The organism is Erwinia papayae (genome assembly GCF_058241465.1).
The window spans coordinates 1-46,186 of the sequence record NZ_JBZCHT010000005.1 but is presented as its reverse complement, the minus strand read 5'-3'; the positions used below and the strand labels follow the sequence as shown (position 1 = coordinate 46,186).

Here is a 46,186-nt window from a genome sequence, read left to right as displayed (position 1 = left end):
CCAGACATCGGTATACGGCACGTCAACCGAAACAGAGAACGGTCGGCGCAGGGATTCAAACTCAATGCACAGGTCACGATATTCCCGACTTAGCGTCTGGTGCTGCCGCTGTAGCTCATTGTGTGGGATGGTAAGAGCGGCCCCCTGCCGTTTTTCTATGGCTATACGGTCAAACAGCGCCTGCAACAACAGATATTGTTCCTCATTCGGAAACTGCCACTGGCTCTCACTGAACCAGTGACTGGCCATCTGTCGGCCTGTCGCAGTATTGATGTCTTTTGCAGACACGCCCAGCAATTCACGCGCAGAGCGAAAATAATCGATAAGTGGGCGAAACACGTTCTGTTTGAGCGTGGCACATTTTACTGCGTAGCCGTCGCCTTTAGGCCTGAGCGGTCCGGCATAGTGTCCTGCAAAGATGATCCGTTCTGTTGACGGGAAAAAAGAGCGCAGGCTTTCTTTATTCTGACGCCGCCAGGGGCCGGATGGCTTGGCCCATATGATGTGGTTCAACACGTCAAATCGCTGGCGCACCAGCATTTCAGTGTCAGCCGCCAGCCGTGAACCACAGAACATGTACAGACTGCCGGAAGGTTTCAATACCCGCCAGAACTCTGCCAGCATTTCATCCAGCCACGCAAGATACGCACCCACGCTTTCCCACTGGTTATCCCACTTGCAGGATTTAACGCGGTAATACGGCGGGTCTGTGGCAATCAGGTCGATGCAGTCATCTGGTAACGTTCTGATGTAAGTAAGAGAGTCAGCGTTAACTAACGTAAAACTGGATGGATAACCAGTATTTTTCATGGATAGCATGGGCCTTATCTGATAGGCTCATTCTCGCTTGTCGACTAAGCGGTGGGCCGTGGTTCGCCCGTGACTTCTCAAACGGGTGAATGGCTGGTCGGATGCTACCAACATCCACCAGCCGCCCATTTCACAGCATGTTACCGCGAATATTCGCAGCGTCTGAATTGATTACCTTCTCCTGATTTGTCTTCCGCAAGCCCCGCCATTGCCAGCTGCGTCAGTATTAACTGACAGCACGGCATAGCCATGCCCGTTATCCGGGAAATATCGCCTGGGGTTGTCCATTCGGAAGGAAGGAAGTGCAGGACTGCTTCTGCGTTCTCTGTTACAGGTGTATGTTTTAACATGGTTATTTCCGTATCTTGTCAGGTGACACACAAATAACTCTGACTCATTAAACCAGCAACTCTTATCTGAACACAGAAAGCAAAAAAACCGCCGATTGGCAAGGTTTCGATGTTAAGCGGTGTGTCAAAGTAACCACTCTTAGCAGGTTACAACACTTTTTGCGGACCGCATCAGAATTATTTATATTAAACGCAAGATTTTTTCATCTGTGGCACTACCACGTTTGGCAATCATCACTGATTAATCATTAATGGACGGAGAAAGGACGCATGGCACGTAATATAGCCCCCGGATATTGTGTGGTGGAACGACCCGGTACGCTGGATTACCAGGCAAGGGAACTGTTCAGGGATATTCGCTCCCCCGCTTCCCAGCTTTTTATGAAACTCAACGCAGATACGCAGTATCTGAAGCCCGGACAGATCCTGATTGTGGCCGACCCGGAGACGCCTACTCAGCTTACAATGCATATGCTCTACATGCTCCGGCAGGCAAAGAACCAGACCAATTCCGCTTTTATTGGCGTGAACACTGAGGATGCCAGTTTTATGCATAAACATTATGGGATGATTGCCGCACTGACCGGGGCAGGTGATAAGATTTTCGGCACTGTTGGAGACGCGGGGGAGCGGTATTTCAGAGCTATTGAGCAGACACTGAAAAAGATTGAGGCCAGCTACCAGAATCAGTTCCGCACTCAAGGAACGCTGATTAGTCAACAATTTTTTGTTGAGCGTAATCAGTTGCTGAATCAGTTGAAAGAGCTGGTCAATAAACCGTTGTTAAAATCGCTGGCGCGTTATGTTGTTAAATTCCGGCAGTATGAGAATCTTAAACGGGCGTTAAATCTCTCCAGCAAATCTATTGTACATGAGTGGTCAACGTCTGGGCTGAGTGGCATTCCCGGTTATTCTTACTATGTGGGTAATGCGGCCAGAGCGGCACGTTTCCTGAAGATGGGCGGTTATATTGGCATTGGATTTTCGTTTGCCGGAACGACGAATGATGTGGTGAATGCCTGTACTACAGGGCGCGAAGCGGAGTGCGGCAAATACGCTATTAAAGAGTACACTAAATTTGGGCTATCAACCGCCGCCAGCGTGGGTGCTGGTGCTATGGGGTCAGTGGCGGGAATGGGGATATGTGCTGCTGTTGGAATAGTTACCGCAGGTGCAGGTGGTGTTGCATGTGCAGCAATTGGTTCAGTTGCTGCTGGCTACGCAGGAGGCGAATTTATGAACTGGGGTGTTGATGCGTTTTATAATTTCACAGGCATATAGATGGTCATTAAATTAACCGGTATTTTTATTATTGGGCTGTGTTTAGTCAGTTTTGCCACATCCATTATTGTGTACGCCCTGCACAGGGAAAAATATTACAGACTTCTTGAGGAGTTTCAGAAGAACTATACATTTCCTGCGCCGTACTCGTTCCACTGCCTTGTAGGATTCTTTGGTGCCGGACCTATGACCTACTTCTTCCTTGGATTAATGAAAAAAAAGAGAATTTTTTTCCTGAGCAGAGACAGTGAGGCGTATGAATTCTTTGAAAACGGTAATCACGATCTGTCTCGATGGATACCTGCTTTTTACTACTCATTTATTACAAGTTCGGTTTGTTGCGGGATAATAGCTATCGTAGGTGCATTCCTGAAACTGATGAACAAATTCTACCTGTGAGCAACTAATTGAATTGCCCACAACGGTGTGGGCTTCCATCTTTAAAAAGTGCTTTCCATCTCCAACTCAACATCCAGCATCGACAGACATCCGTCGATAAATCCCTCAGCCATCTGAAACTTAATCCGGATCATTTTTTCTGACACCTTTAATTTGCGACCCAGCGCCCGCTTTGAAATATCCCTGATGTAATGGTCCACCAGCAACGCATATTCATCTGGGCGCTTTTGTTTGAGCCTGCCTACGCAGGTATCAACAATCATCGCGTCATTGTCTGTGCAACTTAAACCGCTGGCATTCTCAGGCAGCAGACCTTTAAAGCCCCCAGCTATTGCTGAATATCCAACGTCACTTTCAATCCGGTGTTTTGACCAGTTGCCCCAGCGCTCAAGTACCATCTGAATATCACGCATTATTTTGCACCTCGTTAAACGTTCCCGGACGCATTTCAACCACGCTTTCACACTGATTACCCCAGCAATCCCAGCCTTCAACGCTGTCGCGGGCGAATAATTCAATGCGCCTTACATCGCCGTAGAGCTGTTCCAGGCGGAAGCGGGCCTCTGCTGGTTTCTCGCTGTGCTCTCCCAGACAGGAGAATATGACCTGCTTAACTGATGCGCTGGCGCGGGGTAGTCCGGTTCCGCAGGTCGCAATCAGTAAATCTTCCGTGTTGGCGCGGGTGTGGTTGCCCCCGTTCATGCGCGTCTCAGCATTGAGCATGTCCAGAAGATCGTTAAAATCAAACAGGGTTTGCTCCACTAGCCGCTTATTGAAACGCTGTTCTGCAAGCTGGTTCAGTTTCACCCAGGTTAACCCTTTCATTGTTCTGACACTAAATCCCCAGGCCTTTGCCAGCTCGCGGGCCTCTTCACTATGTGTGCCGGTGTACCACATCGCTAGAACTGCATTTTCTGCTGCCAGTTTCCAGACGGGCACACGGCACAGATCGGTCATATTCATGGTGCTGTAATGATTTTTAGCAGCGCCGTTACTAATGGTATTACCGTAAGACCACGGCGGATCGGCATAAATCAGTTGATAACTCATGCAGCTCTCTCTTTTTTAATATCTTTCATTTTGTTACGGTAAATTGCTGCTATCTCCTCGTAATCTTTCCGGGAGTAGTGTTTCAGTTCATGCGGTCCTGTCAGGCGGTCAAAACGCGCCTGACCAATTTTCGCTATCAGGTTTGGCCTGTACTGGCTCAGGTTCCCCGATCTGTGGTTGTTGCAGGCTGAACACTGCTTATGGCAATTGTCTTCGTCGAAGCTCAGTTCTGGGTTGCTGCCAACGGTCCGATAATGTCCCGCGTGGTACTGCCCCTGATGATGGCGGCCACAACTGATACAGGGTTCATCGGCGTCACGTTCCCGAATGTAGGCGTTAAAGGCCGTCTGAGCCTTTCCTCTGAAATAACTCAATGGTTTAACTTCCAGCTTCCTGATTTTCAACTTGTCCTTTCGAACGCGCTCAGCAACTCGCATTCTGGCTGCGCGTTGATAGGCTACTGCACAAACAGGATCACAGACCTTTTGCAGGTAACGATCAGGTGTGAAGGTCTTACCGCACTGGGCGCACTTCTTCGCCTTGTATACCTTTGCCTTTGGTTTCTTCACTCAAAGTACCCCACTGGAACAGAAGCCCTGGCATGACGGATACACTTCTCTCGCCTGCGGGCTATCTCTTCTCTGTCATGAACCTGTCGGGCAATATCAAAAGCGACGAGCCATTGACGGGCGGCGCGGTGCCACAACTTTTTACCTTCCAGCGCTAATGCTTTCTGACGGGCATCATTCAGACGTTGTTCCAGTGGAGAAGCAGTTCTTAAAAAATAAACAGCCATCAGACCGGCCTGGATGATTTTTTCCACTTCCGCAGCTGCCATCAGATCATTCAGAATGTCCTGAACCGTTTTTTTACTTACTGCTGTCGCCTCACTGATTTGTGCCACAGTTGAACCGGGGTTAGTTTTCAGGTGGGTCAGTGTCCTGGTAATTGCAGAATTCAATGTTTGCTCCCCCTGTGGAAAATCCATTCATAAACTTCCGAACCATCAACCAGCAGATTGTTAAAATCGCCACTGCGAGGCCAGCGAACGGAAACCTGCTGAAGGTCATTTTTTTCATGCAGATTCGCCCTTGCACACTCGAATGCCGCAGCGTGACCTGCCGCGTTCGTATCGGCATCAGCAAAAATAATGAGGTGTTTCACTCCCAGCGGAACCCGGAAGCGTTTCATGAATGTGGTGTTCAGCGTTGCCCAGGTGTTGCATTTTGTTATCTGATGCGCTGACAGCGCGGTTTCGATTCCTTCCGCTATACCAAGTGTGCTGGCAGGCGGAAACATACGAATGGCAACCGAGCGGGCATGATCAAGATACGTGTCGTTCTGGAGTTTCAGCATTTTCTTTGCTGCACCGCCAATATCCGCCTTTTTATCGCCGTCAAGTAACGTACGGTGGAGATAGCAGAGTTCTCCTTTATCATCCGTAGCCAGTGCATAAATAGACTGGAAATCACCACCTGAAGTCTTTTGCTTTTCACAGAAACGGACGTGATCCTGTGGCAAAGCATTAATCCCCCTGTCACGCAGATAATAATCGGCACCGGTATCTTTCAAATGCACGAGTTTTGAAAATTTCCGGCTTACCGCTTCACGCTGTTTTGCTACTTCCGATTTTTCACGCGGGCCATCTGTGTAGCGGGCTTCAAAGGTGTTACCAATCAGCTGGTCAACCTCTGCTGCCAGCTGTTTGAAATCTTTCCTGGTGGCAGCTGTCAATAGCGCCCAGCCATCACCCGAACCACAGACGCAAATGTATGAGCCGGTTCCGTTATAATCATCACAACGATATTTGCCTTTTTTCCCACACAGTGGACAGGCACCTTTGAAGTGGTTTTTGCCTGTGATGGCCGGTAACTGGTAATACTCAAAAATTTCACTCCAGCGGCCAATAGCGGCCTGTTTTGTATTCATGCTGCGTTACCTTTCTGCGTCTGTTTGCCCTTCGCGTATGCGATCTGCTTTGACTTAATAAAATTGCTGACCTCTGGTGTCAGTTCCTGCGGGGTTCGGTGCAGTCCTTTAGGCCACACCTGAAATTTCTGTCGGTAGGTATGCGCACACCATCCATCGCTGACGGGTTTCCCCTGGGCGCTACGGGAACGCTGGTAGTAGAGAATCTGCGACCACCAGCTTTGCTTTTGCTCAGTGGTGAACGTGGTCTGGTTCTTTTTGACTTTGGTTAATTTGCGGCTGCGATCAGTTTCGAAATCCTCTCCGGCCAGCGGCTTGAATCCACACATCGGGCAGATATATACACCGACAGGCTTCACGTAGTGACACTGGGTACATTCTTTTGGCAGGCGCTCAGGTTCATCGATACGTTCAACGCGGACAGGGGCATCTTCCATGCCATCAGAATCTGCGGGCAGGTAGTCATATTCGATATCATCCGGGTAACCCAGCTTATTGACGGTCCCACTGTGATCGAAGATCAGGCAATGGTCTTTTCCAGGCGCAGGGCGCAGGCCACGACCTAAAACCTGAATCCACCGAATCTGTGATTTGGTAGGTCGGGCAAAAATGATGCAGCGAACATCGCTGTCGAAACCTGCCACCAGTACGCCAACATTCACGATGATTTTTGTAATGCCCTGCTCAAAGCGGCGGATAGTCAGCTGTCTCTCGTCATGATGTGTGCTGGCCGTCATAACCTCCACCGCCACGCCAGCACAAGTAAATTCAACCGTTACAAAATTGGCGTGAGCGACGTTGACGCAAAAACAGATGGTTGGACGGTTCTCGCCGTTCTCCAGCCAGTTATTCACAATGTCGCCAACAAGCTTGGCTTCACTCATGATTTTGCCGATCTGCTCTTCGTTGTAGTCCGAACCGTAACCCGCCTGGGCAGACGTTTTTACCGATGACAGGTCAGGTTGTGATGGGGCATAGAATTCATATTTGCTGAGTGCGCCGATCTGGATCAGCTCTTTCATCGTGGTGGGCTTGATCAGCTTGTGATAGTAATTTCCCAGAAACTTAGCGAACGGAGTGCCTGAAAGGCCCAGAACTTTCACATTGGTTTCACTTGTTAACCAGGTAATCACTTCCAGAAGCTTTTTGCGCTTAAGATGGGCCTCATCAATGATCAGCAGGTCTATGTTATCCGGAAATTTTCGACGAATGAGCGTATCGGCTGATGCAATCTGGATCAGGCTGTTAGGATTGTAAGATGGGTGATCGCACCAGACGTAACTTATTTCTTCTGCGGGCAGACCGTACTCAATGAATCGCTTGGCAGTCTGGTCCAGAAGAACTGTATACGGGGCAACAAACATTACGCGCAACTGCCGGGTAACAAAGCCATCAGTAATCAGTGCGGCAATCACAGTTTTTCCAAACCCGACCGGCGCATACATCATGAATGAATTGTGCTGTTTCCAGCTGGCCCGCAACTTGTTAAGTGCAACGATCTGTTTTTCGCGTGGTTGAATACTTAGCATTGCCCCTCCTGAAATGATTATTTTTATTTAGCCGTCTAAACGTCTGTCGGCGGTCACTCTATGGTGATCCCTTTAAGATCACCTTCTCTGGAAAAGCTGTTCCTGCCCCCACACCCCAACCCGATCACCCCCCTTTCCCCCCTCTTACCCTTCCCCTCTCCCCCATGCATGAAAACAATTGGCCGTCTAAACGTCTGGACATTCAAAATCAAAATTATCGTACCGTAGGCGGTTTTACCGTATATCCCCGGATGGCCGGGCTGGAACGCTTGCAAAACTCTCTGAGCCGTTTGTTTGCCGTTCGCTTGGCTGCGTTCTCCTGACGGAATGACACTGGCTCCGCGTCAAACGCTTCCTGGTACGCCTGCGCATATGCCGCTGCAATTTTTCCCCGCATTCCAATAGGCAGTTGTCCTAACTGTTCCTGTATCCAGGCCTTGTCCTCACGAGCAAATGCTGTGGGCATGACTGTGTTTGCATACTCATCTGGATGCATGTGTAAATCCCAGGCGATTAATTCACGTCTTTGGTTTCCGCTGGCGACCGAATACAGACAGAATGGCTTTAACCTCTTCGTCTCTGGCCGCTAGGTGCTTACGGTGATAATGGGAAATTTCACTGGCTTCCGAATCGTCAATCACGCCATCTTTCAAAGCCTGTTCGATGACCTGATCGACATGTCCACGCATGGCAGCTGTTTTAACGGCCTTGCTGAACAGTTCGACTTGATCCAGGTCTTCGAATTTGGGCACATCCACCAGCAACGCGCCGCGTCGGCGGGCGAAGTAATCCGCGATAGCACTCGTACCTGAAAAGTCTTCCATCGCTTCTAACTCATGGATTTCGAAGAACCGACATCCATTTTTTTCATACAGGTTGTTGTTAAAGCTCTCTAAAGACATTCCCAACGCCCCGGCCATTGCTGATCGTCCACCTGGAAATGCTTTGCACATTGCCTTTACTGCTTCTTTGATTCCTACCATGTTGATTTTCCTTTGGTAGTTACTATCCAAGTGCGATACGGTTAGTATTTGCGATGCCATCTGATGCGCTCGGATAGAGGTCCGGACGTAATTCATGAGGAGTTACACCAGTAGCTTCGAAAATACTGATAACTCTTTCAGCAGGAACAATTCCTGATGATCGGTGTTGCCAGTAACTTATGGTCATTGGTGAAACACCAAGCTTGAAAGCTAATGCGCGAGCTGAACCAGCTGCGCTAATCGCTTTTCCAAGTGCAGACATTGTCTATCTCCTGTTTATTCATTTCGATGAATTAAACAATAAGTTTATAAATACGTCAACCCTTAGTTTATAGCTTACGGTAAACATAGTGTTTACAATGAGGGATGAAAATTACAGATGTGATTACTGACATGGATAAAACCAGACCAGATGAACTTATCGCCGTTACAGGTTTGAGTAAGGCAGAACTTGCACGTATAGCTTGCGTAAGCCCCCAGGCCGTTAACAACTGGTTCAAACGAGGCGAAATAGGTAAGGATTCAGCAATAAAAATTGCTGCTGAAACAGGGCTTAATTTGTCATGGATATTGGGCGAAGGGGGCACTCCAACTACTTCTGAAGTCGAGATCGTTGGAAATTTAAAAGACGGTCTAATTCCTGTAATAGGCGATGCTGTTTTAGGAATGGATGGTTTAATTGATATGATGGAATTCCATGCTGGCTGGTTGCGAATCTATAGCGAAGATAAGGATGCTTACGGAGTTCGCGTCCGGGGAGATAGTATGTGGCCTCGTATACAATCAGGGGAATTTGTAGTCATTGAACCCAACACGACCATACATTCTGGCGATGAAGTGTTTATACGTACAAAAGACGGTCATAATATGATTAAGCTGTTGAATTATAATCGTTCTGGAGACTATCAATTTACCAGCATCAACAACGACCATAAACCCTTTACCCTATCTGTGGATCAGGTCGAAAAAGTACATTTTGTGTCAGGAATAATCAAAGCCACACGCTTTATTTCTGCTGACGACGTTTGTAAAGATTAACCCCACCGCAATCCAAATCACCGGCTTAGTGCCGGTTTTTTTATATCTAAAATTCAATCCTTTATCATCAAACTCAAAGTATAAACAAAATATTTATCAACTCAATGTTGACTGCATAGTAAACATATAGTTTAATTCATCCTATCAAGTCGAACGGCGCGACTCTAAACCATGCGTCGGAACCGTGGCGAACCAGAACAACGGCAATACGGAAACACAACGATTTATGTCAGTCCCTTTTCTGTTAAGGGGGCTGAGATGAATCCAGTATCCGACGAGGAAAAGATGATGAAATCAGGAAAACAAACACTTGATGAAAGAACGTTGCGCGATGTGCCCGTAATGATTTACCTGTTTCGCAAACCAACTGGCAACACGGTTAAAGATGCAGAAAATGCAGCACTTGCTGATGAATACGCCGCTGCATTGGAAAGCGGAACTATCGTGGGCTTCATTGATGATTTTGCCCCGGGGGTTTTGGAAGCCCGAAGGGCATTAGGGCAGATTAATTAGATTTTCCGAGCGCTATTTTAAGTTGAGAATACAGGTTTTCCATATTTGCTTTTGTTATCAGCCACTGAACGTTTTCCTGATCTGCATATGTGTCTATTTCGCCATTATTTTCTGTTTCATAAATAAAAGCGTTTAACACTTTGCTGTCTTTAAAGTTGCTATCAGTGAAAGTAATTCCATGCAATCGCTTTAAATTTCTCACGGTATAAAATCCTCCTTGGTTGTAGGAACCAAGAGAATACCACGCGCCGGGCGTGGCTAAAAATCCCGGCACGTTCATGATGCAACAGGAAGGGTTCTGTGTGCTGACGATGGGTATAGCGTCGAAAGTACGTTCAGGCAGTGCCCTTCCACTTGCCTCACCAGGGTGACGCTGGCCCGGCGTAATGGGCACCTGACCATGAGTGTGTAGTCTTGGCGGTTATCCGGTCTTCAAACCAACCAAACCGGAGGAGCGAGGATGATGTTCTGACGGATAACCGTCCTTTTTGTGTCCGATCAGGTGATGTGCTGGGACACCCTGCCCGTGCGCAGGTTCGATTCCTGCCGGACGCCTTAAAAGTAATAAAGCTTAAGGAAATGATATGTTCCAACAACCTGTGTTTACTGACCTTATGCGCGTTACACGCGGTGTGCAGGCAGTACGAAAACCCAAAATCATTACGGTTTTGCGCAAGAGCTGGATTGGCAGGCTCATTACGCAGAAAGGCAATCCACTCTGAAGAAGGCAATTTTATGTCTGAAAATAAATGCACTCCATTCAGCCAGCAACTGGCTTATATCAACCGTGGCACCCTTGATACTGAATTAACTGAAGCGCTGGCAGAAGTAATTAAAGCCGTGCGCGAAACAGGGAAAAAAGGTGCGGTAACGTTAACTCTTAACTGTTCGATGTTGAACGCTCGTGATGAAAACACGATGAAGTTAACGCCAAAAGTAGCCCGAACCATCCCGGAACTGGATCGCGCTGATACGATTATGTTTTCAACAGCTGACGGCGAACTGTTGCGCGACGATCCCAGCCAGACACAACTGGATTTGCGCGTTATCGACAAGCCAACCCATGCAGCAGCACCTATTAAATTGCAAAACAGCCAGTAATTTTTAACAAAAACTTTTCCACAACCTGTAAGGAATATTCAATGAAAGATGTTGAAGGCACTCTTGTGTCCGAAATTCGCGATCTGACGGCTATCAGTCTTGTGCCAAAAACAGAAATTCCGGCGATTGCTTTGCCTGATAACTATTCTCTGAAGTCGCTGGAAAGCCATCAGCTTTCACCATCAAGAATTCGTCAGCGTGTCCGACTTATTTCGCCTGCCTCACTGATCGCCTATATCACTAAGTTTAAAGATGAGCGTTCAGTAGTTTTTGCGGATAAAGAAAATACCAAAATTGTGGCAGTGCTTGATTATCACGAATCAGCATCAGCAGCGAACTGGGGAGAGCATAAAGCCTATTACGACTGCCCGTTCTCCGACGACTGGAAAGAGTGGGCTGGTCGCGATAAGAAAGCGATGAACCAGACCGACTTTGCAGAGTTTCTTGAAAATCACATCCAGAACGTTGCGCCAGTAAGCGATGACTATAAGGGGCCATCTGGTACAGCTTTGCTGGAAATGGTTCTTGCATTTCAGGAAACACGTAAAGCTGAATTTAAGTCTGTACGCCGCCTGCACGACGGAACTTACCAGATGTCGTACAGCGATGAAAAATCCGGAGCCGGGAATACATCTCTGCCCGAAAAAATCAGCCTGGCCATATCACCATTCCATAATGGTTCGCCTTATCAGGTTGATGCCCGCATTCGTTATCGCCTACGTGATGCTCAGTTAGTCCTCTGGTATGAACTAATTGAGCCACAAAAAATTGTGGAACACGCATTTCAGGAAATCATTGTCGATATGGAAAATCAGTTAGCTGATGTTCCGGTCTTTGAAGGCTCAGTCTGAGCCACCAGCTGAGTGTTGTTTTATGCGCCGCTTATAGTGGCGCATAGCAAAGCATTTATTTTCAGGAGAAAGACTATGGCAAGCTTAGGTCAGCTTTATAACAACAAAGATTCAGGGCTTACGACTAAAAAAACCTTCATGGTTCCGCTGGCTGAAATATATGCCGAAGAAGGTTATAACGTTCGTGAATTAAATAAGCCGCACGTTGAAGAATTCCGTGATGCTTTTATTGCCGGAGAATATCTCCCTCCGCTGGCCGTTGAAGTAACTGAGCAGGGAGTAAAAGTAATTGACGGCCACCACCGATATTTTGGTGCGCTCGCTGCTGTTGAAATGGGTCACGAGATTATTCGACTTGAGTGTAAAGACTTTGTCGGTAGTGAAGCAGACAAAATCGCATTTATGATCACCAGCTCTCAGGGACTTGCATTAACACCATTAGAACGCGGTACTGCTTATACGCGCCTGCAAAATCAGGGGTTCACCAATGCCGAAATAGCCAAAAAGGTTAAAAGGTCTGAATCCGATATTCTCCAGCACATCCAGCTCAATGAATGCTCCCCTTACCTCAAAAGCCTGGTCCGTTCTGGTTCACTGAATTATGCGCTGGCAATAAATATCTCACGCGAACATGGTGTTTATGCAGATCGTGAAGCGGCGCGGTTAATGAAAAAAGCCGAGGATGCTGGGAAAAAGAAAATCACAAAGAGCATTGCTAAACCTCAATTCAATGCAGGTAAAGCCCGGCGTGTGCTGGAACTGCTATGTGACTCGGTTTTCAGCAGCAGCAACGGTGATTGCCTGATCCTGACAGATGGAACCGCTGAAGAGATTAATCGCATTCTTGCCGAGTACCGCCAGGGTATTCAATCCGACACTGAATCCAACAGCCCGGAAAATATTACCAGCGTTCCAGAGTCACAAAACGCCGTGAATGGAACCGCTGAAGAAACATTACCTTTGCAGAAAGCTGATCTCATCAATTCAAGTGTCGAACTGTGGGCGTGTGCTGCCGCAGCGTTCGGAGATAAAGATGAGTTCACATTCAGTGAATCGAAGTTTGCCCACGTCTGGGCTACTGATTCCTTTGAACACCCTGAAGCAGTCGTTGTGATGCCGGAGATCATCTTCAAAGCCAAGAGCCTGGTGAGGGAATACTTGGAGTCTAAAGAGCTGCGGGGATGGCTGGAAAGTAGCGGGTTAAGCGGTGAAGAAATCGAACCTGTTTATGAGCGCATGCGCGATGTTGCCGTTGAACTGATGGGCGAAGAAGAAAGCCATGTAATGAATATGGCTGGCTTTATATCACTAATGCAAAACGTACCCAGAGACGCCTGGTTCAATATTAGAGAACTACGCGCTGCCGTTCGTACTCCTGTAGAAACTGAGGAAAAAAAATGAGCTGGATTACGACCCTCACAGGCAAGCATTTCAATTTCTGCGACATTAAGCCGGAATCAATTTGCATCGAAGACATTGCAGCAGCGCTGTCGAATATTTGCCGTTTTACCGGACATGTGCCGGACTTTTACAGCGTGGCTCAGCATTCGGTATTGGTCAGTGAGCTGGTGCCGCCAGAATTCGCCTTTGAAGCCCTCATGCATGACGCGGCTGAAGCCTACTGCAGCGACGTTAATTCACCGCTGAAATCGCTGATACCAGATTACCGGGCCATTCTCAGCAGCGTGGAGCTGGCGATATCGGAGAAGTACAACCTTCCACCAGCAATGAGCGATCCCGTTAAGCATGCCGATCTGGTAATGCTGGCGACAGAACGCCGGGAGTTCGGCCTTGATGATGGCACACCCTGGCCGATCCTTGAGGGTATCGATCCGGCCCCGATGTTAATTACCCCTCTTTCGCCTCGCCAGGCTCTTGTCAGGTTCATGCAGCGCTTTAACGAGATCCGCGCCGGTGAGCAGGGAGGTGACCATGCGTGATTCAATAGCCATCCCTACAGAGTTTTATCAGATAGCCAAACACCTGCGTGAGCAGGATAACCGCTGTACTGACCAGCCAATGTTTGTCGTCTTCCAAAAACAGGAAATCATCGGCAGTGATGAGCATTCGCCTAGCCGCATTGCATGGGTCTGGGAAGGCGAAGAGGTTGCCCCCCTCAAAGCCCTTAGACTGGAACTGCTTTATCAAGATGGGCGGGATACTCGCGGATATGACCGGTACGCAATGCAGGAAATCGACGTGTTTGTCACGGCATGTTTTACAGAGTCAGGGTGCAAGGAATATCTGCGACGCAATGGGCACAACCTGAGACTTCCGTTCATCTATGCCGATGGTTCGTATCGTAATGATGAATATCGCGTTATCCGAAACTGGTTAATGTCATTGACCGAGGGAGGCGAGCATGCGTGATCTTACCGTGAACTTTTTCTTCAAAACTAAAAGCGTGACTTTCTCGCGCTGGTTAGAGGGTATTTTAGCGAAAGGAGAAGCGTTTCCCCGCGAACTTGCGAAACGCTTAGAAATTCAGGCTGACAGTGATGCAGAGGCCATTGATTTCGTTAAGCAGATTCTGATTGATATAGCCGCAGAAGACGCGGGAATTAATCCTGATGTAGCTGGGAAATCATTTCGTGAACGCACTGGAGGTGATTCATGACCCAGCGCCCATACGAAAAAACACTACCGCTCAGACAACAGCCGTGGCTGTTCAGTAAGCCGGGGAGGAAAGGATGAAGCTAACTAACGCACAAATTTACACCCTGCGCCGCATGTTATCTGGTCGAAAATATAAGTTGAGAGGTGACTGTAAAGAAGCGCTTGAATGTAGGATTAGCGTCCGAATCGCGTTTGTATCAGATGATATTTCAGCACCATCGGTGCCAGTTTTGTTTCGTCTTAGTTTGGTGAAATTCATGAGTGGGAAGGTGAAACAAAACAGCGCCTGGTATCCGGTCGTACTGACCGAAGCAGGGAAACGTCTTGCGGAATCTGCATTAATTAAGGAGCCAGCATGACAGTTACAGCTAATGAAATGCGCGGAATTTTGAAGGGTAAATGCCTGCCGGGTGACCTGCGTGTAAATGAGGAAATACCAGATTATCTGGTCCGTAAGTTTGCGATGCAGGCGGCGCGGATTGCTGAACAGCAGGCTGTTATCGACCAGCGCAACGGAGAGTGCGACCGATTGATCAATGAGCTGGCTGCGCTGCGGGAGCAGGAACCTGTCGGTTATATCGACCCGGACTCGTTACGCGAATACCGTGGAGTTAAGACGGGCGGAAGCTGGTCAGATAAACCTAAATTTGGCGAGTACAATCAGTCGCTTCCCATATTCACCCAGCCAGTACCACCAGCCCCGGTTGCCGTGCCTGATAAGTTGCCAAAACAACTCGAAGTAGTCGGTTATAACGATGGGTGGAACGCCTGCCGCGCTGAAGTGCTGCGCCTCAACAACGGGAGCAAGAGCGATGACGAATGAAGAACGGCAGGCGCTGATTAAAGACACCAAGGAAACTATAGACGTGCTGGAAACATACATAGCACGGCTAAAAGGCCATACCACAGATTTATCGCGCTTTGAAAGCCAGATAAAGCGGCAAAAAATAGCTCTGGCCGCGCTTCAGGCTAAGCCAGCTTGCTATGCCCATCGTTTAATAAACACGTTGAGCGGCACTGTCTATCCCTGGGCGTACGGGCTTGACGAAAGAAAACCTGACGAGTGTTCTGGATTCACAGTAGAGGTGAAACCGCTCTATTCCGTTTCCCCAGCGCCAGCAGTACCGGATGGGTGGCGACTGGTGCCAGTTGAGCCGACAGATGAGATGTTAGCAGCGGCGATGGAATGCGATGATGTGGTTTTTGATAAAGAAGATGATACCGCTTTCTGTGTCCAATTCGACAATATCTACAGCGCAATGCTTGAAGCGGCACCGGAGCCGGAAGGTGATGCGTGAGTTGGTCTGAGGCTTTTTTTGATGCTGTATTTATAATCTGCGCAGTAAGGGCTTCCATCGCGTTGGTTAAATAATTATTTTCTCACGGAGTTTTCAAATCAAATGAACCATTTAATGATAGACCTGGAAACAATGAGCAATAAACCAGACGCAGCGATAGTGGCGATAGGTGCAGTGTTCTTTGAACCAAGGACTGCGGAACTGGGTGCTGAATTTTCCGTTACCGTGAAGCTGGATAGCGATATGGCTATTGGCGGCGTAGTAGATAGTAAAACAATTCTCTGGTGGATGCAGCAAAGCACAGAGGCCCGCGCCGCGCTAACGTCTGAAGATGCCATTCCAGTTAAAAAAGCTCTTAATGCCCTAATCAGTTTTGTAGATCAGAACGCTGAGAATGCCCGAAGATTAATGGTGTGGGGTAACGGAGCCAGCTTCGATAACGTGATCCTGCGCGGTGCATTCGAACGCTGCAATATGAAGCCTTGCTGGGAATGGTATAACGATCTGGATGTAAGGACGATGGTTCATTTGGGCCGACAATTGGGTTTTGACCCGAAGAAAGCAATGCCGTTCACCGGGGAACGCCACAATGCACTGGCTGATGTTATTCATCAGGCTAAATATGTCTCAGCTATCTGGCAGAAACTTTTTAATCAGAGGTAATCATGACTACTGAAGAAGCACTGTCTAAGCCATATTTGAATGTTCATGAGGTGGCAAATATTTTCCATGTGCAGCCCAACACCGTAAGGCAATGGGTGAGCAAAAACCGGCGAACCGGCTTGCAGAACCACCCACTTTTTCCAAGCCCGATTTACAGAGGAAAACTGACTTTTCGGACCTCTGAAATTCTTTCATATCAGGAAGATAGGGATAAAACTGCAATTTTACCTTCGCCATAAACCAGAGACTCTACTTTTGACCACCACAGCGCATAAGCCCGACGCTGTTCATCAAGATAATCACTCCTGTCGTATACCTGCCACACCCCAGGCAATTTATGGCCCAACATGATCTCCGCAATGTGCGGCTCGGTAAACTGAGAGAAGTTTGTCCGCGCTGTTCTGCGGAGATCGTGAAGCGTCCAGTGTGCCAAATCCTCTTCAAGATGACGTTTTGCGGACACCCTGATGTATTCCGGGATGTCGGAGAGCGTCGATCTGCCTACAGGTTTATCTATTTTCTCATTCCTAATCAGAAATCTACTTTTAACATTAAGCTTAAACAGCTCTTCAAGCATCCCGGCTGCTTCAGGTATGATCGGCCTGATGATTGGCTTTCCTGACGAAACTCCTGTTTTGTGGAACTCAGGGGGTATGATCCAGACCATAGTATCCATATTAAAATGTGATCGTTCGGCAAAAGCTAATTCTCCGCTCCGGCAGGCGAACAGAAGGCACAGCTTAACCAGTAGCTGATATTTTATGTGTATTCTGCTGGCCTCCATTGCGCGGAAGATTGTTACAATCTCATCGTCTGAAAGTACCCTGTCGCGGTCTTTCTTTTTGATGCCAAGATCAGGCAGGCCAATATCACGGATCGGCTGTGCTGTTGAAAGCTTGCGCCTGTATGCCCATTTGTGGGCCTGCTTGGCATTGATGAGTATACGCTCAGCAATTGCAGGAACTGACTTAGCCAATGGCTCAAGAACGTCAAGCCAGTGGTGTAAAGTCGTTTCGTCATGGGTATATTGGCCAATGCGGGGAAAGAGATAAATTTCAAAAGACCGATACAATTCTGCATGGTTCTTTTTATGGTCTATACAATATTTGTGGTGCCACTCGGAAATAACATCTTTCACGGTGGCAATCTTATATGCCTCATCCCTTGCCATCTTTTTTAGCATACGTGGATTCCTGTTTGCCTCCAGTTCACCACGAAATCTGACCGTTTCATCTCTTGCTTCCTTCAGAGAGGTGGCCGGGTATGTTCCAATATCAACCCTCTCTTGCTTTCCATTCCATCGATAGCGAAACTGAAAGGCTATACGTCCTTTGACGCTTACACGGGCTGACAGTCCGTCACGATCTGATTTAACGACAACCTTTCCTGTTTCCTTTCCGTGCGTGCTCCTGAGCCATGAGTCAGATAAGGCCATGCTTCCCCCGTGTACATATATAGAAAATGACCACAATTATGTACTCAATTGAGCGAATAGCAAAAAGGATAATTAAGAATGATTACGAATAATTATGTAGGAATCATAGCGAGAGACCAGGCGTGATGCGGGGTTGTCAGGGGTTTTTGAATATAATTTTATATATTTCTGTATGATTACAGATAGGTGGATTTGTTTGGGTGGGAGATAATGGCAAAAGTGCGGCGTCGCTTTATTTCCAATGAATTAGAGAGGTCAGTCATTGCAAAATCCCTAAATATGTACTCATACATGTACACGATTTTAATTTATGCGCTGTAGTGTACAGCATGAGGTTTAATTAATCGCCCGTAATCGTTAAGAAGAAAAGCCCGGCGCAACGGGCATAACAGTTTATGACCCCGCGTCGTCCGGCGCTGTTGGTAATTCCTTTGTTCCATCCCCCGCAGCAATGTAAGCACGTAGCGCCTTGCGGTAAGTCGTCCACATCGCTTTTTCGGCTTTCACATATTCCTCATTGTTCGTGTCGTTGTAATCGTCATCATCAATGCGCTGTTGCAGTGCTGTGATGTGCTCAGACGCGGAATCGTACTCTGTCTGCGCCTTCTGTAAATTTTCAATCGCGGGATCAGGCTCTGGGTTTTTCTCAAGGTGCGGGCCAGTCTCATCAAATAAGCCATAGTAGCCATAAGGGGGATTGAAGAAGGCTGTGTAATCTTCATCGCTGATGGGTTTCAGGTCGTCAGGAAGGGTTCCCGCTTCAACGTATGGCTTCTGCCCTTCCTCGTCTGCCGGATAAAATCCCAGAGTTTTTAAGCTGTACATATTTTTCGACATGTCAGAATCCTATTGCGATGTAGTTGATGCGCACTGTGCTGTTTGTCTGCCTGTTTGTCCCGTTAAAAACGGCATAATCAAATCCCGTTATTCGGTTGCTGTTGTAGTTGATTACCATAATGCTGATGCCCGCCTGGTAGGCTATAACGGGAATACAGGCAATACAGACATTTGCAAACGTGTTTGGGTAATTCACGGTCCCTTCACCTGATGCGTTCGTTGTTGTCACAACAGAATCAACGACCACACGCATGTTTCTGTCGGTAAATGGCAGTGTGAAACTGTTGTAGGTACTGATCATTCCGGCGTTAGTCAGAAATGCCTGGGCGCTTTTTTGTCCCGTCCCGCCCTGCGCTACAGACAACGCTGTAGTCAGCCCGGATAGAGAGGTGATGTCGCTGTTAGCGCCGCTGGCCGCTTTTCCGTTGATGCCATTGTTAATTGCTTGCTGCATGGCAGGCCAGCTGAGTCCGGTCACATTCGTGTTATCTGGTAAATTAACCGTGATGTTGCCAGAAGCCGAATAGAACTGCTGCCAGTTGGCTTTATCCAGAATCATTCCCCGCGTCATACGGGCAACGTCATCCAGCACTTTTTGAGTGACGGCAACCTGAAGCGTGGCGGGAACAGCGTACCAGGCTATGCCGCTGGCATCCGGGCCGGTGTACGCCGTGCCAATGGTGAGTGATGTATCTGACGCGATTGCGGAAACCACCAGAGTATAAGGAGCGCCACCGATGATAACGCCGATGAAATCACCGGTTTTCAGATCAGTGGTAAACGCTGTTCCGGTTCCGTTAACCGCTGCTGAATTATTAGTTACTGCGAGTGTGCCTGCTGACATGCGTTTCTCCGGGCAATAAAAAACCCGCATTTTGCGGGCTGGGCATGGTTATAATATTTATCTTTCTTATGAGTCGTAGATATTTGTCTCAATATAAAATGCGGTGTTCTGATAGGCGAATCCAGCGCCGCCGCTTGCTCCAGAACTTATCTGTAATCGTCTGTTAAGGACGCTGTTACCAGTAGCGCCTGTATGATAATCAAAAATATTATAACCACCCAAGCTCGAATTGCTTTGTGATGTCCTTCCAGAAAAAAAAGGCATCACTGCTACCGGAGTCCCCATATCTATGATAGTTCCGTCACCAGAAACGCTAATCCCGGTGGATTTAATTTCCAACGGTTTCATGTCACATGAATACACTAATTCACCAGATGAATTGAATATGAATATACCATAATCAGATTTCCTTATCGCCAAATTAGCAAAACAGTAAATATCAACCGTAGATACATTTAGCGTTTTTTTAACCGTTAATCCTCTATAGCCATTAATATCAGAATCGTCAAACGAAACGACTCCTACTGCATTATATCTGACGAAAAAAACTGCATTCTTGCTACTCGGCACTGATGACTGATATGAGGCACCTTCAGTTGCCTGTATTTGTGTTTTACTTATAAAGTTTAATGGAGTCACTTCAGGACTCACCCATAGTGTTCCATCATCCTTCATAATTTGTAAACCGTATGACATGCTCAGCCCCAATAAAAAATTATATTCCCTCTTGATAAACCACTCCATGTTACATCTGAAGAAGATATATTAACGGTGGGTGGAGTGGATGAATTTGCTGGCTGACTAAATATTGATGATGCTAAATATTTTAAAGATTTGCCTTGCGGTGGAGTACCATAACTTCTTTGTCCTGAAGATGCTGATATCGACTCAATAAAGAAAACCGGAGTAAGTGCTCCGGTTATGTCAACGCCTTTATCATCATAAACTCTAACGCCATATGACATAATTACTCACAGTTTATGTTTTTGAAAGTTCCTGGGGATAACCATCCTGAACCAAAGAAAGATAATCCTTGCACTTTCTTTGGCTTGACTGAAAGTCGACCAAACCTATCATACCTTATTTTTTCCACATGTAGCTTAATTTCAGTATCACTGGGAAAGGTATTCATTTTGTAAGAGATAGCGCAGTCAGTATTCTTTTCCCTTGTTGTATTTTCTGAGCATCCTGAAATACTAATACTTGCCAACAATACCCCTGACAACGCCATTCTTATCATAAACTCTCAGCCCATCATTAGTTAACCTTACAGACCCATTTCCAGATTCTACGCCATTGATTTCAAGTATTCCATCCTTACCAAACCGCCATCCAACAGAACCGGCAACATAGTTATTGGACTGGATATAGCTCCCGATCATCGCATTGGTGATCCATCCATCCCCAATAAACGCCTGATTGATAAGTGTCTGCCCGTCCTTAACGACGAATGGCGAATAGATATTTCCACCCGTTCCGCTGACGATAACAAACTGGTTAGCGTTGATGGCAACGCGGGTATCGACTGACGAACCGTTGATAGTGACCGCCACTGACAGACCGGCATCATAGTTGGTGCCAGCGTATTTAATGCCCGCCTTCAGGGTATAAATTGCGGAGCCGCCAGAGGCGTCAGCATAGGCGGTCATTTTCTGCTGTATTGCCGCCTCGTTTGCCGATACGGCAGCATTGGTGGCAGTAAAACTTGCGGTGACATCCGTCTCCAGCTGTGCGACAGAACTTTCTGCATCAGCGGCCACCTTTTGCGCCTGGATAATCCCCGCCTTATTCTCGCCGTACTGCGCCCATGACTGTGTAACGCTGTCATAGTTTGCCATCACGTTTTGCAGAATGGATTCCGGGTTGGTTTCCAGCGTGGCCACCAGCGCTTTACCATCCTCTGCGGTGAGGAATTTTTCGGTAATATCGCCCAGCAGCGCGGTTGCATCGGCTGATGACATGCCCGCGACAAACGCCGTCCAGTCACCGGTATTGCCAATTTTGTCAACCAGCCGGGCGCGATACCAGCGGCGAACGCCAGCTGGCATCGGCCCGTGCTGATAGCTGACACCGGGGTAAGGCACATAGGCCAGAAACTGAGGGCTTTGACCGTCCGCCGTTGTCGCTACCTGAATTTCTGTGTACGCGGTATCACCAGAGCCGTCAGGGAATGCCCAGGTCAGGTCGATATTCCACACCACATTATCGGTGGCGCTCAGGCTGACCGGTGTTCCAGGCTTGCCAGCTTTGCCCGTCAGCGTTGTGGATTCCGCATAACCCCACGGCGAGGACACCTCCGCCGCATTCTCAGCACGTACCCGAACGTCATAAACACCGGTATAAATTCCCTGAATGCTGAAACCCTGGGCGCTGGTCTGGCTGACGTTGATCCAGTCGCCGGAATCTTTACGCCACTGTGCTACGTAACGAATCGCCCCCTCAACTTTGTCCCACGTCACGTTCATGGAAGCGACCGAAAGCCCCTGCTCCACAAAGCTGACCTCACTAATCACGATATTGGTCGGTGCTTTCAGAACGCTGACAGGCGTCACCGTGATCGGCGCTGCCTCAATCCGCACCCCGTCATCGATATAACGGTATTTGTTCGGATCGTGCTGCACTCCGGCCACGGTGAATGTGCCATCGTCGTTCTGGCTGATGGACGTCACCCGGAAATACTGAATCGCCAGATTGTCACTGTCGATGGCCCATACCGCACCAGTTACCGGCGTCTGACTGAATGCGGTATTCACCGTCACCGTTTTTTTATCGTCGCTGATGCTGGCAATAGTGCGGGTTTGTGCGGTGCCGTCCGGCAGGTTCAGCACCAGGCGATCTCCTGCGGCATAGTCAACGGCACGGTCCAGCGTGATATTCAGGTTATTTACCGCGCTGATGCGCCCGCCGTTGGTTTTGCCAGCCCTGAACGGATCGGCAACACCAATGATTTCAGCAGGTAACGGGATATAACCATCCAGCCCCACGCCAAACGAAACGGTACCGTCCTTCGCATTGGACAGGATAGCCCAGCGCCCGCGTCGGTGCGCTTCACTCTGCGATGTGCATCCAATCGCAGTAAGTGATGTTTCGTTCACGCCATAACGGCTTACAAGATCAGAATCGTAAACACCCTCCACCGTGTCGCTGTAATGATTCTGCGGATCGGACCAGCTGACCTGGCACGAGGTGTAACGGTTTTTGTAACTTCCCCCGGCATAAGTCGGAAATCCATCGATCATGTTGGATGAGTGATAAACGAAATCCACGGACACATTGCCGTTACTGTCCACCTGCGGAACATCGGCCTTCACATAAATCTGGTCGTTGCCCCAGAACGTGATCCCTCTGAATATGGCTGCAAAATCATTCAGGACGGTATACGCATCTTCCTGACTCTGGGGATAAACATTGCAGGTAAAACGCGGCTCCTTTCCGCCAGCACCATCCGACACCATTTCATCGCAGTATTGCGAAATTGCGTACAGCTCCCATTTATCAATCATGGTCGCATCGACGCGGTTTCCCATGCCGAAAATCTTATCCAGCACCATATCGTAAAAAATCCACGCCGGATTGTTCGTATAGGCCCACTTAAAATCCCCCTGCCAGGTGCCGCTGTAGGTGCGGGTGTTGGGGTCATAGGTGGTCGGTACGCGAATAATTTTCCCCTTGGGCTTACAGGTAATTTTCGGTGCGCTGCCGTTGAACTGGCTGGCGTCCACTTCGATGTACAGCAGTGCAGTAAGCGGGTAGCGTAATTTGCTGTCGATTACCTCAGCGTAAGAGAACACTTTGAAAGCGTTGACCAGCTTTGAGGATGTGGAATCGGCTGTAATGCGGCGCACACGAATGGCCCAGCCGGTTGTGGCCGTGGGTAAATCAATACGGTGATCACGCTGGTATTCCGATGTAGTTTTACCGTTAAAAGTCGCATCGACCACCGTCTGCCATGCGCCGCCGTCAGTTGAAAGGTCAATAGCGTATTGCGTCGATGTTCCGACCATATCCCCGTTATCTTTATAGAGGTACTGAACTGGCAAGCTTAACTTGATACGCACGGCATCCAGCGACAGGTTGGTATACTGCCGCGTCCAGGGCGCTGACTGCGTGACCGCCACACCTACAGAAATCTCGTTATCAACCTCCGGCATACCCTGGATATACGTCTGATCCTGGGTGCCTTTGCGGTAATCCCATACCACGCCGGTAAAATTGTAGGTTCCGTCATCATTCGCCAGCTGGGTATCGTTCAGGTAAATCTGCTGGGCAGTTAAATCGCCCTGAATTTCACCCTCAGAGATTGCCAGCAGCATTTTCAGTTTTGCCACCGACAGCAGATCGTCAGCCTGCTCAACCGGCGTATGCGCACTGCTACTGCCGCCTTTACTGCCGTGGATGGTCACACCGTCGAGAAGTCGCATATTGCACCCATAAAAAAGGCCGCAATGAGCGGCCAAGGTTAATTACTGATCGAATATCAGGATGTTACAGAAAGATACTTAAGGATATGTTGAGTATTCAGCCCGTCTGCGTTTGGGGCGCAGGCGCACACAATGATGAGGAATGGCTGATTACCTCTGGTAAGGTAAAGTTATGCTGGTAAACTTTGATCCACTACGTAATCTGGAAAATGATAGAAGAACACACCCATGGAACATAACCGCTTATACAGAACGCAGCGGGATGTATTACGATTTTATTTCAAACCCATCACTGATAAACCAGTCTCTTGAAGACTTTAAACCCCATGACGAACAGGAAGCTGTTCAGACATTTTATTCATTCCTGAAATGGATTAATGGAAATGGAAGCCACCTCGAAACTAACGATTGCGCACTCAGGGATTCCATAATTCCCAATAATGATAAACTATTTAAATTCTCTCATAAGATCGATGGGCGTCTAGAATTCTTTTTTCGCGAGCACAATCATAATTGTGATGTTAATCTCAGCACCTGGTTAATGAGAATGCTTTCTCTTTATTTGCAGGTAGAAAGGTCCGACTTCTTCGATGCTCTCATTGACATCCAGCTTGCGCCTACAGAGTTCATCTCGCTTCCGGTTCACGAGTGTGAAGGACACAGAATCAGAATCACCTTCAGTGCATATGGTCACGGAGATACTGACGTCTGGAAGTGCCTTAATACTGTATTCCATAGCCTCTGGGAAGCCACCAAAAGGCTGAATCACGCCATTGAAGAAGGGGATAGCCCCACTTTCCCGTAAGGGAAGTTGCTGAATAAAATATTCTAGGTTCAAATTTGACTCCGGGGGTGAACCAACCCCTTCTTCAACACCAAACTTTAATTCTTCCATTTTTTATCTCTCTGGTTATTACTGTTGATCGCTGGTAAAACTGCCCGCGCTGATAATGGCCCCGCCGATTTCACGCTGGCCGTAAAGTACCGGTACGGGATATCCCATCGCCACGGTGTTAACCGGGGAACCAAAGGCATAGTTCGGTTTATTGTCTGTGCTGGATGATGCGCCCACGTTGTAGCTGGACTGCGGCGTAAGCATCTGCACCACCCCACCCAGCAGCATGGACAGGCCCAGACCGGTGAGCGCCGTTGTGGCCGTGGCCGCTGCCGCAGCACTGATACCCGCAAAAGCCGCAAATGACGCACCCGCCGTGAAAAATGCCGCGACCAGAGCCACTGCGCCGATCACTATCTGTAGCGTACCGCCTCGCTTTGCACCTTCAGCGATGGACATCATCTGAAACTCTGTGGCAGAGCCGGACATTTCAAATTCAGCCAGGCCGATATTTTCTTTCCCGCTGAAGAACGCAAATCGCACACCATTGAGGTGCGCATTCGACACGTAATGTTTGAAGCCCGGAACCTGTGAGCACATCGCCCGCAGCATTTCCCGCAGGTCGGCAACGTGAAAGCGGTGAACCTTGCCGAATTTACGCGCCATTGCGCCCTTAAGCATCAGTGTTTTAAGCATCCATTAACTCCTTTCTGCGCACCACACGCACGGTGCGGTTTCGCCAGTAATCGCCATACGGAACGCGGGTAGAGAGGTTGCCGAAGTTATGGTGAAGAATGATATTGTCACCCAGGTAAATCGCCGCATGGTTTGTGACCGGTGCGCCGATCTGCATCATGATCATATCGCCCCCGCGCATCTCTGCCTGGCTGACCTCAATGAATCCTTCAGCCTGCCAGTTATCGTCGTAACGATTTTCCTGACCGTTCAGCCACCACTCGTAATCCACCGACCAGTTATTCAACGTTATGCCATGCGTCTGCCGATAGTAATCCATAATCAGCGTCCAGCAGTCGGCATGGCCCAGCACCCACTGACGCCCGGTAAAATCACGATCCCCACGCGGTGATATCGTGCAGAAATCTCCGTCAGGCCACGACATAATTCCCCACTCCACCCCGCTGTGGTCGCACTGAATGCGGTCCATTTCAGAGGGGATAAGCTGCGTCACATCCGGGTGGGAGTGGATAATCATTAATATTTCGCCCTGCGTTTCAGCAGAAAGATAATCCTCCGGGGCCAGAGTAAAATGCTCCGTGGGTTTCTCGCTGGTATTACGGCAGGGAATATAAATCTGACCACTGTTTGCCTGCACAACCACCCCGCAGGCTTCCTTCGGATAGTCGGCAGCGACATGCTCACGTATCGCCGCCAGCAGTTTTTCACGCATATTATTTCCCCTGGAGATTAGCTGCCGGGAAGCCGCCGAACGGCAGGGGCTGATCGTCGCCAAACCGTGCCTTACAGTCGGCCAGCCTGCCGCCGCAAATGTCTTTTGACGGATCGGATGTTGCTGAGCCGTCTTTTGCAAAATACTTTGTGCCGTTGTAATCACAGCCGGTGCCAGTGCGATACCAGCCGCGCATACACCATGTGCAGACTGGCGTTATCTGCCGGGATGGCAGTTGCAGCCCCTGGATATCAAACGGTGAGCACAGCTCAAAATCCACCTGTACCCGCGTCTCCGCCGTTTTTGCGTTGACGTAAAAAAGCTGTACACGTTCTTCCTGTGGGTTGGCGTTGGGATTGCCCGCCGTCCAGTTTGCCGCATCAAGATATTTCGCCAGTGTGGTATGAATTTTTACCTTCGCTTTCACCATGTCGTCATATTGCAGGCACAGCGCGGTAACGTAGTTACCCACGTTACCGACCGACAGCTTTGGTGTTGGCTGTGATCCGGTGCTGGTCATTTCCACGCCAGTGAGTTCGTAGGGGTGCGGATCGTATTCATTGCCCTGCCAGATTATTGAGGGCAGGTTTTCTGCGGCAAACGAGGCCCAGCCGTCAGTAGGCAGGTTGTAGGCGTGGAAGCGGAGCACGGTGTCCAGACCAAAATCCGTCCCGTCAATCTCTATCAGCTGCACCAGCTGGCCCGGCTCCAGCGCCTGAATGTCCTGGTTAAAGCTCATGGTTCACCCATAAAAAAAGGACGCCGGAGCGTCCTGTTATCTGTTCGTGACATGTCACGGCGCAAATGCCTGTTCAAAGGTAAAAGTGATTTCCACAAAGTTTCCGTTAACGAACTTTGGATTGATGGAATCCGACTTTACCCGGTACAACTTTTTCTCCCCCCAGGGGTTGGTCCACCAGCAGGAGGTGATGACGTGAGCCTTCAGAAAGGCCCGCACCGTTGCCATTTCAGTGAGTCTGCCGTTAACGGCCAGCGTCCATGACTCAGCCGCATCGTTGATACCCTTGCTGGCGACCTGTTTATAGCCATCGCCAAACTGCGCCTGAATCGTTGATACCGTCAGCTGTTCGCTGGCTTCCGTTCTGGCACACCAGGTAAATGTGTCAATCGCCATAATTAACCCTTGTAAAGCGCTCCACCCGGAGACATTTCCCTGCGCAGGCGGCTGGTGATCTCAGTCTGCACAATGTTTTTAAGCTGGTTTGCCACATCAGACGTACCGGATGCGCTGGTTTGTGAGCCAGTCTCACCCTGCTGAATGGTGACCGGAGCATAAACGCTGATATTTGTGTTTCCCGTACCGCTGTAGCTGTTCACGCCGGAAGAAACCCCGCCAGAGTTATCACCCACCGCACCACCAGAGGCGTAACCTTTCATGAGGCTGTACAGGTTGGATATGCCGATCCGCTCGGTGGCCTCTTTGGTGAAAACAAACTCACCCTTATGAACCACGCCAGCTGGATCGTATTTCCCGCCAGAACCGGTATAACCACCACCGTCATAATCGCTGAAACTGGTACTGAGACCCATTGCACCCATTGCACCCGTTGATACGCCGGCAGAAACGCTGCTCCCTGCGGCAGAACCGGTCAGGCCGCTGGCAACGCTGCCCAGAATGCCGCCCAGCGATGAGCTGGAACTGCCCAACGCATTCACAACAGCCATCTGCAACGCCACTTTTGAAATCATCTGGAGCACGGACAGCCCCCAGCTTTTCCAGTCAGCCTTACTTCCGACCAACATGGCTGACATATTGTCGAGCGCACTGTCCATTGAGCTGGTTATTCCCTGCGATACCGTGCCGGATATGTTGCTGACACTTTCGAGCCAGTTGTCATACCCCTTACTGATACCTGACCGCCAGTCAGCCTGCGACGCGGCCAGCGCCTGATATTTTTTGTCCAGTGCATCAAGCGCGGCGGTTTGTGCAGCCACCGCCTGTGTGCCTTTGTCGGTTTTATCAAACACCCGGTTAATCTGCTGGGTTTCATCAAAACGGGTGCGCTGGCGGTCGCTCAGGCCGCTGGTCTGCGTGGTGAGTGCCGCATCATCCTGATATTTCCGCGCCGCATCGGTTAAATCCTTGAGCGCCTCTGCCTGTTCGCGCTGCTTTTTGATATTGGCGTCTGCCCGCTGCGTCCACGTCTCCAGTTCCGTTGAGGCTGACCGGATCGCTTTGCGCTGCTCATCGGTCCATTTTGTTCCGGCCTGATGCGCGGCAGCGTAGAGTTCTGCCGCCTTCTCACCCTGGCTTGCACGGACGCGCTGAACCTCAAGCGCCACGCTGAGATCGGCCATTTTCCGGCTGTACTGTTCAGCCTGAGCGGCGGCTTCACGTTCGGCTTTGTTCTGGGCATTCGTTGCGGCGGTGCTGTCCTTCTTCGCCTGTGCGGCTTCCGCATCCTTTTTTGCCGCCTGGTCTTTGTCATACACGTACTTCGTGTAAAGCGCTCCCGTCAGTTGAAGATCGTCTGCCTCATACTGGTACTGACGATGCAACTTTTCCAACCCTGCCAGGCTGGACAGTTCATTATCGCGGCGAGCCTTCTCCAGCGCGGTTGACTGCTGCGGCGTGGCTTTTGCCGTTGAGACAACCGGACCGGCGTACTGAGGTGGCGTTGCCCCCCCGGTGGCGGTCATGGACCGGTTAAGCAGATCGTATGCCCCTTTCAGAATGGACACCGCGCCAGCCTGCTCAATCGCCTTTTTAGTTGCCAGGTCGCTGGCGTCGTTGACCAGCTTCTGCGTGGCTTCAACTTTCGCTGCCACCTGTTCACGCTGGTAATCCAGCTTGTTGAGCTGATCGGTGGCATCCTGCTGGCGCTTTGTCAGTTCCTCAACCGACATCAGATTATTAATCCGCGCCAGCCAGGGATGTTCGTCATACTGTTTTTCCATCACCTGCATGGCGCTGAGGCTGTCCCGCGTCTGGCGTATCTGATCGTCCAGAGAGGCAAGGTCTTTTTTCTGCGCCACCAGCGATCCGCTGGCATCAACGGCTGTTGATTTCAGTCCTGCTACAGAGAGCTGCCCCAGCTTGCTGTTAATAGCGTCCAGATTATCAGCAAACGAAACCGCTTCTTTATGCGCCTGCTGAGTATGCTGATAAACGCCATACATCGCCGTGCCGGCAGCAATAATAACGCCTGGCCATCCCCCAAGAATGCCCAGAACGCTGCCGCCCAGGCGCGACATCACCGACGCGGTTTCTGTCAGCCTGGTTGCTGCCGAAGATCGTGCTCCGATGGATGAATTCAGGGTTGCCTGTGCTGCCGCCAGCTGTCGCTCTGCGGCGATTTGCGCTTCTATGCCGCTGGCAGCAACACGCGCCTGTTGCGCCCGGTAAACAGCCTGCCGTGCAGCCGCCACGCTGGTTTGTGTGGCTCTGAGCTGGGCGCTGGCAAGCGCCACTTCAGCGGCGGTATTGGAGACAACCGACGCAGTAGCCGTGGTAACACTGGAAACCATATTGCCGAAATACCGCGCCACGCCCAGCCCAATCAGCAGGCCGGTAACGTCAGCAACGGTATCGATGTTTTTTGCCAGGCCGTCGAGCACACCGGAGAGCGTGGATGACGCACCCACGGCATTGTTTGCGCCACCTACCCAGGCCATAAAGGCGTTCTCAACCTTCTGAGTGGAACCGCTGATCGAAGCAGGCAGCGAATCAAACTCTTTACGCAGCTGATCGACGTTGGTCAGGATAGGCACAATCTTGTCTGTGGTCAGTTGGCCGTTGTTCGCCATGTTGCGCAGACCGCCCACCGTGGTATTCAGACCGGTAGCAAGCAACTTCGCCAGCCTGCCGCCGTTCTCCATGATGGCGTTAAATTCCTCACCGCGCAGAACACCCGATCCCAGCGCCTGACTGAGCTGGGTTATCACGGAACTGGCTTCTTCAGTACTGGCCCCGGAGAGCTTCAGCGAGGTGGCAACGGTTTCGGTCACTTTAGCGACGTCTGACGACGCATAGCCCGCATCGCGCAGGGAAGACGCAATACGGCTGTACAGATTGGCGTTGGCTTCAAACGATGTACCGGTCCGCTGGCTGACCGCCATCAGAGTACTTTGCGCGGTGGCAAAGTCGTCTGCTGAGGTTGACGCCAGTTTGAGCCGTCCGTTCAGCTGATTCCAGGTGTCAGCAAAGTGGATCAGCTGCCCTGTGGCAAAAGCACCGGCAAATGCGCCCGCCATGCCTGTGGCGGTGGATTTTACCGATGCCAGTTGATCGTTAAGTTCGGACAGGGAGCGCTGCGTTTCCCGCGTGGCCGCTGCCGCCTTGCGTCCGCCCTGCTCCATCGTTTTGTAATAATCCGCACCCATGCGTGAGGCGCGGGAAATCTCCGACTGAAATGACGCGGAATTTGCAGAAATCTTGATAATCAGTTCGCGCAGCGTTGCCATAATTAACCCTGTCAGCCCGCCTGCGCGGGATTGTTAAGCCAGTTCACTGAGAAAACCTTCCAGCCCGGACACGTCTTCTTTTTCTTCTTCACCCCACCGCAGGATCACATCGTCCATGCTGATTTTACCGCCCTGCGAATTCAGTACCGCCGTGGCAATCTGCGCCGCCTGAATATCGCCGCGCCGGTCACTGATCGGGCTGATGCGGTCATATTCAATCCACATCTTCAGTTCGCTGGCGGTAATGGTTGAGGTCAGTTCGTGCAGGGTTCGCCCAAGACGAAGGGCCAGCGTCATAAGAAAGAAGGTGCCGGGCGATTTTACTTTGCGTCGGCGTCAGCCTGTGTTGTGCTCAGGTCCAGTGCCTGCTTAAGAAGGCGGGCATGTACCGGTCCATAAATCGCCTGCACCTGATCCCTGTCTTCTGTCAGAAATACCGGCATGGACTCTTCATCAAGCACGACATCAATGAACAGCACCACGTCTGCACGAAGATTACGGTGGGCGACCTGCGCGGCAGTCAGCCTGATTTCTTCGCTACCCTCAGAGGGTCGCGGGGCAATAATTTCATTCCACTCAAGCCAGGCCTGCGCAGAGGGTTCGCGTAAATTCACCTCAACACCGCCCCACTCAGGCACGGTAACGGTTTTGCTGCGAAAGCCAGAAAGGGGCGCAAGTGCAAGACTGCGCAGGGATAACGCTGATTTTTTTGCTGTCATTATTTTTATCCAGTAGCGAGTAAAACAGCGCCCGCAAGCGCCGGTGGAAAATTAAGAGCCGGATTCGCTGGCAACGATCGGAACAGGCTTACCCTTTACGCGAAGGGAATAGGTCGCACTGACCACGGCAGATGTGCCAGCGGTCCAGGTGCTTTGACGCACTTCAACCAGAATGTAAAAACCGTTGCCGGACGGGAACAGGATGCGGAGGGCGCGGAGTTCATCATTTTCATACGCGGTCTGCAATGACTGCTGCGCGGCTTCATCGCCCACCCAGTTACGGGTGATCGACATTTCAGCCGGTGCCGCGAGTCCGTTGGTCTGCTCCTGTTCGGTTGAACACAGCGTGGTGACGTCAATATCCGACTTCTGCCCCCCGGTGTAGGTGATCTCCTTACTGGCACAGGCTGCATCCAGCCACTGAGCACTGGTTGGGTTTGCTTCGGTGACGGCAGCAGCGGTAACGCTGAATGACATCCCCTTCGTTAATTCATATTTACTGGTCATGTTTTCTCCGGGCATAAAAAAACCACCTTTCGGTGGCGTGTCAGGTTTTAATGGATGTCAGGTCATGATCTGGACTTCAAGCATGGCCCGGTAAAGCGACGTATCCGTTTCGTAGCTGTTGGTGTCATTCATCTGCGTGAACGCCAGCGGGACCAGTGCAGCGCGAACGCTTTCGCGTAGCTGTCTGGCCTCATCAATACTGTTTGAATACACATCTATTTGTAAGGTAGCCGTCATTTCTGCCGGACCGCATAAGGTGTCGGCAGAAACTTCGGAATTCAGTGAGTAAACCACCCACGGCGGTGAAACAGCGGGTTCACCCTGGGCATTCAGCGGCACCACGTAGGGGTAAACCTGTCCGGATGCCAGAGACGACAGCAAAGGGTAAATATCAGCTTCGGTCATTTCAACAGCGCCTTATCAATCGCCGCGTTGGCTTTTTCAAACGCCGCCTGCGCAGCCTGTTCCTGTCTGGCATCATAAGCCGGGCGCAGAAACGGCACCGGGGCCATGTTTGATGTGCCCAACTCCAGAAAGCGCCAGTAAAAGGCGTTCAGTTTGTCACTCGTTTTCAGTTTGTTATCACTGTTGCCGGTGCGTGGGTTGGTGCCACGGACGTGAACCCCGGAGACAATCCCGCCGTCACGGTCACGCTGCGTCATCACCACAATGTTTTTCTTCAGCCTGCCGGAGCGTACCGGGGCACGTTTGACCGCCTCATCTTTAAACACCGTGGCCGCTGCGCGGGTAGCGTCACGCAATACCTTGCGGTTTTCGGCTTTGCTCAGTGCATTGAGATCGTCGGACAGGTCAAGCAGGCCGGAAAAGTCGAGTTTTGTATCGATCACGTTTTCACCCCCTGCTTACAGAGAATTTCCATTCGGTCGTTAAGTGAGTCACAAATTGGCGGTGACACTATGTCAATCAATTGCCCCTTAAAAATGCCTGATTCACACCTCAATCGGGATGATGAGGAAATATCACCCGTCATTCGGACCCAAACACGAATAGTTGCCTCGGCTTTTTCTGCACCCGATGCTAGAATTTCTCGTCCACTGATACTTTTAATCTCAGCCCATATCGTTCTGCCATCCTGCCAGTGATCCTGTTTTTGACCTGATGGCATGCGGGATGTTGTGGAGTTAACTATAGTTACCCTTTCTCTGAGTCTTCCTGCCTGCATGTGATCACCCTTATAGAACAGTAGGTTTGCGAAGCGAATAGATCAGGCTCGTTACAGAAAAAGGTAATTGACCCTGATGATAATGCGCCTCTTCCTCGCCTCCGCGAACGCGGTCAAGAATTCCTACAAAAATAAGCGTAGCCTGCTTAACGCGCGTCAGTTCGGGCGAATCTTCAATTACCTTACCGTCTTCTCCAACAACCTTTTCACGACTTCCCTGTATGTAGTCATACACAGCAGTGCTGGCTGAATAAATTTTTAGTTGCAGGTCATGATCACCAGAATCAGTATCAATTCTCAGATGGGATTTAGCTTCGTCAAGTGTAACAAATTCAAGCATCAACTTGACCTCCCATCACGACCACGTTTGACAGCCAGCTTCCACCCTTTAACACCTTGCTCCCCCGGTTTACCGCTTGTTTCATTGCAGCAGTACCAGACCGAACCACCCCAGGTAACGCTGTCGCCCGGATAATATTTCTCGCCCTCTTTAAAAATATCGCGGTAGATCATTACCGGAATACTGAATGTCTTTTCAGTGACAGTACCGCTGGCGAGCTGAGCAGAAATGGTAAATTCCCGCTCGTTATCCTGGCTTATATCAATAGCTGAGATGCCATCAACGAGGCATTCCCAGCCATTCATGCCGGTTGTTTTCTGAAATGATCGCCACAGCCCACCCTGATGGATGGCATACGTGCCGCGAGGGTGCGACTTTTCAGCATCGATGCAGGGCATAATTTCAATCTGAAGCGCGTCTTTCCCGTCTGTACCGGGTTCGCCATCTTTTGTCGGGGGTATTGCTGATACAGCATCCTTCACCATCTGCCCGATGTCTGGCAGCGGTTCAGGTTGTGGAAACTGAATACATGACACCTGTGCGGTAACGGCATCTTTCACCATTGCACCAATATCCGGCAGCGCAGGCAGTTCCGGTTTTGGCAGCGCCGCAACAGCATCTGTAATCATTTTTTCCACATCAGGAAGGGGTTTAGGCTGCGGTAACTCAATTACTGACACCTGTGCGGTAACGGCATCTTTCACCATTGCACCAATATCCGGCAGTGCAGGAGCGGCGGGTAGCTGTATCGCGGCCACGGCATCGCTGACCATCCTGGAAACATCCGGCAGTTCAGGCGCTGAAGGCACCTCGATCTTTTCGATCACGGCCTGAGCAATGGCGTTTTCACCAGGCATTGAGCGCTGCACTTCCTCAATCAGTAATGCCTGCGCGGCCAGTGACTCCTCAAGGTGGAGGATTTCTGCCGATTTTTCAGCGAGTACAGCATCGTATTTTTTCTGCATTGCGGTAAATTGTTCTTTTACCGCTGCGCCCACGGCCTGCAACAGTGACATGTCACGCTCATTCATGGGTAAGCAGTCCTTTCATTATTGTCCTGACGATGAACTGCTCCGATTCAGTCAGAGCCTTTATGCTTTGATCGTCAGCCGGTGGGGTTTGAGTGGGATTCTGGTGTTGTGTTTCAGTGCTTGTACCGAAAGGGTTTTCCTGAGCATCTCGTTTTGCAAGCGCGGCCAGGCTGTAATTTTGCTGCTGCATATAAGGCGTATCTCCGCCATCAACCGGCAACATATTCTCTTTTTTGCGGGCTTGGTTGGGGGTAAGGAACCCAGCTCCGATACCTTCCCCGTAAGCTTTATATCGGCCTTCCGTATCCATCCTGATTAGCACATCAAGGTCAAATTCAACCCCTGTGATCGGGTCAAGTTCCAGCGCTTCATCGAGCAACAACTCAATAGCCTCGATATGGGTTTGCAGACACTGGGAGTAATACCCCTGATCCAACGCCTCAATATTATTATAAGACGGGGTTGTGGCCGTATCGACCTTATAAAGGGGAACGTGAAAAGTTGAGCAAATAATTTTGGCCGTCAGGCTAAGCTGCTCAACCATCTGGGCATCAACCGCTGTCATGGCGATAGTCATAAAGTTTGCACCATCCGCTAAGAGACCCGTTTTACCGGCGTTCGCACCAGAATAGCCCTCATCCCATGCAGTTTTAATTTCCCTCGCCTTATCGGCGTCCACCGCACCGGGAACGGTTATCACTCCACCAGGTTTACCGCCATTTTTAAAATGGTTAGCGGAATTAGTCAGGATGGCATCGCCCTGCATCGCAGTAAGCCCACAGGCATAGATGGGTGACAATCCGCAGAGGGGATGGAAAAAGCAGTTAAAACGGTCGTGAATGATTTCTCTTGCAGGAACCATTACCTGTGTTTCCAGTCCGTTAATATTATCCGGACGAACCTGATAGAAAATTTCCCCATCATCGGTGATATAAGGTGTCACTTTGTTAGGGTCAAGCACGCGCCACTGAGTAACCTGGCCTGTTGGATCGCGTATTTTCAGTACGTAGGTGTTGCCATCCGACAGTTTGGAATTCATCCAGGCCTCAAAAAATTGCATTCTGGTCTGAAAGTTGTTTGGCTTTCGCAGCAGAGGTAAGATTTTCTCATCGTCGTGATCTTCCCAGATGCCATTGCTTAACTTCTTTTTTAGCAGCAGCGGCATTTTAGCAATATCAGCAGAAATCAGGGAGATGCAGGAAAACACGGCGTGATAAGCCAGTACAGTAGTGGCATCAACTTCCACGTTTCTCTGCCATGAGCCGGTAAATGATTCAAAAATTCTGCGCCATGAACCTCCATTTGCAGCCTGCAACGCCTTTTCTACTGATGGCTTTTTGCGGAAAAAACTGAACATCGGCTGCTTCTCCTGATATTTATTTTTTCTTACGGGTTACCGTTTTTTTTTCGACGGTATCCGTGAATTCAACATAGCCGGTCAGACGCAAAATCTCCGCATCACGGTCATTCAAAAAACGTTTTTCACCCACATGGGCATCATGGGTGCCTTTCAGATATCTGACTTGCTTCATAGAAAAAAACGGGGATTTCTCCCCGCATCTCCTTAACTTCCCGGATTGGTACCGTAGTTAACGCCTGAGATGACTGCAACAGCAGCATTGCGGCGGCGCTTCCAGTTAATCCAGCGTTCGGCACGGATGGCAACGCTGTTGGTTTGAAACATGGAAACCATCTCTACTGGCGTCGGTGTGGTGCTGTCACCAGTAGGAGCGCTTTCCATTTCCAGTGATGCTTCGCGAGACATATCCACCGCAACACCGCCATCATCTGCGAGGTAAATATCCGGCGCATTCACCAGGATCAGGTAGCTGCCTACATACTGCGAGACAATGACCGGCAGGCCCTGGAAAGTGCCACCCAGCATAGTCATTTCAGGGTATTCTTTCTGGCCAAGCGCATTCTTACGCATAGATAGCGCCAGTGCGTTCGTACTGGACATAAGCCAGACGGCACCTGTGGGCTGTAGATTCGCAGTCACAAAAGTAGCAAATGCAGCCTGTGCATCATCATCAGGACTACCGGTTGAAGAAATGGTAGTGATGCCATTAGTGATTGATGCAGGAGACACGCCAGCCGTTTCTGCTTTTTTAGGGTCGATAAAGTCCGTATCCAGTCGGGCAATAACTGCTTCTGCCAGCGCATTACGCACAAGCGCATCGGCAGCAGGATTGGAGAAGCGGATCAGCTCATCGGTCAGAACAGCAATCGCGGCCACTTTTGCAAAACCAAAGGTGATGGACTCAAAATCAAATTTGGTCAGCGGTTTGGCTTTACCCTGGCCTACCCAGTTAGCTGAACCGCCAGAAGTCTGAGCGGGGATGCGCACATTAAAAGGTACGCTGCGCAGTGCAGGAATTGCCCCCTGACCAAAACGGCCAATGACGGTCTGAGGGCGCAGGAATTCAATAAAGTCCTGAGCATATTCCTGGTACTCAACCAGGCTTCCCGCCCATGTCGGATCGGTAGTTGACCCAGCACCTACGGCAGACTTGATAACATGGTGTAGCCTGGCATCATCCTTATACTGTGATTTAGCAATCTCCAGCGCATCGCTGCGACTGCCATTAGCTGCGGCCAGGCACTTGGCGAAACGGGCGAAACCGATACCTTTTTCCAGCTTCTGCTCGACGCGAATGACGCCGGGTGCACGGTTATCTGTCGTGGTAACAACCTGACCACCAGCGGCTTTCTGCACCGGTTTTGCGGTAGCCGCTTTGGTGGACTCCATGTCTCGCAGGCGTGCGAGATGGGCATCAACGCTTTTGATTTCAGAGGATACTTCGTCGTATTTCTCTTCTTCTTCAGCGTCCAGGGTGCGTCCTTCTTCAAAGGATTTTGCCATCACCGCTTCGCGCTCAGCGTCCAGGGTGGCACGCTTGGTTTCGAACGATTTAATCTGTTCTGCAATATTCATCTGTTTTCCCTTAATCGGAGTAATTTTCTTCGCTGTAGCGCCAGCGGTTTTCTCAGTTGTTGACTCCGGCTGGTTTTGGCCCGACGCGGCCCGCAGCTTTTCATCAATAGATTTAACGGTGTTGATCGTGCCTTCTGCATTGGCCGGCACAGTCACCACCGAGAGCTCGTACCACTCCCATCTGATGAACCTGATCCCGCCCTCATCGATATAGGCGTACTCAATTGGTCGGAAGCCGATAGACAGCCCCTTAACCAGACCCAGGCGAATACTTTGCCAGGCCTCTTCCAGTCGTGCGGACAGCTGGCTGGGAGCATCTGCTTTGGCCAGCGTGGCTTTAATCTCAATACCTTCAGTCGTCACTTTTGCACTGCTAACTTCACCAATGGGAGACTGATGGTCGTGCTGCCAGAGCAACGGGATAGGAAGCTGAAACTCAGCCCCTTCAGGCATCACAACGTCGCCATAACGATCAGGTGTTGGCGTTGTCGCTATACCGGTGATCTCCCGTGTATCCTCGTTAACCGCTTTAACCACCAGGAGGCTTACAGCGTGTTGATGCTTCATTTCCTTATCTCCAGAAACGAAAAACCCGCCGTAGCGGGTTGTAAAAAAAGCGATTTCTCTAAATGAAAAATACGCCGTAGTCCTTTTTGGTTGGTGCCGGATTCAGTGATAACAGCGAGATGGCATTAAAAAGCGCCATCAGCGGGTCAATTTTGCCGATCCCGCTGGCTCCTTTGGTAACGAGGGGGGCATTACCACTGATAACGACTTTTGCATTGCCTACGCACCAGTTCATCAGCTGCTGGGGCGCATGCCGGAGAGTGCCCTCCGCCAGTTTCCGTTCGGTGGTCTTGCAAGCACCACCCAGCTTCCACCCCTGACTGATCCCGACAACCAATTCCTGTGGGATGCCTGCATCAATGAGCGTATCCAGCAGCACACCAATACCTGCGGGGTCCATGCCAACTTTATCCAGCAGTCCGGCCTCATATATCTGAAAAACATACATGGCCACTTCATCGGCATCATCACCCACTTTGGAGACGATGGTCAGATCGCCCTGCCTCTCAAAGTCTCGCAATTTGCTTTCTTCGCTTTTACGTCGCTCCAGCATCTTTACGTGGCACCAGGCATGGGACCATGTCAGCCAGTCGCGGGTTTTACGGTCGCGACCGGCGATGGACAGACCGAGAAGATCGTCCAGTCCACCACCATCTATGCCAACGTCAATGACCTCGCACCGGCTTAAAATCTGTTTGAAGGTAACCGAGGGGTCGGCCTGCACCTCCCAAAACTCCGCGCCAGCCCAACGGTCATTCCGTAGATTCATGCCGATCTCAACGTTGAGATGCTTGGCGAGAAACTTTCTCAGGCTCCCTTCATCTTCCTGCGACCGCTTGAGATACTCATCGTCCAGCCACTCTTTACTGACCGAGCGACCCATATTCGGGTTGGTGATGTAAAAGTTATCCGGGTTGCGGAACCCTTCTTTTTCCACCATCTCAGGGGGGAATTCATAGAGAATCCCGAGCGTTTTTCCGTCTTTAATGACGCCATCACGAACGTTGCGCCAGTAATCCAGTTTCTTTTTGAATACCCCAGCCGGTGGCTCATCACTTTGCGTGGTCAGATAAATCACCCACCCCTCATTGCGGGATACCTGTCCGCCCAGGGCCTCAATAAACATCGCATCGGCTTTGGCGTTTTTGCCGAACAGCCACAACTCTTCAACCAGAATTCGCCCGGCCTTTTTACCCGAAACCGTATCGCTGTCGGCGGCTACTACCTTCAGGCTGTTGCGGTTGATGCGGTGGGTAATAGTGCGGATGTGATCCTGGATATGGAAAATGATTGATAGTTCTTCATCTTCCCGAACCATACTGGCAGCGGGTTTAAAGCAGTTATCGGCAACCTCTTTTGTTGGTGCCAGAATCAGATGCTCTTCATCTGCACGCCAGCAGATAATAAGCGCAGTCAGCATTATCCCGGCAGCAATGGTCGATTTGGTATTCTTCTTACTAATCAGCAGTCCATACTCACGTATCAACTGATTCCCGGTCTGCTGGTCATAACCACCAAATATCGCCAGCACGAAATCAAAGACCCAGTCTTCAGAACACTCACCGAAAGTTGGCTTGCCCGGCAGGTCAGTTACCCTCAGCTCCTTAAAAATTGCCAGGGCGTAGTTGCCAGAATCAGCAAAAATCGGCGGCGGAATGATTGATTCCCGATTGATCAGCTTTATGGCCCAGTCAATGCACGCTGTAGACCATTCAGGCATTGTTATCTCCCGTTACTCACAACCAGTTTCGGCGGTGCCATTCCGCTGAACTTACTGGCAGCTTTCTTCGCTGCTGCGTCTTTGGCTTCTTTCTTGCCCGTATCGCCCATTTTCTGGCAGACGTAAGGGGCAAGTTTTGCGGCTGCTTCCAGGCTGAGTTTCGGATCAACCAGAAGGTTATCGCTCATGATTCGTTTCATCACGGCGATGGGATCATCAAACTGGAGCGGAGTTTCTACCGGGGGTAAATCTGCCTGAGGAACCGGCTCTGGCAATGAGTCAGCAGGGTTAACTATCCTGACCCTCTCCATATAACCGATCACGTCTTTATCTTTGGCCAGCTGGCTTCCTTTCACCTTCGCCGTTTTTTCACTGTATCCCGCCTGAATTGCGGCCTGTCGCTGATTGCTGCCCTTCATCAGGGCATCAGCAAACTTCTTTTTCTGCCCTGTCAGCATGGTTACCTCATAGGTTTATAGGGTTAACTGGGTGGGTTAATAACCTTAAAAAAAGGGAAATTTTCTGCGCGTGAGAGGGTGGGCGGTTTCGGCGTCATTCGTGCTTGAACTTTGTAACTCCCCCCCCTACCTAAGTTGCTAATGAGAATTATTATCTGATCTTGGGTGGCGGCAGAGATTTCGCTATAGGGGCTTTGGATGCGCATGGCTGATAACCGGGCCAGCCCTTTCTTTTTCGTTCACAGCCATCACACTTACAGCGCTGGGCCATAGTCACCTCATCATGTCTGCATTGGTCTTCTTCCGATGGCATCCATTCTCTCCGTTGCAAAGGATCTGGCAGTTATCATCGGTGTCTGGTCCACCCTGATACAGTGACACAATATGGTCGAGTTCAAAGCCATGCGGATACTCAGTAAGCCGTCCACACTCAGCACAACAAGGGTTTGCTGCCCATAATCGCTTGCGGCGCTGCTGTAGCTTCCAGCCAGTCATGCGGTGATCTGCAACGGTCATGGCTTTCAGGCGTTGGGTATTGGCAACCGCGAGTCGGGGCTTTAACGTTGTGAGCTTTGCCATCAATCCGCCTCGGTATTAGGGAATACCACGCCAAGGTTCTCCATCTGCTTTTGCATGGCGGCTATTCGTCTATCCAGCTCGGACAACACGTAAGGAAACATCGCCGCTAAACTCATCATCCTGATAGGTAGACTGAATAGTGATACTCAACCCTCTACCTTCAGATATCAGGCTCCGCTTGCGGATTAACTCATCAATGAGTTGCTTAGTGGCGTATGCCTGAGCGATGTTATTAATGTCCAATTGATAGCCTCCAGGCTTTACGCCGTTCAGTGCGCGGCGCGTTGTCAGGGTGATACTCAACCGGCACACCATCGGCATGATCCACCAGTGAGTAACAGGGATAGACGACACGTCCGCCATAGGCATCGCCTACCGCATAGTCAGCGGCTTTGGTATGGTTCCACTTATTCAGGATGCTGCTGATGCTGTCCTGTGGTGGGCTGTAGCACACACCATGTATCAGGCGGTTCATGATGATGTAGTCATCCTGCCGCTTGTCAGCCTCTATCAGGCTGGCTGCTATCTGCATCTGGTACTGTGGTGGTCTCCCGGTCCCCAGATAGAAAGACAGAAGATCATCAGGGAATCTGTTAAGCCAGACTGCTATCTTGTCGGTGAAGCCATCAACCAGGATGGCATCATCTTCCAGGATAACCACACGGCAACCCTGCTGGCTTGCCAATTGTATGGCGCGGCGGTGATTCCAGTTTGCACCGTTGTCTCCCTCATCAATGAGGGTGAGTGCACCCAGAGATTCAGCCAGACGTTGAGCCATACTGCGGCGGGAGTGATGACCGACCACCACAAACATTATTTGTGCTGCCACCATGCATACTCCCGGCCAGTGCCGTTGGTTTTGAATAATGTGTTAATGCGTGGGCCGGTCACCAGTTTATCGCGTTGCTGGTAGCCCACCATGCCGAATGCGATCATATCGCCCACGCACGGCTTGCCCTTCTCTTTCCCCCAGAACCGGTTCGACTCGGTGCGATACCAGATGCGCACAATGCCGTGAGCGTATGCCATGATGTCTTCACGACTACCACCCAGCAGGCCAGCGTTAAGCATCAGCTCGTTGCGGTGCTCATTCAGGAATTGCTGATAGCAGGCTTCCGGATGATTATCTCTTGCCCATGCGTCAGCGTAAGTCTTTGGCTCAGAGCCAACATAGATTTTTCCTGGCTCCATCTCCTGCCACGGTTCCCGCAACATTTCAACGTCAGTACCATCGGTACACCAGACGAGATGATATTCAGGGTGTTCACGCAGGTATTGCCAGATATGCAGCCAGCGACGGAAATAAACATTCATTGCCACATCAGGAACGCGGTGAAGCGTTGTGCCTGCAATTCCCGTTTCCAGTTCATCCACCAGCACAACCGCGTCAGCACCACGAATAGATGCCGCCCATCGACTCAACATGCCAGCTGCTGGCGTCATTCTGTTGCCGCGCTGAGGGTCTGGCTGGCTGGTCAGCAATGAGGTGATCACCAGATTCTTTTGCTGCCGGTACTCTGCATAGCCGGTATAGCCAGCTTCGCGCCGGGCATTGTGAATGCTGACGTTGTTCTTTACCTGCTGTTCCCTGTCCGGGCGCGGTACTGATCGTTCAACCGCCTGATGCTCATCCAGCGAGTAAATCAGCTTTTCAGAGCCAGCCACGTCAGCAAATGCCCAGCTCGTTAACCCGGCGTTGTGGATCCGCAGGGCTAAATCGCTGTGCTCATACATCCCGCGACCATAGACCGTATCGAAGCCTCCAACCTTTTCAATCACGCTGCGGTGGTAATAAAGCATCACGCCACGCTGGCCGGTGTAGGCAACGTGTTTATCGTCACGATACAGCACTGCGATATCGTTAAGTTTTTGCCCGGTGGCGAAGTCCTTAAACTGGTAAGCAAGGTGTGGTTCAGGTGAGGCGATATAAGGTTGCTCCCATCCACCCGCAACAGGCCAGGCGTCATCGTCCCACAAGAAACAATTTTCGCACCCTGCATCAATCAGGGCTTCAAGACTGGCGTTTTTAGATGCAACGATACCGCGTGACGTTTCACTGCGGATCAGCTTAACGCCATCCGGCACGGACACAGGTTTTGTGGAACCGTCATCAATAACAACCACCATCGCACCGGCTGGCAGATGTTTGAGTTGATGTTCAAGAGCGCAGGATAAAATGTCGTGACGGTTGTGCGTGGTGATGGCAATGCCAATATTTGATGTGCGGCTTGTTAATGGCGAGTATCGAACGCCATCAATCATAACGTCCATTTTCACTCCAATGAAAAACCGCCCGTAGGCGGCTCATTTAAAAATTATCATCGAGTTCAGCTGATTCAGTATCGAAATGCTCAATGTAATGGATCAGCTCAGTTTCTGCATTTTGCAGTGACATACCATGATTAGGAGCATAGCCATCATAGATGTAATTAGTTCGCCACATATATGGAGTATTTAGCACAGGCTTTATGCATTTGATAATGTCTGCCTTTACTTGGCCAAACCCATGTATCTCAAAATTGTACTGCTTAACCACTTCATACATCTCATAACTCATGTGAGCACCCTTTTCATAAATGAAGCTCATACATTAGTGTTAATAATGTTTTTAGTGAAGCAGAATCAATTATCATCAGGCGCACTCGCAAATGCGCCTTCTCGTGGTCACGCTGCTTTGCCTTCCATCAGAGCAATCATGTCAGGATTCATCTGCTCGATGATGCGTTCCCGTGCGTTATTGAGCAGTGCTTTACGCCCGCCTCGCCCCCACTTGTTCATGGTTCGTGCGCAGCCGCTTACCTGTTCGCTTTCAGTTGCTATCAGCAGGTCAAGCCGGTTTAGCTGGCTCATATTGCTGATGCCATTTAGCACTGCCTCTCTGAAGGTGTTATATACCAGAATTTCAAATACAGGATTCAGCCATGCTGCATAACGTATGGCTACCAGTTCCAGCCCCCATGAGCCTTGCTCTTTGCCACCCTTAATGGTCTGAACCGATGCGATTTTTGTCGCATCGCTCAAAGCGGCTACAAATCGGCGTATTTGCTGACTCTTTAAAAACTCCCCCGGGCGCTGGGAGTCAGTAGCCTTTCCCTTTAATACCGCAGCTGCGTGCAGGTCATTCAGGTTGTAGCGTCCTTCGCTGTCAACGCGAACTGATACGCCGTTTACGATCACGGTTGGACATGTCATAGCGTTTTACCTTTTAGAAAGTGAGCCTGTCCCACAGAAAGGCCGCCCGAGAGAGGTCGCCACCTATAACGGCTATTCTCAGGCTCGCTTACTGAAAGGCTCTCGTTGAGATGCGCGTGGGGTGCGCGGTGAAATGCATATAAAAAAGCCCCGGACTATGCCGAGGCTCTTGTGATATGGACTTCTGATTACAGGTATTTTTTTGCCAGTGCGACAAACTCATCTTTTGCAGCCGCACCCAGCAGGGCAACGCCCTGCTCAATGAGCGTCAGCGCTTTATCCAGATCCTGTACGCCTGATTTAAGTTGATCCTGTGCAGTCGCTTGGGCTTCCGGTACTGTCTGAACTTCTGCCGGGGCCGTCTGCGCTTCAGCCTGAGTGTCAGCGTTTTCTACACCATCCATATTTTTCCTCGCTCTGTTAATTAGGCTTTTCAGCCAGGTGATTAATGCTTTCATTGGCTTGAAGCCTTATGTTGCTTACTTGATTAAACTTGAGGCGTATTCAATAAGGTAAAGCTTCGGAGCTAACCAGATTTTCAGCCATGTCAGGTCGCTTATTGATTGCAGAAACCACAATAGCCACACGGCCAGTAAGAAAGTTGGGAGCATAACTACCGGGGAGATGTCACCCTTACTGTCCCAGACAAGACTGGGCTTGTATTTAGGCTTACCCACCTCCCATGAGTAAATCTCTCCAGACAGGAAGACGCCATCTGGTATGCGGCGCAGGGAATAGCGAACCAGCCACAAAACCGGGAAAACAGATATGAGAGCCAGAACTGTCATAACAATGCTTTTGGTAAGGTTCCACAGCAGTAACTGATGAATGACATCAGGAATCTGCGCCTGACTGAATGTCACTGCTGAATCAATGCCGTTACTGGCTTTCTGCAACAACTCAGCAAGAATTTTATTGGCCTGGTCGTTCATGTTTTGCCTTATCTAAATGATTCAATTTTTCGGATAGCTGCCCGGTCAATGTTGCACTGACCCACCAGCGCGATCAGGTCAGCATTCAGTGCAACGCTGTCGCCCCAGCTCAGTCCGGGCGCAATCTCCGGTAAATCAATTGGGCTTGTCAGCTCCAATGGCAGGCTGAGATACGGCGGCTTTATTGTCCTGTACTCCACCTGCGGCTTTTGCTGCGTCCCGCAACCTGTCAACAGCATCAGCGGGAACAGGAGCAACAGCGCACTTGTCAGCCGCGAGATAACGCTTGATTTCATTCTGGAGCTTCCTGTTCTGCTGTGCTGTGACAGCCCGTTGTTCTGCAACCTGAGACATAACCCCGTTCTGCTGCTGGACAGCTTTGGCGAGGTCGTTGACGCTGTCGGCCAAACCGTCATTCTTTGAGCGCAAATCGTTAATCTGCTCGTCTTTACTGTCCGTCAGTTGTTCAAGCCTGTGATTTGTTGCCTCAAGCTGGAGATTTCTGGCATTCAGCATCCAGAGCGCTCCGCAGATAAGCGCTATAACAATGAGGTGTGAATAGTTTCTGAAGAAGTTGATAACAGCCATGACGCCTCCTGTTTTCAGACGAGGTCGAGCGCCCGCACAAATACGTCAAATGCGTAGGGCTGACTGCCGTTCTCGTGTTTGATAATCGCCTGTAAAAGCGGAAAGAGTTTTCGTGAGTCGGTCAGGTCGATTGGTTTATCAGCATCAGTGCCTGTCGCCGTAGCCACGCTTTTGATATAAGCCGGAGTGTCATTCTCATTCGGTGGTGCCCAGCGCGTAATGATGCCAGTGATAGTTTTCAGACCGTATTTGCTCTGGTAATTTCGCAAAATGATAATCATCGCCCTGATACCGTACTCAGGCTTTGTAAACTGGCAGAACGACTTATCTGTGCGCTGAGCCTGTGGGACTAAACCTTTCCAGTCATCGCCCCAGCGAATATTTCCTGGATTGTTGTTGCGGATCCCGCGAGTTTTATCACTGCCCGACATTAGCATCTCCTGATTTTCGGCTGATCCAGCCACGCAATTTTTCACTGATATAGTCATTACCCACGTAGCCGATATACACAGCGAAAACCTGTGCGGCAGCATCAGGAATGGTCCAGTTCATGAGAGCACCGATCACCTGAAGTGTCGGCGCGGCAAAAAATGCCAGAGCGCTGCATGACACAGCGTCGAGAACTCGTTTTGACCAGGGGCTTTTTGCATAGGCACTGCGCAGTAGTGAAAACATACCGGCTACTCCCGCATATCCCCATTCTGTTTTATGGGCATAGAGCCACAACACCACGCTGGCCCAAAAGCCCGGATCGTTATCTGAAGACATGCTGTTACCCCGCCACCGGGATGATGGCGGCTTGCTGTTGGAAATAAAAAA

59 protein-coding genes are annotated in these 46,186 nt (G+C 50.1%); 14 read left to right on the top strand and 45 right to left on the bottom strand.

What is annotated here, in order from left to right:
• The coding region (locus tag AC3RPL_RS03160; RefSeq protein ID WP_490738957.1) for a DNA-methyltransferase at nt 1-810 on the bottom strand (810 nt) is incomplete at its 3' end.
• Between the two features lie 620 nt (nt 811-1,430).
• On the opposite strand from AC3RPL_RS03160, the gene AC3RPL_RS03155 reads away from it, so the two are divergent.
• A complete protein-coding gene (locus AC3RPL_RS03155; protein WP_490738956.1) occupies nt 1,431-2,441 on the top strand; it encodes a hypothetical protein in 1,011 nt (336 codons plus the stop codon).
• Nucleotides 2,442-2,840, top strand: coding sequence for a hypothetical protein (locus AC3RPL_RS03150; RefSeq protein ID WP_490738955.1), 399 nt, complete (start codon nt 2,442-2,444; stop codon nt 2,838-2,840).
• Nucleotides 2,841-2,881: 41 nt separating this feature from the next.
• Here the strand turns inward: AC3RPL_RS03150 and AC3RPL_RS03145 are convergent, their stop codons facing one another.
• From AC3RPL_RS03145 to AC3RPL_RS03110, 8 genes are all read right to left on the bottom strand, one after another.
• Nucleotides 2,882-3,253 carry an antiterminator Q family protein gene (locus AC3RPL_RS03145; RefSeq protein ID WP_490738954.1) on the bottom strand — a complete coding sequence of 124 codons (372 nt, stop codon included), beginning with the start codon at nt 3,251-3,253 and terminating at the stop codon, nt 2,882-2,884.
• Nucleotides 3,246-3,890, bottom strand: a complete 645-nt coding sequence (locus tag AC3RPL_RS03140; protein ID WP_490738953.1) for an MT-A70 family methyltransferase — start codon at nt 3,888-3,890, stop codon at nt 3,246-3,248. Before AC3RPL_RS03140 ends, AC3RPL_RS03145 begins: the two co-directional genes overlap by 8 nt.
• On the bottom strand, nt 3,887-4,459 hold the full coding sequence (locus tag AC3RPL_RS03135) for a recombination protein NinG (protein ID WP_490738952.1): 573 nt from the start codon (nt 4,457-4,459) through the stop codon (nt 3,887-3,889). The genes AC3RPL_RS03140 and AC3RPL_RS03135 overlap by 4 nt, the downstream gene beginning before the upstream one ends.
• Nucleotides 4,456-4,851 (bottom strand): MarR family transcriptional regulator, encoded by a 396-nt coding sequence (locus AC3RPL_RS03130; RefSeq protein WP_490738951.1) that lies wholly within the window; start codon nt 4,849-4,851, stop codon nt 4,456-4,458. The genes AC3RPL_RS03135 and AC3RPL_RS03130 overlap by 4 nt, the downstream gene beginning before the upstream one ends.
• The gene (locus tag AC3RPL_RS03125; RefSeq protein ID WP_490738950.1) at nt 4,848-5,819 is read right to left on the bottom strand and encodes a DUF7146 domain-containing protein; all 972 of its coding nucleotides are present in this window, start codon (nt 5,817-5,819) and stop codon (nt 4,848-4,850) included. The genes AC3RPL_RS03130 and AC3RPL_RS03125 overlap by 4 nt, the downstream gene beginning before the upstream one ends.
• Nucleotides 5,816-7,348: a DEAD/DEAH box helicase gene (locus AC3RPL_RS03120; RefSeq protein ID WP_490738949.1), complete on the bottom strand. Its 1,533-nt coding sequence runs from the start codon at nt 7,346-7,348 to the stop codon at nt 5,816-5,818. The genes AC3RPL_RS03125 and AC3RPL_RS03120 overlap by 4 nt, the downstream gene beginning before the upstream one ends.
• A gap of 518 nt (nt 7,349-7,866) precedes the next feature.
• Nucleotides 7,867-8,331, bottom strand: coding sequence for a YmfL family putative regulatory protein (locus tag AC3RPL_RS03115; RefSeq protein ID WP_490738948.1), 465 nt, complete (start codon nt 8,329-8,331; stop codon nt 7,867-7,869).
• Between the two features lie 22 nt (nt 8,332-8,353).
• Complete coding sequence (locus AC3RPL_RS03110) at nt 8,354-8,593, bottom strand: transcriptional regulator (protein ID WP_490738947.1); 240 nt, start codon at nt 8,591-8,593, stop codon at nt 8,354-8,356.
• Nucleotides 8,594-8,697: 104 nt separating this feature from the next.
• Here AC3RPL_RS03110 and AC3RPL_RS03105 point away from each other — a divergent pair, with 104 nt between their 5' ends.
• Nucleotides 8,698-9,369, top strand: a complete 672-nt coding sequence (locus AC3RPL_RS03105) for a S24 family peptidase (protein WP_490738946.1) — start codon at nt 8,698-8,700, stop codon at nt 9,367-9,369.
• A gap of 258 nt (nt 9,370-9,627) precedes the next feature.
• The gene (locus AC3RPL_RS03100) at nt 9,628-9,882 is read left to right on the top strand and encodes a hypothetical protein (RefSeq protein WP_490738945.1); all 255 of its coding nucleotides are present in this window, start codon (nt 9,628-9,630) and stop codon (nt 9,880-9,882) included.
• On the opposite strand, the gene AC3RPL_RS03095 is transcribed toward AC3RPL_RS03100, so the two are convergent.
• The gene (locus AC3RPL_RS03095) at nt 9,875-10,276 is read right to left on the bottom strand and encodes a hypothetical protein (RefSeq protein ID WP_490738944.1); all 402 of its coding nucleotides are present in this window, start codon (nt 10,274-10,276) and stop codon (nt 9,875-9,877) included. The two genes, AC3RPL_RS03100 and AC3RPL_RS03095, sit on opposite strands and share 8 nt — an antisense overlap.
• 341 nt (nt 10,277-10,617) lie before the next feature.
• Between AC3RPL_RS03095 and AC3RPL_RS03090 the strand changes: the two genes are divergently transcribed.
• The 10 genes from AC3RPL_RS03090 to AC3RPL_RS03045 all read left to right on the top strand — a co-directional run bounded on the left by AC3RPL_RS03090 (nt 10,618) and on the right by AC3RPL_RS03045 (nt 16,411).
• Nucleotides 10,618-10,983, top strand: coding sequence for a YfdP family phage-associated protein (locus AC3RPL_RS03090; protein WP_490738943.1), 366 nt, complete (start codon nt 10,618-10,620; stop codon nt 10,981-10,983).
• A 41-nt stretch (nt 10,984-11,024) separates the two neighbouring features.
• Nucleotides 11,025-11,834 carry a YfdQ family protein gene (locus AC3RPL_RS03085; protein ID WP_490738942.1) on the top strand — a complete coding sequence of 270 codons (810 nt, stop codon included), beginning with the start codon at nt 11,025-11,027 and terminating at the stop codon, nt 11,832-11,834.
• A 75-nt stretch (nt 11,835-11,909) separates the two neighbouring features.
• Nucleotides 11,910-13,235: a ParB/RepB/Spo0J family partition protein gene (locus tag AC3RPL_RS03080; RefSeq protein ID WP_490738941.1), complete on the top strand. Its 1,326-nt coding sequence runs from the start codon at nt 11,910-11,912 to the stop codon at nt 13,233-13,235.
• A complete protein-coding gene (locus tag AC3RPL_RS03075) occupies nt 13,232-13,774 on the top strand; it encodes an HD family hydrolase (protein ID WP_490738940.1) in 543 nt (180 codons plus the stop codon). Before AC3RPL_RS03080 ends, AC3RPL_RS03075 begins: the two co-directional genes overlap by 4 nt.
• On the top strand, nt 13,767-14,204 hold the full coding sequence (locus AC3RPL_RS03070) for a hypothetical protein (protein ID WP_490738939.1): 438 nt from the start codon (nt 13,767-13,769) through the stop codon (nt 14,202-14,204). Before AC3RPL_RS03075 ends, AC3RPL_RS03070 begins: the two co-directional genes overlap by 8 nt.
• On the top strand, nt 14,197-14,451 hold the full coding sequence (locus AC3RPL_RS03065; protein WP_490738938.1) for a hypothetical protein: 255 nt from the start codon (nt 14,197-14,199) through the stop codon (nt 14,449-14,451). The genes AC3RPL_RS03070 and AC3RPL_RS03065 overlap by 8 nt, the downstream gene beginning before the upstream one ends.
• 73 nt (nt 14,452-14,524) lie before the next feature.
• The gene (locus AC3RPL_RS03060; protein WP_490738937.1) at nt 14,525-14,809 is read left to right on the top strand and encodes a hypothetical protein; all 285 of its coding nucleotides are present in this window, start codon (nt 14,525-14,527) and stop codon (nt 14,807-14,809) included.
• Nucleotides 14,806-15,273, top strand: a complete 468-nt coding sequence (locus AC3RPL_RS03055; RefSeq protein WP_490738936.1) for a YfdS family phage-associated protein — start codon at nt 14,806-14,808, stop codon at nt 15,271-15,273. Before AC3RPL_RS03060 ends, AC3RPL_RS03055 begins: the two co-directional genes overlap by 4 nt.
• Nucleotides 15,263-15,748 carry a hypothetical protein gene (locus AC3RPL_RS03050; RefSeq protein WP_490738935.1) on the top strand — a complete coding sequence of 162 codons (486 nt, stop codon included), beginning with the start codon at nt 15,263-15,265 and terminating at the stop codon, nt 15,746-15,748. The genes AC3RPL_RS03055 and AC3RPL_RS03050 overlap by 11 nt, the downstream gene beginning before the upstream one ends.
• Before the next feature lie 102 nt (nt 15,749-15,850).
• Nucleotides 15,851-16,411: a 3'-5' exonuclease gene (locus AC3RPL_RS03045; protein ID WP_490738934.1), complete on the top strand. Its 561-nt coding sequence runs from the start codon at nt 15,851-15,853 to the stop codon at nt 16,409-16,411.
• Nucleotides 16,412-16,607: 196 nt separating this feature from the next.
• On the opposite strand, the gene AC3RPL_RS03040 is transcribed toward AC3RPL_RS03045, so the two are convergent.
• The 35 genes from AC3RPL_RS03040 to AC3RPL_RS02870 all read right to left on the bottom strand — a co-directional run.
• A complete protein-coding gene (locus AC3RPL_RS03040) occupies nt 16,608-17,846 on the bottom strand; it encodes a tyrosine-type recombinase/integrase (protein WP_490738933.1) in 1,239 nt (412 codons plus the stop codon).
• A gap of 393 nt (nt 17,847-18,239) precedes the next feature.
• The gene (locus AC3RPL_RS03035; RefSeq protein WP_490738932.1) at nt 18,240-18,683 is read right to left on the bottom strand and encodes a tail fiber assembly protein; all 444 of its coding nucleotides are present in this window, start codon (nt 18,681-18,683) and stop codon (nt 18,240-18,242) included.
• A 1-nt stretch (nt 18,684) separates the two neighbouring features.
• Entirely contained in the window at nt 18,685-19,527 is an 843-nt protein-coding gene (locus AC3RPL_RS03030; protein WP_490738931.1) for a hypothetical protein, read from the bottom strand.
• Nucleotides 19,528-19,593: 66 nt separating this feature from the next.
• Entirely contained in the window at nt 19,594-20,271 is a 678-nt protein-coding gene (locus AC3RPL_RS03025) for a DUF6453 family protein (protein ID WP_490738930.1), read from the bottom strand.
• Nucleotides 20,272-20,723: 452 nt separating this feature from the next.
• Nucleotides 20,724-23,948, bottom strand: coding sequence for a TipJ family phage tail tip protein (locus tag AC3RPL_RS03020; protein ID WP_490738929.1), 3,225 nt, complete (start codon nt 23,946-23,948; stop codon nt 20,724-20,726).
• A gap of 538 nt (nt 23,949-24,486) precedes the next feature.
• A complete protein-coding gene (locus tag AC3RPL_RS03015; RefSeq protein WP_490738928.1) occupies nt 24,487-24,843 on the bottom strand; it encodes a hypothetical protein in 357 nt (118 codons plus the stop codon).
• Nucleotides 24,844-24,861: 18 nt separating this feature from the next.
• Nucleotides 24,862-25,479 carry a tail assembly protein gene (locus AC3RPL_RS03010; RefSeq protein ID WP_490738927.1) on the bottom strand — a complete coding sequence of 206 codons (618 nt, stop codon included), beginning with the start codon at nt 25,477-25,479 and terminating at the stop codon, nt 24,862-24,864.
• The gene (locus AC3RPL_RS03005; protein ID WP_490738926.1) at nt 25,472-26,191 is read right to left on the bottom strand and encodes a C40 family peptidase; all 720 of its coding nucleotides are present in this window, start codon (nt 26,189-26,191) and stop codon (nt 25,472-25,474) included. The genes AC3RPL_RS03010 and AC3RPL_RS03005 overlap by 8 nt, the downstream gene beginning before the upstream one ends.
• Before the next feature lies 1 nt (nt 26,192).
• The gene (locus tag AC3RPL_RS03000) at nt 26,193-26,930 is read right to left on the bottom strand and encodes a phage minor tail protein L (RefSeq protein ID WP_490738925.1); all 738 of its coding nucleotides are present in this window, start codon (nt 26,928-26,930) and stop codon (nt 26,193-26,195) included.
• A gap of 54 nt (nt 26,931-26,984) precedes the next feature.
• Nucleotides 26,985-27,326: a phage tail protein gene (locus AC3RPL_RS02995; protein WP_490738924.1), complete on the bottom strand. Its 342-nt coding sequence runs from the start codon at nt 27,324-27,326 to the stop codon at nt 26,985-26,987.
• 2 nt (nt 27,327-27,328) lie between these two features.
• Complete coding sequence (locus tag AC3RPL_RS02990; RefSeq protein ID WP_490738923.1) at nt 27,329-30,616, bottom strand: phage tail tape measure protein; 3,288 nt, start codon at nt 30,614-30,616, stop codon at nt 27,329-27,331.
• Between the two features lie 33 nt (nt 30,617-30,649).
• Nucleotides 30,650-30,913: a phage tail assembly protein T gene (locus AC3RPL_RS02985; RefSeq protein WP_490738922.1), complete on the bottom strand. Its 264-nt coding sequence runs from the start codon at nt 30,911-30,913 to the stop codon at nt 30,650-30,652.
• A 23-nt stretch (nt 30,914-30,936) separates the two neighbouring features.
• A complete protein-coding gene (locus AC3RPL_RS02980; RefSeq protein ID WP_490738921.1) occupies nt 30,937-31,335 on the bottom strand; it encodes a phage tail assembly chaperone in 399 nt (132 codons plus the stop codon).
• Nucleotides 31,336-31,386: 51 nt separating this feature from the next.
• The gene (locus AC3RPL_RS02975) at nt 31,387-31,842 is read right to left on the bottom strand and encodes a phage tail tube protein (protein WP_490738920.1); all 456 of its coding nucleotides are present in this window, start codon (nt 31,840-31,842) and stop codon (nt 31,387-31,389) included.
• Between the two features lie 57 nt (nt 31,843-31,899).
• The gene (gene gp17, locus AC3RPL_RS02970; RefSeq protein WP_490738919.1) at nt 31,900-32,247 is read right to left on the bottom strand and encodes a tail completion protein gp17; all 348 of its coding nucleotides are present in this window, start codon (nt 32,245-32,247) and stop codon (nt 31,900-31,902) included.
• Nucleotides 32,244-32,690, bottom strand: a complete 447-nt coding sequence (locus tag AC3RPL_RS02965; RefSeq protein ID WP_490738918.1) for an HK97-gp10 family putative phage morphogenesis protein — start codon at nt 32,688-32,690, stop codon at nt 32,244-32,246. Before AC3RPL_RS02965 ends, gp17 begins: the two co-directional genes overlap by 4 nt.
• Nucleotides 32,687-33,025, bottom strand: a complete 339-nt coding sequence (locus tag AC3RPL_RS02960; protein ID WP_490738917.1) for a phage head closure protein — start codon at nt 33,023-33,025, stop codon at nt 32,687-32,689. Before AC3RPL_RS02960 ends, AC3RPL_RS02965 begins: the two co-directional genes overlap by 4 nt.
• Before the next feature lie 10 nt (nt 33,026-33,035).
• Nucleotides 33,036-33,365, bottom strand: a complete 330-nt coding sequence (locus AC3RPL_RS02955; protein ID WP_490738916.1) for a head-tail connector protein — start codon at nt 33,363-33,365, stop codon at nt 33,036-33,038.
• Entirely contained in the window at nt 33,365-34,396 is a 1,032-nt protein-coding gene (locus AC3RPL_RS02950) for a phage gp6-like head-tail connector protein (protein ID WP_490738915.1), read from the bottom strand. The genes AC3RPL_RS02955 and AC3RPL_RS02950 overlap by 1 nt, the downstream gene beginning before the upstream one ends.
• On the bottom strand, nt 34,389-35,753 hold the full coding sequence (locus AC3RPL_RS02945; protein ID WP_490738914.1) for a phage portal protein: 1,365 nt from the start codon (nt 35,751-35,753) through the stop codon (nt 34,389-34,391). Before AC3RPL_RS02945 ends, AC3RPL_RS02950 begins: the two co-directional genes overlap by 8 nt.
• 19 nt (nt 35,754-35,772) lie before the next feature.
• A complete protein-coding gene (locus tag AC3RPL_RS02940; RefSeq protein WP_490738913.1) occupies nt 35,773-35,928 on the bottom strand; it encodes a hypothetical protein in 156 nt (51 codons plus the stop codon).
• A gap of 32 nt (nt 35,929-35,960) precedes the next feature.
• A complete protein-coding gene (locus tag AC3RPL_RS02935; RefSeq protein WP_490738912.1) occupies nt 35,961-37,898 on the bottom strand; it encodes a phage major capsid protein in 1,938 nt (645 codons plus the stop codon).
• 58 nt (nt 37,899-37,956) lie between these two features.
• Nucleotides 37,957-39,618 carry a terminase large subunit gene (locus tag AC3RPL_RS02930; RefSeq protein WP_490738911.1) on the bottom strand — a complete coding sequence of 554 codons (1,662 nt, stop codon included), beginning with the start codon at nt 39,616-39,618 and terminating at the stop codon, nt 37,957-37,959.
• A 2-nt stretch (nt 39,619-39,620) separates the two neighbouring features.
• Nucleotides 39,621-40,076 (bottom strand): terminase small subunit, encoded by a 456-nt coding sequence (locus AC3RPL_RS02925; RefSeq protein ID WP_490738910.1) that lies wholly within the window; start codon nt 40,074-40,076, stop codon nt 39,621-39,623.
• Nucleotides 40,077-40,349: 273 nt separating this feature from the next.
• Complete coding sequence (locus AC3RPL_RS02920; RefSeq protein ID WP_490738909.1) at nt 40,350-40,655, bottom strand: HNH endonuclease; 306 nt, start codon at nt 40,653-40,655, stop codon at nt 40,350-40,352.
• A 232-nt stretch (nt 40,656-40,887) separates the two neighbouring features.
• Nucleotides 40,888-41,487, bottom strand: coding sequence for a hypothetical protein (locus AC3RPL_RS02915; protein WP_490738908.1), 600 nt, complete (start codon nt 41,485-41,487; stop codon nt 40,888-40,890).
• Nucleotides 41,469-42,926, bottom strand: a complete 1,458-nt coding sequence (locus AC3RPL_RS02910) for a glycosyltransferase family 2 protein (RefSeq protein WP_490738907.1) — start codon at nt 42,924-42,926, stop codon at nt 41,469-41,471. The genes AC3RPL_RS02915 and AC3RPL_RS02910 overlap by 19 nt, the downstream gene beginning before the upstream one ends.
• Before the next feature lie 37 nt (nt 42,927-42,963).
• Complete coding sequence (locus AC3RPL_RS02905; protein ID WP_490738906.1) at nt 42,964-43,212, bottom strand: hypothetical protein; 249 nt, start codon at nt 43,210-43,212, stop codon at nt 42,964-42,966.
• A gap of 107 nt (nt 43,213-43,319) precedes the next feature.
• Nucleotides 43,320-43,847: a KilA-N domain-containing protein gene (locus AC3RPL_RS02900; protein ID WP_490738905.1), complete on the bottom strand. Its 528-nt coding sequence runs from the start codon at nt 43,845-43,847 to the stop codon at nt 43,320-43,322.
• A gap of 188 nt (nt 43,848-44,035) precedes the next feature.
• Nucleotides 44,036-44,305, bottom strand: a complete 270-nt coding sequence (locus AC3RPL_RS02895; RefSeq protein WP_490738904.1) for a hypothetical protein — start codon at nt 44,303-44,305, stop codon at nt 44,036-44,038.
• 21 nt (nt 44,306-44,326) lie between these two features.
• Nucleotides 44,327-44,779: a hypothetical protein gene (locus AC3RPL_RS02890; protein WP_490738903.1), complete on the bottom strand. Its 453-nt coding sequence runs from the start codon at nt 44,777-44,779 to the stop codon at nt 44,327-44,329.
• 8 nt (nt 44,780-44,787) lie between these two features.
• Complete coding sequence (gene lysC, locus AC3RPL_RS02885; protein ID WP_490738902.1) at nt 44,788-45,018, bottom strand: Rz1-like lysis system protein LysC; 231 nt, start codon at nt 45,016-45,018, stop codon at nt 44,788-44,790.
• A complete protein-coding gene (locus AC3RPL_RS02880) occupies nt 44,915-45,367 on the bottom strand; it encodes an Rz lytic protein (protein ID WP_490738901.1) in 453 nt (150 codons plus the stop codon). The genes lysC and AC3RPL_RS02880 overlap by 104 nt, the downstream gene beginning before the upstream one ends.
• A 14-nt stretch (nt 45,368-45,381) precedes the next feature.
• Nucleotides 45,382-45,804, bottom strand: a complete 423-nt coding sequence (locus AC3RPL_RS02875) for a structural protein (RefSeq protein WP_490738900.1) — start codon at nt 45,802-45,804, stop codon at nt 45,382-45,384.
• Nucleotides 45,785-46,186: phage holin, lambda family (locus tag AC3RPL_RS02870; protein WP_490738899.1), on the bottom strand; the 402-nt coding region annotated here is incomplete at its 5' end. The genes AC3RPL_RS02870 and AC3RPL_RS02875, both read right to left, overlap by 20 nt.

What these genes read in the sequence shown, in the direction of transcription:
- AC3RPL_RS03000 (WP_490738925.1), bottom strand. Translation starts at nt 26,930, where the DNA reads ATGAGCTTTAACCAGGACATTCAGGCGCTGGAGCCGGGCCAGCTGGTG.
- AC3RPL_RS02945 (WP_490738914.1), bottom strand. Translation starts at nt 35,753, where the DNA reads ATGTTCAGTTTTTTCCGCAAAAAGCCATCAGTAGAAAAGGCGTTGCAG.
- AC3RPL_RS03060 (WP_490738937.1), top strand. Translation starts at nt 14,525, where the DNA reads ATGAAGCTAACTAACGCACAAATTTACACCCTGCGCCGCATGTTATCT.
- AC3RPL_RS03065 (WP_490738938.1), top strand. Translation starts at nt 14,197, where the DNA reads ATGCGTGATCTTACCGTGAACTTTTTCTTCAAAACTAAAAGCGTGACT.
- AC3RPL_RS02960 (WP_490738917.1), bottom strand. Translation starts at nt 33,025, where the DNA reads ATGCAGGCAGGAAGACTCAGAGAAAGGGTAACTATAGTTAACTCCACA.
- AC3RPL_RS02900 (WP_490738905.1), bottom strand. Translation starts at nt 43,847, where the DNA reads ATGACATGTCCAACCGTGATCGTAAACGGCGTATCAGTTCGCGTTGAC.
- AC3RPL_RS03140 (WP_490738953.1), bottom strand. Translation starts at nt 3,890, where the DNA reads ATGAGTTATCAACTGATTTATGCCGATCCGCCGTGGTCTTACGGTAAT.
- AC3RPL_RS03030 (WP_490738931.1), bottom strand. Translation starts at nt 19,527, where the DNA reads ATGTCAGCAGGCACACTCGCAGTAACTAATAATTCAGCAGCGGTTAAC.
- lysC (WP_490738902.1), bottom strand. Translation starts at nt 45,018, where the DNA reads ATGCTGTTGACAGGTTGCGGGACGCAGCAAAAGCCGCAGGTGGAGTAC.
- AC3RPL_RS03005 (WP_490738926.1), bottom strand. Translation starts at nt 26,191, where the DNA reads ATGCGTGAAAAACTGCTGGCGGCGATACGTGAGCATGTCGCTGCCGAC.
- AC3RPL_RS03075 (WP_490738940.1), top strand. Translation starts at nt 13,232, where the DNA reads ATGAGCTGGATTACGACCCTCACAGGCAAGCATTTCAATTTCTGCGAC.
- AC3RPL_RS02920 (WP_490738909.1), bottom strand. Translation starts at nt 40,655, where the DNA reads ATGGCAAAGCTCACAACGTTAAAGCCCCGACTCGCGGTTGCCAATACC.
- AC3RPL_RS02995 (WP_490738924.1), bottom strand. Translation starts at nt 27,326, where the DNA reads ATGGCGATTGACACATTTACCTGGTGTGCCAGAACGGAAGCCAGCGAA.
- AC3RPL_RS03115 (WP_490738948.1), bottom strand. Translation starts at nt 8,331, where the DNA reads ATGGTAGGAATCAAAGAAGCAGTAAAGGCAATGTGCAAAGCATTTCCA.
- AC3RPL_RS03090 (WP_490738943.1), top strand. Translation starts at nt 10,618, where the DNA reads ATGTCTGAAAATAAATGCACTCCATTCAGCCAGCAACTGGCTTATATC.
- AC3RPL_RS02955 (WP_490738916.1), bottom strand. Translation starts at nt 33,365, where the DNA reads ATGCTTGAATTTGTTACACTTGACGAAGCTAAATCCCATCTGAGAATT.
- AC3RPL_RS03125 (WP_490738950.1), bottom strand. Translation starts at nt 5,819, where the DNA reads ATGAATACAAAACAGGCCGCTATTGGCCGCTGGAGTGAAATTTTTGAG.
- AC3RPL_RS02915 (WP_490738908.1), bottom strand. Translation starts at nt 41,487, where the DNA reads ATGGTGGCAGCACAAATAATGTTTGTGGTGGTCGGTCATCACTCCCGC.
- AC3RPL_RS03145 (WP_490738954.1), bottom strand. Translation starts at nt 3,253, where the DNA reads ATGCGTGATATTCAGATGGTACTTGAGCGCTGGGGCAACTGGTCAAAA.
- AC3RPL_RS02940 (WP_490738913.1), bottom strand. Translation starts at nt 35,928, where the DNA reads ATGAAGCAAGTCAGATATCTGAAAGGCACCCATGATGCCCATGTGGGT.
- AC3RPL_RS02975 (WP_490738920.1), bottom strand. Translation starts at nt 31,842, where the DNA reads ATGACCAGTAAATATGAATTAACGAAGGGGATGTCATTCAGCGTTACC.
- AC3RPL_RS03105 (WP_490738946.1), top strand. Translation starts at nt 8,698, where the DNA reads ATGAAAATTACAGATGTGATTACTGACATGGATAAAACCAGACCAGAT.
- AC3RPL_RS03110 (WP_490738947.1), bottom strand. Translation starts at nt 8,593, where the DNA reads ATGTCTGCACTTGGAAAAGCGATTAGCGCAGCTGGTTCAGCTCGCGCA.
- AC3RPL_RS02980 (WP_490738921.1), bottom strand. Translation starts at nt 31,335, where the DNA reads ATGACAGCAAAAAAATCAGCGTTATCCCTGCGCAGTCTTGCACTTGCG.
- AC3RPL_RS03100 (WP_490738945.1), top strand. Translation starts at nt 9,628, where the DNA reads ATGAATCCAGTATCCGACGAGGAAAAGATGATGAAATCAGGAAAACAA.
- AC3RPL_RS02890 (WP_490738903.1), bottom strand. Translation starts at nt 44,779, where the DNA reads ATGAACGACCAGGCCAATAAAATTCTTGCTGAGTTGTTGCAGAAAGCC.
- AC3RPL_RS03050 (WP_490738935.1), top strand. Translation starts at nt 15,263, where the DNA reads ATGACGAATGAAGAACGGCAGGCGCTGATTAAAGACACCAAGGAAACT.
- AC3RPL_RS03085 (WP_490738942.1), top strand. Translation starts at nt 11,025, where the DNA reads ATGAAAGATGTTGAAGGCACTCTTGTGTCCGAAATTCGCGATCTGACG.
- AC3RPL_RS02925 (WP_490738910.1), bottom strand. Translation starts at nt 40,076, where the DNA reads ATGCTGACAGGGCAGAAAAAGAAGTTTGCTGATGCCCTGATGAAGGGC.
- AC3RPL_RS02910 (WP_490738907.1), bottom strand. Translation starts at nt 42,926, where the DNA reads ATGGACGTTATGATTGATGGCGTTCGATACTCGCCATTAACAAGCCGC.
- AC3RPL_RS02875 (WP_490738900.1), bottom strand. Translation starts at nt 45,804, where the DNA reads ATGCTAATGTCGGGCAGTGATAAAACTCGCGGGATCCGCAACAACAAT.
- AC3RPL_RS03015 (WP_490738928.1), bottom strand. Translation starts at nt 24,843, where the DNA reads ATGGAAGAATTAAAGTTTGGTGTTGAAGAAGGGGTTGGTTCACCCCCG.
- AC3RPL_RS03150 (WP_490738955.1), top strand. Translation starts at nt 2,442, where the DNA reads ATGGTCATTAAATTAACCGGTATTTTTATTATTGGGCTGTGTTTAGTC.
- AC3RPL_RS02880 (WP_490738901.1), bottom strand. Translation starts at nt 45,367, where the DNA reads ATGGCTGTTATCAACTTCTTCAGAAACTATTCACACCTCATTGTTATA.
- AC3RPL_RS02985 (WP_490738922.1), bottom strand. Translation starts at nt 30,913, where the DNA reads ATGACGCTGGCCCTTCGTCTTGGGCGAACCCTGCACGAACTGACCTCA.
- gp17 (WP_490738919.1), bottom strand. Translation starts at nt 32,247, where the DNA reads ATGACCGAAGCTGATATTTACCCTTTGCTGTCGTCTCTGGCATCCGGA.
- AC3RPL_RS03025 (WP_490738930.1), bottom strand. Translation starts at nt 20,271, where the DNA reads ATGGAGTGGTTTATCAAGAGGGAATATAATTTTTTATTGGGGCTGAGC.
- AC3RPL_RS03045 (WP_490738934.1), top strand. Translation starts at nt 15,851, where the DNA reads ATGAACCATTTAATGATAGACCTGGAAACAATGAGCAATAAACCAGAC.
- AC3RPL_RS02930 (WP_490738911.1), bottom strand. Translation starts at nt 39,618, where the DNA reads ATGCCTGAATGGTCTACAGCGTGCATTGACTGGGCCATAAAGCTGATC.
- AC3RPL_RS02895 (WP_490738904.1), bottom strand. Translation starts at nt 44,305, where the DNA reads ATGAAAGCATTAATCACCTGGCTGAAAAGCCTAATTAACAGAGCGAGG.
- AC3RPL_RS03040 (WP_490738933.1), bottom strand. Translation starts at nt 17,846, where the DNA reads ATGGCCTTATCTGACTCATGGCTCAGGAGCACGCACGGAAAGGAAACA.
- AC3RPL_RS03155 (WP_490738956.1), top strand. Translation starts at nt 1,431, where the DNA reads ATGGCACGTAATATAGCCCCCGGATATTGTGTGGTGGAACGACCCGGT.
- AC3RPL_RS03080 (WP_490738941.1), top strand. Translation starts at nt 11,910, where the DNA reads ATGGCAAGCTTAGGTCAGCTTTATAACAACAAAGATTCAGGGCTTACG.
- AC3RPL_RS02990 (WP_490738923.1), bottom strand. Translation starts at nt 30,616, where the DNA reads ATGGCAACGCTGCGCGAACTGATTATCAAGATTTCTGCAAATTCCGCG.
- AC3RPL_RS03035 (WP_490738932.1), bottom strand. Translation starts at nt 18,683, where the DNA reads ATGTCGAAAAATATGTACAGCTTAAAAACTCTGGGATTTTATCCGGCA.
- AC3RPL_RS02935 (WP_490738912.1), bottom strand. Translation starts at nt 37,898, where the DNA reads ATGAAGCATCAACACGCTGTAAGCCTCCTGGTGGTTAAAGCGGTTAAC.
- AC3RPL_RS03020 (WP_490738929.1), bottom strand. Translation starts at nt 23,948, where the DNA reads ATGCGACTTCTCGACGGTGTGACCATCCACGGCAGTAAAGGCGGCAGT.
- AC3RPL_RS03010 (WP_490738927.1), bottom strand. Translation starts at nt 25,479, where the DNA reads ATGCTTAAAACACTGATGCTTAAGGGCGCAATGGCGCGTAAATTCGGC.
- AC3RPL_RS02905 (WP_490738906.1), bottom strand. Translation starts at nt 43,212, where the DNA reads ATGAGTTATGAGATGTATGAAGTGGTTAAGCAGTACAATTTTGAGATA.
- AC3RPL_RS02950 (WP_490738915.1), bottom strand. Translation starts at nt 34,396, where the DNA reads ATGAATGAGCGTGACATGTCACTGTTGCAGGCCGTGGGCGCAGCGGTA.
- AC3RPL_RS03120 (WP_490738949.1), bottom strand. Translation starts at nt 7,348, where the DNA reads ATGCTAAGTATTCAACCACGCGAAAAACAGATCGTTGCACTTAACAAG.
- AC3RPL_RS03070 (WP_490738939.1), top strand. Translation starts at nt 13,767, where the DNA reads ATGCGTGATTCAATAGCCATCCCTACAGAGTTTTATCAGATAGCCAAA.
- AC3RPL_RS03055 (WP_490738936.1), top strand. Translation starts at nt 14,806, where the DNA reads ATGACAGTTACAGCTAATGAAATGCGCGGAATTTTGAAGGGTAAATGC.